This window comes from Actinokineospora guangxiensis (genome assembly GCF_042657845.1).
Classification (GTDB): domain Bacteria; phylum Actinomycetota; class Actinomycetes; order Mycobacteriales; family Pseudonocardiaceae; genus Actinokineospora; species Actinokineospora guangxiensis.
The window spans coordinates 1-56684 of record NZ_JBHSKF010000003.1 but is presented as its reverse complement, the minus strand read 5'-3'; the positions used below and the strand labels follow the sequence as shown (position 1 = coordinate 56684).

Annotated in this window: 52 protein-coding genes and 1 tRNA gene (1 of these 53 running past the window's edge); 10 read left to right on the top strand and 43 right to left on the bottom strand. The window is 73.2% G+C overall.

Annotated features, from left to right (window positions below):
* A protein-coding gene (locus tag ACFPM7_RS07110; RefSeq protein ID WP_378245153.1) for a (2Fe-2S)-binding protein crosses the window boundary here: on the top strand, nt 1-514 show its 3' portion. Its footprint begins 302 nt before the window's first position; the window shows 514 of its 816 coding nt (coding positions 303-816); its start codon lies off the left edge, out of view; its stop codon occupies nt 512-514.
* Between the two features lie 59 nt (nt 515-573).
* On the opposite strand, the gene ACFPM7_RS07105 is transcribed toward ACFPM7_RS07110, so the two are convergent.
* The 3 genes from ACFPM7_RS07105 to lysS all read right to left on the bottom strand — a co-directional run bounded on the left by ACFPM7_RS07105 (nt 574) and on the right by lysS (nt 3038).
* A complete protein-coding gene (locus ACFPM7_RS07105; protein WP_378245151.1) occupies nt 574-1002 on the bottom strand; it encodes a hypothetical protein in 429 nt (142 codons plus the stop codon).
* A 122-nt stretch (nt 1003-1124) separates the two neighbouring features.
* Nucleotides 1125-1472, bottom strand: coding sequence for a histone-like nucleoid-structuring protein Lsr2 (locus tag ACFPM7_RS07100; protein WP_378245149.1), 348 nt, complete (start codon nt 1470-1472; stop codon nt 1125-1127).
* 111 nt (nt 1473-1583) lie between these two features.
* The gene (lysS, locus tag ACFPM7_RS07095) at nt 1584-3038 is read right to left on the bottom strand and encodes a lysine--tRNA ligase (protein WP_378246299.1); all 1455 of its coding nucleotides are present in this window, start codon (nt 3036-3038) and stop codon (nt 1584-1586) included.
* Between the two features lie 106 nt (nt 3039-3144).
* On the opposite strand from lysS, the gene ACFPM7_RS07090 reads away from it, so the two are divergent.
* Nucleotides 3145-3885, top strand: coding sequence for a class I SAM-dependent methyltransferase (locus ACFPM7_RS07090; RefSeq protein WP_378245147.1), 741 nt, complete (start codon nt 3145-3147; stop codon nt 3883-3885).
* Here ACFPM7_RS07090 and ACFPM7_RS07085 read toward each other — a convergent pair.
* From ACFPM7_RS07085 to dacB, 20 genes are all read right to left on the bottom strand, one after another.
* Nucleotides 3882-4658: a type III pantothenate kinase gene (locus tag ACFPM7_RS07085; protein WP_378245145.1), complete on the bottom strand. Its 777-nt coding sequence runs from the start codon at nt 4656-4658 to the stop codon at nt 3882-3884. The two genes, ACFPM7_RS07090 and ACFPM7_RS07085, sit on opposite strands and share 4 nt — an antisense overlap.
* Nucleotides 4659-5171, bottom strand: a complete 513-nt coding sequence (gene panD, locus ACFPM7_RS07080) for an aspartate 1-decarboxylase (protein ID WP_378245143.1) — start codon at nt 5169-5171, stop codon at nt 4659-4661.
* A gap of 10 nt (nt 5172-5181) precedes the next feature.
* Nucleotides 5182-6051: a pantoate--beta-alanine ligase gene (gene panC / locus ACFPM7_RS07075; RefSeq protein WP_378245141.1), complete on the bottom strand. Its 870-nt coding sequence runs from the start codon at nt 6049-6051 to the stop codon at nt 5182-5184.
* On the bottom strand, nt 6048-6950 hold the full coding sequence (locus ACFPM7_RS07070) for a Rossmann-like and DUF2520 domain-containing protein (protein ID WP_378245139.1): 903 nt from the start codon (nt 6948-6950) through the stop codon (nt 6048-6050). The genes panC and ACFPM7_RS07070 overlap by 4 nt, the downstream gene beginning before the upstream one ends.
* Nucleotides 6951-7070: 120 nt before the next feature.
* Complete coding sequence (locus ACFPM7_RS07065; RefSeq protein ID WP_378246297.1) at nt 7071-8123, bottom strand: PrsW family intramembrane metalloprotease; 1053 nt, start codon at nt 8121-8123, stop codon at nt 7071-7073.
* A gap of 112 nt (nt 8124-8235) precedes the next feature.
* Complete coding sequence (locus ACFPM7_RS07060; RefSeq protein ID WP_378245137.1) at nt 8236-10386, bottom strand: DUF6779 domain-containing protein; 2151 nt, start codon at nt 10384-10386, stop codon at nt 8236-8238.
* A gap of 46 nt (nt 10387-10432) precedes the next feature.
* Complete coding sequence (locus tag ACFPM7_RS07055; RefSeq protein WP_378245134.1) at nt 10433-10921, bottom strand: DUF3180 domain-containing protein; 489 nt, start codon at nt 10919-10921, stop codon at nt 10433-10435.
* Nucleotides 10918-11409, bottom strand: coding sequence for a 2-amino-4-hydroxy-6-hydroxymethyldihydropteridine diphosphokinase (gene folK, locus ACFPM7_RS07050; protein ID WP_378245132.1), 492 nt, complete (start codon nt 11407-11409; stop codon nt 10918-10920). Before folK ends, ACFPM7_RS07055 begins: the two co-directional genes overlap by 4 nt.
* Nucleotides 11406-11777, bottom strand: a complete 372-nt coding sequence (gene folB / locus ACFPM7_RS07045) for a dihydroneopterin aldolase (RefSeq protein WP_378245130.1) — start codon at nt 11775-11777, stop codon at nt 11406-11408. Before folB ends, folK begins: the two co-directional genes overlap by 4 nt.
* Nucleotides 11756-12571 (bottom strand): dihydropteroate synthase, encoded by an 816-nt coding sequence (gene folP / locus ACFPM7_RS07040; protein WP_378246295.1) that lies wholly within the window; start codon nt 12569-12571, stop codon nt 11756-11758. Before folP ends, folB begins: the two co-directional genes overlap by 22 nt.
* Before the next feature lie 29 nt (nt 12572-12600).
* The gene (gene folE, locus ACFPM7_RS07035) at nt 12601-13221 is read right to left on the bottom strand and encodes a GTP cyclohydrolase I FolE (protein WP_378245128.1); all 621 of its coding nucleotides are present in this window, start codon (nt 13219-13221) and stop codon (nt 12601-12603) included.
* 63 nt (nt 13222-13284) lie between these two features.
* Complete coding sequence (ftsH, locus tag ACFPM7_RS07030; protein ID WP_378245126.1) at nt 13285-15591, bottom strand: ATP-dependent zinc metalloprotease FtsH; 2307 nt, start codon at nt 15589-15591, stop codon at nt 13285-13287.
* A gap of 181 nt (nt 15592-15772) precedes the next feature.
* Nucleotides 15773-16519 (bottom strand): ESX secretion-associated protein EspG, encoded by a 747-nt coding sequence (locus ACFPM7_RS07025; protein WP_378245124.1) that lies wholly within the window; start codon nt 16517-16519, stop codon nt 15773-15775.
* A 4-nt stretch (nt 16520-16523) separates the two neighbouring features.
* Nucleotides 16524-17912: a hypothetical protein gene (locus tag ACFPM7_RS07020; RefSeq protein ID WP_378245122.1), complete on the bottom strand. Its 1389-nt coding sequence runs from the start codon at nt 17910-17912 to the stop codon at nt 16524-16526.
* Between the two features lie 9 nt (nt 17913-17921).
* Nucleotides 17922-18494, bottom strand: coding sequence for a DUF3558 family protein (locus tag ACFPM7_RS07015; protein WP_378245120.1), 573 nt, complete (start codon nt 18492-18494; stop codon nt 17922-17924).
* 5 nt (nt 18495-18499) lie between these two features.
* Complete coding sequence (locus ACFPM7_RS07010) at nt 18500-18868, bottom strand: PE domain-containing protein (RefSeq protein ID WP_378245118.1); 369 nt, start codon at nt 18866-18868, stop codon at nt 18500-18502.
* A 103-nt stretch (nt 18869-18971) separates the two neighbouring features.
* Nucleotides 18972-19520 carry a hypoxanthine phosphoribosyltransferase gene (gene hpt, locus ACFPM7_RS07005; protein WP_378245116.1) on the bottom strand — a complete coding sequence of 183 codons (549 nt, stop codon included), beginning with the start codon at nt 19518-19520 and terminating at the stop codon, nt 18972-18974.
* A gap of 28 nt (nt 19521-19548) precedes the next feature.
* On the bottom strand, nt 19549-20487 hold the full coding sequence (tilS, locus tag ACFPM7_RS07000) for a tRNA lysidine(34) synthetase TilS (protein WP_378245114.1): 939 nt from the start codon (nt 20485-20487) through the stop codon (nt 19549-19551).
* Nucleotides 20484-21536: a zinc-dependent metalloprotease gene (locus ACFPM7_RS06995; protein ID WP_378245112.1), complete on the bottom strand. Its 1053-nt coding sequence runs from the start codon at nt 21534-21536 to the stop codon at nt 20484-20486. The genes tilS and ACFPM7_RS06995 overlap by 4 nt, the downstream gene beginning before the upstream one ends.
* Before the next feature lie 18 nt (nt 21537-21554).
* The gene (gene dacB, locus ACFPM7_RS06990) at nt 21555-24356 is read right to left on the bottom strand and encodes a D-alanyl-D-alanine carboxypeptidase/D-alanyl-D-alanine endopeptidase (RefSeq protein WP_378245110.1); all 2802 of its coding nucleotides are present in this window, start codon (nt 24354-24356) and stop codon (nt 21555-21557) included.
* A 115-nt stretch (nt 24357-24471) separates the two neighbouring features.
* On the opposite strand from dacB, the gene ACFPM7_RS06985 reads away from it, so the two are divergent.
* Nucleotides 24472-24969, top strand: a complete 498-nt coding sequence (locus ACFPM7_RS06985; protein ID WP_378245108.1) for an inorganic diphosphatase — start codon at nt 24472-24474, stop codon at nt 24967-24969.
* Nucleotides 24970-25039: 70 nt separating this feature from the next.
* On the opposite strand, the gene ACFPM7_RS06980 is transcribed toward ACFPM7_RS06985, so the two are convergent.
* The 3 genes from ACFPM7_RS06980 to ACFPM7_RS06970 form a co-directional block, all read right to left on the bottom strand.
* Nucleotides 25040-25747: an SMI1/KNR4 family protein gene (locus ACFPM7_RS06980; RefSeq protein WP_378245106.1), complete on the bottom strand. Its 708-nt coding sequence runs from the start codon at nt 25745-25747 to the stop codon at nt 25040-25042.
* 134 nt (nt 25748-25881) lie between these two features.
* Nucleotides 25882-27504 (bottom strand): MDR family MFS transporter, encoded by a 1623-nt coding sequence (locus ACFPM7_RS06975; RefSeq protein ID WP_378245104.1) that lies wholly within the window; start codon nt 27502-27504, stop codon nt 25882-25884.
* Nucleotides 27501-28004 (bottom strand): MarR family winged helix-turn-helix transcriptional regulator, encoded by a 504-nt coding sequence (locus tag ACFPM7_RS06970; RefSeq protein ID WP_378245102.1) that lies wholly within the window; start codon nt 28002-28004, stop codon nt 27501-27503. Before ACFPM7_RS06970 ends, ACFPM7_RS06975 begins: the two co-directional genes overlap by 4 nt.
* A gap of 131 nt (nt 28005-28135) precedes the next feature.
* Between ACFPM7_RS06970 and ACFPM7_RS06965 the strand changes: the two genes are divergently transcribed.
* The gene (locus ACFPM7_RS06965; protein ID WP_378245100.1) at nt 28136-28591 is read left to right on the top strand and encodes a DUF4442 domain-containing protein; all 456 of its coding nucleotides are present in this window, start codon (nt 28136-28138) and stop codon (nt 28589-28591) included.
* Here the strand turns inward: ACFPM7_RS06965 and ACFPM7_RS06960 are convergent, their stop codons facing one another.
* Nucleotides 28592-29593, bottom strand: a complete 1002-nt coding sequence (locus tag ACFPM7_RS06960) for a LysR family transcriptional regulator (protein ID WP_378245098.1) — start codon at nt 29591-29593, stop codon at nt 28592-28594.
* 63 nt (nt 29594-29656) lie between these two features.
* Nucleotides 29657-30172, bottom strand: a complete 516-nt coding sequence (locus tag ACFPM7_RS06955; protein ID WP_378245096.1) for a gamma carbonic anhydrase family protein — start codon at nt 30170-30172, stop codon at nt 29657-29659.
* Between the two features lie 33 nt (nt 30173-30205).
* On the opposite strand from ACFPM7_RS06955, the gene ACFPM7_RS06950 reads away from it, so the two are divergent.
* The gene (locus ACFPM7_RS06950; protein ID WP_378245094.1) at nt 30206-31222 is read left to right on the top strand and encodes a TIGR03617 family F420-dependent LLM class oxidoreductase; all 1017 of its coding nucleotides are present in this window, start codon (nt 30206-30208) and stop codon (nt 31220-31222) included.
* Here ACFPM7_RS06950 and ACFPM7_RS06945 read toward each other — a convergent pair.
* Nucleotides 31219-32112 carry a hypothetical protein gene (locus ACFPM7_RS06945; RefSeq protein ID WP_378245092.1) on the bottom strand — a complete coding sequence of 298 codons (894 nt, stop codon included), beginning with the start codon at nt 32110-32112 and terminating at the stop codon, nt 31219-31221. The genes ACFPM7_RS06950 and ACFPM7_RS06945 overlap by 4 nt on opposite strands.
* Before the next feature lie 116 nt (nt 32113-32228).
* On the opposite strand from ACFPM7_RS06945, the gene ACFPM7_RS06940 reads away from it, so the two are divergent.
* The 3 genes from ACFPM7_RS06940 (at nt 32229) to ACFPM7_RS06930 (ending at nt 35585) form a co-directional block, all read left to right on the top strand.
* A complete protein-coding gene (locus ACFPM7_RS06940; RefSeq protein WP_378245090.1) occupies nt 32229-33023 on the top strand; it encodes a hypothetical protein in 795 nt (264 codons plus the stop codon).
* Nucleotides 33020-34672 (top strand): serine/threonine-protein kinase, encoded by a 1653-nt coding sequence (locus ACFPM7_RS06935; RefSeq protein ID WP_378245088.1) that lies wholly within the window; start codon nt 33020-33022, stop codon nt 34670-34672. The genes ACFPM7_RS06940 and ACFPM7_RS06935 overlap by 4 nt, the downstream gene beginning before the upstream one ends.
* Nucleotides 34673-35003: 331 nt before the next feature.
* A complete protein-coding gene (locus ACFPM7_RS06930; protein WP_378245086.1) occupies nt 35004-35585 on the top strand; it encodes an excalibur calcium-binding domain-containing protein in 582 nt (193 codons plus the stop codon).
* A 71-nt stretch (nt 35586-35656) separates the two neighbouring features.
* Here the strand turns inward: ACFPM7_RS06930 and ACFPM7_RS06925 are convergent.
* Nucleotides 35657-35730, bottom strand: a tRNA-Thr gene (locus ACFPM7_RS06925).
* Nucleotides 35731-35868: 138 nt separating this feature from the next.
* On the opposite strand from ACFPM7_RS06925, the gene ACFPM7_RS06920 reads away from it, so the two are divergent.
* Nucleotides 35869-37518 carry a hypothetical protein gene (locus tag ACFPM7_RS06920; protein ID WP_378245084.1) on the top strand — a complete coding sequence of 550 codons (1650 nt, stop codon included), beginning with the start codon at nt 35869-35871 and terminating at the stop codon, nt 37516-37518.
* Nucleotides 37519-37577: 59 nt separating this feature from the next.
* Here ACFPM7_RS06920 and ACFPM7_RS06915 read toward each other — a convergent pair whose 3' ends face one another.
* The 6 genes from ACFPM7_RS06915 to ACFPM7_RS06890 all read right to left on the bottom strand — a co-directional run bounded on the left by ACFPM7_RS06915 (nt 37578) and on the right by ACFPM7_RS06890 (nt 47637).
* Nucleotides 37578-38765: a DNA polymerase III subunit delta' gene (locus tag ACFPM7_RS06915; protein WP_378245082.1), complete on the bottom strand. Its 1188-nt coding sequence runs from the start codon at nt 38763-38765 to the stop codon at nt 37578-37580.
* Nucleotides 38765-40846 (bottom strand): bifunctional MFS transporter/dTMP kinase, encoded by a 2082-nt coding sequence (locus ACFPM7_RS06910; protein ID WP_378245080.1) that lies wholly within the window; start codon nt 40844-40846, stop codon nt 38765-38767. Before ACFPM7_RS06910 ends, ACFPM7_RS06915 begins: the two co-directional genes overlap by 1 nt.
* A 221-nt stretch (nt 40847-41067) precedes the next feature.
* Complete coding sequence (topA, locus tag ACFPM7_RS06905) at nt 41068-43854, bottom strand: type I DNA topoisomerase (RefSeq protein ID WP_378245078.1); 2787 nt, start codon at nt 43852-43854, stop codon at nt 41068-41070.
* Nucleotides 43855-43923: 69 nt separating this feature from the next.
* A complete protein-coding gene (locus ACFPM7_RS06900; RefSeq protein WP_378245076.1) occupies nt 43924-44598 on the bottom strand; it encodes a hypothetical protein in 675 nt (224 codons plus the stop codon).
* A 6-nt stretch (nt 44599-44604) separates the two neighbouring features.
* A complete protein-coding gene (locus ACFPM7_RS06895) occupies nt 44605-45225 on the bottom strand; it encodes a hypothetical protein (protein ID WP_378245074.1) in 621 nt (206 codons plus the stop codon).
* A 129-nt stretch (nt 45226-45354) separates the two neighbouring features.
* Entirely contained in the window at nt 45355-47637 is a 2283-nt protein-coding gene (locus ACFPM7_RS06890; RefSeq protein WP_378245072.1) for a sodium-translocating pyrophosphatase, read from the bottom strand.
* 232 nt (nt 47638-47869) lie between these two features.
* Here ACFPM7_RS06890 and ACFPM7_RS06885 point away from each other — a divergent pair, with 232 nt between their 5' ends.
* Complete coding sequence (locus ACFPM7_RS06885; RefSeq protein WP_378245070.1) at nt 47870-50167, top strand: DEAD/DEAH box helicase; 2298 nt, start codon at nt 47870-47872, stop codon at nt 50165-50167.
* 656 nt (nt 50168-50823) lie between these two features.
* Here the strand turns inward: ACFPM7_RS06885 and ACFPM7_RS06880 are convergent.
* The 7 genes from ACFPM7_RS06880 to ACFPM7_RS06850 form a co-directional block, all read right to left on the bottom strand.
* A complete protein-coding gene (locus tag ACFPM7_RS06880; protein ID WP_378245068.1) occupies nt 50824-51459 on the bottom strand; it encodes a bifunctional DNA primase/polymerase in 636 nt (211 codons plus the stop codon).
* A 517-nt stretch (nt 51460-51976) separates the two neighbouring features.
* On the bottom strand, nt 51977-52342 hold the full coding sequence (locus tag ACFPM7_RS06875) for an Rv3654c family TadE-like protein (RefSeq protein WP_378245066.1): 366 nt from the start codon (nt 52340-52342) through the stop codon (nt 51977-51979).
* Nucleotides 52326-52703 carry a TadE family type IV pilus minor pilin gene (locus tag ACFPM7_RS06870; protein ID WP_378245064.1) on the bottom strand — a complete coding sequence of 126 codons (378 nt, stop codon included), beginning with the start codon at nt 52701-52703 and terminating at the stop codon, nt 52326-52328. Before ACFPM7_RS06870 ends, ACFPM7_RS06875 begins: the two co-directional genes overlap by 17 nt.
* Nucleotides 52700-52879, bottom strand: a complete 180-nt coding sequence (locus ACFPM7_RS06865) for a DUF4244 domain-containing protein (RefSeq protein WP_378245062.1) — start codon at nt 52877-52879, stop codon at nt 52700-52702. The genes ACFPM7_RS06870 and ACFPM7_RS06865 overlap by 4 nt, the downstream gene beginning before the upstream one ends.
* Nucleotides 52880-52897: 18 nt before the next feature.
* On the bottom strand, nt 52898-53512 hold the full coding sequence (locus ACFPM7_RS06860) for a type II secretion system F family protein (RefSeq protein WP_378245060.1): 615 nt from the start codon (nt 53510-53512) through the stop codon (nt 52898-52900).
* Nucleotides 53513-53811: 299 nt separating this feature from the next.
* Entirely contained in the window at nt 53812-54591 is a 780-nt protein-coding gene (locus ACFPM7_RS06855; protein WP_378245058.1) for a type II secretion system F family protein, read from the bottom strand.
* The gene (locus tag ACFPM7_RS06850; RefSeq protein ID WP_378245056.1) at nt 54576-55796 is read right to left on the bottom strand and encodes a TadA family conjugal transfer-associated ATPase; all 1221 of its coding nucleotides are present in this window, start codon (nt 55794-55796) and stop codon (nt 54576-54578) included. The genes ACFPM7_RS06855 and ACFPM7_RS06850 overlap by 16 nt, the downstream gene beginning before the upstream one ends.
* Nucleotides 55797-56684: the final 888 nt, after the last annotated feature.

The following is a 56684-nucleotide window of genomic DNA, read 5'->3' as shown; positions in this document are numbered from 1 at the left end:
CCACGAGCGCAGGGTGCCGTCGCTGCGCCCGGCCGACCTCGCCTTCCGCACCGCCTACCCGCGCCCGCACCCCGGCAGCATCGCCGTGCTCTCCCCCGGCTTCGCCTGCCTGCCGGACGACCCGGCGGCGGGCACCCCCGACGCGCTGGTCGTGCCGGACGAGACCGCGCTGGCCGGCCTGCTGCGCGGGCGCTACATCGAGCACGCCCGGCGCTTCGTGGACGTCTACGGACCCCAGGTCCGCTTCGGCAGGCACACCCTCTTCGCCGCGGCGACCGACGCGCTGGACAGCTCCCTGTGGCAGGCGGGCCGCTACGCGGGCGACGAGGGCGCGGGCGTGCTCGACGCCGCGCTCGTGCTCGGGGCGCGGGAGAAGCCGCTGACCTCGGGCTCCACCCTGCGCCCCGGGGCGGACGGGTGGACGCGGCGGCGGGAGAGCTGCTGCTTCCACTACCTGATGGAGCGCGGACAGGGCGAGTGCGGCACCTGCCCGCGCGTCTGCCCGAAGAGCTGATCCGTCCCCGGGAGCCGAACGGGCCCGAGACCGGCCGGACCGAGGATCCGGGCGAGTCCCTAGGCCGGGCCGTAGGGCTGGCCGGGCGGGATCGGCGGCTGCTGCCCGGTGGGCGGGCCTTGCTGCGGGAACGGGCCGCCGGGCTGGTGCTGCGGGAGCGGCGGGCCGTAGCCGTGCGGCGCCGCGCCGGGCCGCGGGGCGGCGGCGCGGGCGGGGGCCATCCGGCCGACGGCGACGGCGCCGACCATCGCGCCGATCCCGGCGAGCGCGATCGCCACCGCCGAGACCGCCTCCGCCTGGTAGACGCCCACCGTCGCGCAGCCCGCGCTGGGCACCTTCTCCAGGGAACTGGGGTCGGGGGACTCCCGCATGTAGCAGACACCGCCCACCCGGTCGCCCGCCATCCCGCCGACGGTGACGGCGGCTATGCCCGCGGCGAGACCGGCCAGCAGGAGCAGGGCTTGCAGAACGCGGACGACGATTGTCATGGGCGCGAAGCTATCGGACCATTCCCGCCCGCGTCCGGCGAACCGGGCAGGAACGCCAACCGATCAGGTGAAAGCCGAGAAGGGCCGCCGCAGGAGTGCGGCGGCCCTTCTCAGTACAAGGCTCAGGCCCGGTCGTTGTAGGCGTCCAAGACCTCCGAGGGGATTCGGCCCCGGTCGGAGACCTTCATGCCCTGCTTGCGGGCCCACTCGCGAATTGCCTGGTTCTGCTCGCGGTCGGCCGATGCGGTGCGGGGAGCGCGACCGGCGGTCGCCTTCCCGGCGGGGCGCTTGCGGCCGCCGGAACGGCGGGCGTGGTCGACGAAGTCGGCCAGCGCCGAACGCAGGCGGTCGGCATTCTTGCTGGACAGGTCAATCTGGTAGGTCGCCCCGTCGATGGCGAACTCGACGGACTCCTCGGCCTCGGAACCGTCGATGTCATCGACGAGCGAAACCGTGACCTTCTGCGCCATGGCGCCTCCCTCTGGCTGGAATGTGCCGGCTCAGCGAGCGTCTCGGCCACCAGTAGAAATACTCCCTGGGGGCAGGCTAGCGCAAATCAGGTTGAATGTGTGAGACGGGGTTCATTCCGGGCGAACGAGGGGGAACAGGATGGTCTCCCTGATGCCCAGACCGGTCAGGGCCATGAGGAGCCGGTCAATGCCCATTCCGACACCGCCGCTCGGTGGCATTCCGTACTCCAGCGCGCGCAGAAAGTCCTCATCCAGGCGCATCGCCTCGTCGTCACCGGAAGCGGCCTGCTTGCCCTGCTCGGTGAGCCTGCGCCGTTCCTCGACCGGGTCGACCAGTTCGGAGTAGCCGGTGGCCAACTCGAAACCGCGGACGTAGAGGTCCCACTTTTCGGCGATACCCGGCTGAGTGCGGTGTTCACGCGTCAGCGGTGAGGTCTCAAGGGGGAAATCCCGAACAAAAGTCGGCGTGTGGAGGTGATCGCCGACGAGGTGCTCCCACAGCTCCTCGACCAGCTTGCCGTGCCCGAGCTTCGGGTCGGGCTCCAGGCCCGCCGCGGCGGCGTGCTTGCGCAGCTCCTCGACGCCGGTCTCCGGCGTGACCTCGGTCTCCAGGGCTTGGGAGAGCGACCCGTACATGGTCAGCGTGGTCCACTCGCCCGACAGGTCGTACTCGCTGCCGTCGTCCAGGGTGACGACCTCGGCGCCGAACACCGAGCGCGCCGCCTCCTGCACCAGCTCGCGCACCATGACCGCGTTGGTGTCGTAGGTGGCGTACGCCTCATAGAACTCCAGCATCGCGAACTCGGGCGAATGCGAGGAATCGGAGCCCTCGTTGCGGAAGTTGCGGTTGATCTCGTAGACCTTCTCGATCCCGCCCACCACGCAGCGCTTGAGAAACAGCTCGGGCGCGATCCGCAGGTACAGATCCATGCTCATCGCGTTGGAGTGCGTGGCGAACGGGCGGGCGGACGCGCCACCGTGCAGCGTCTGCAGCATCGGGGTCTCCACCTCCAGGAAACCCCGGCTGTGGAAAGACTCCCTGAGCGAGCGCACAACGGCCGATCGGGTCCTTACCGTGTCGCGCGCCGCGGGTCGCACGATGAGATCGACATACCGCTGGCGAATACGCGTTTCCTCGCCGAGCGGCTTGTGCGCGACCGGGAGCGGGCGCAGCGACTTGGCCGCCATTCCCCACTCGTCGGCGAGCACCGAGAGCTCTCCGCGCCGGGACGTGATCACCTCGCCGGTGACGAATACGTGGTCGCCAAGATCGACATCCGCCTTCCACCGGGAAAGCGACTCCTCGCCGACGTTGTTCAGGCTCAGCATCGCCTGGAGTTCGGTTCCGTCGCCTTCGCGCAAGGTGGCGAAGCAGAGCTTTCCGGTGTTGCGCAGGAACATGACCCGGCCCGCGACGCACACCTTCTCCCCGGTCGCCGTGTCGACGGGCAGATCCGAATGCGCGGCGCGCACTTCGGCCAGGGAGTGGGTGCGCGGGACTTCCACCGGGTAGGGCGCGACCCCGGCGGCCAGCATTCGCTCGCGCTTCTCCCGCCGGACCCGCATCTGCTCGGGCAGGTCGTCGACGTCGGGCGCGGTCTCCTCGTTCACGGCGCAAGGGTACGAGGGCACAGGTCGCAGGCCACAACCGGTATTGCCCTACGGTGTTGCGGTGGACGATCCGCAGTTGCGCGAGACCAGAGCGGGATCATTCGGCGCGAATGCCGCCCTCTACGCAGAACACCGGCCGGGATACCCCGTCGATGCCGTCGAATGGGCCATCGGCGACCGGGTCAGGGTGCTCGACCTCGGCGCGGGCACGGGCAAGCTGACCGAGGCCCTGCTGGAGCTGGGCGTCGACGTGACCGCCGTCGAGCCCGACCCGCTGATGCGCGCCGAGCTGGCCAGGCGGCTGCCGGACGTGCCGACGGTCGACGGCCGCGCCGAGGCCATCCCGCTCGGCGACGCCTCGGTCGACGCCGTGCTCGCGGGCCAGGCCTTCCACTGGTTCGACAACGCCGAGGCGCTCGCCGAGATCACCCGCGTGCTGCGCCCCGGCGGGGTGTTCGGCGCGCTCTGGAACGCCTACGACGACAGCGTGCCGTGGGTGAAGACGCTGGTCTCGCTGACCGCGACCAGCGTGTCCAACCCCAGCGCGCCCGCGCCGCGCCACGTCCCCCGCCACGAGCTGCTCGGCGAGGTCGAGGAGAACACCTTCAAGCACCAGGTGCTGCGCACGGTCGACTCGATGGTCGGCTCGCTGCGCACGTTCTCCCACATCGCGGTCGCCCCCGACGACGAGCGCGAGGCCGTGCTGGCCAAGGCCCAGGAGTACCTCTCCGGCCTGCCCGACTCGCGCGGCACCTTCTACCAGCCGCTGCTCTGCGAGGTCGTGCGCGCGGTCCGCCGCTAGCGGCGGTTGCGCTCGTAGACCAGGCGCAGGCCCAGGAGCGTGAGGTCGGGGCGGTGGTGGTCGATGCCCACCGCCTCGTCCACCACCAGCGGAGCCAGGCCCCCGGTGGCGACGACGGTGACCGGGCCGCCATGCCCGGTGCGGGCCAGCTCGGCCCTGATCCTGGCGACCAGGCCGTCGACCTGCCCGGCGAAGCCGTACATGATCCCCGACTGCAGGCACTCGACGGTGTTCTTGCCGATCACCGAGCGCGGCCGGACCACGTCGACCTTGCGCAGCGCGGCGGCATGTGTGGCCAGGGCGTCCATCGAGATCTCGATGCCGGGCACGAACACCCCGCCGAGGAACTCTCCCTTGGCCGAGATGACGTCGATGTTGGTCGAGGTGCCGAAGTCGACCACCGCGCACGCCGTGCCGTACAGGTGGTGGGCGGCGAGGGTGTTGACGACCCGGTCGGCGCCGACCTCCTTGGGGTTGTCGACCAGCAGCGGCACCCCGGTCCGCACACCGGGCTCGACCAGCACCCTCGGCACGCCGCCGTAGTACTTGGCGAGCATGGCGCGCAGCTCGCGCAGCACGTCGGGCACGGTGGACAGCGCGGCGATGGCGGTCACCGCGCCCGCGTGCCCGCCGAGCAGGCCGCGCATGGTGAGGTCCAGCTCGTCGGCGGTGCCGCGCGAGTCGGTGCGGGTGCGCCAGTCGCGCACCAGGTCGGTCCCGTCGAAGAGGCCGAAGGCGGTGTTGGTGTTGCCGACGTCGATCGCCAGGAGCACTTAGACCTCGGCGGCCAGGAGCGCGTCGAGCTTGGCGGCGTCGGCGGTCTCGGCGGTGGCGGTCTCCGCAGCGGCCTTCTCGGGCGCCTTCCCCGCGGCGCTCACGGTGACGTTCCCGCTGCGCAGGCCGTGGCCGTCGGGCACGTGGGCGGCGTCGGCGCCGAGGTCGACGACGCGGTTGTCGGCGTCGACGAACACCACGCGCGGCTGGTGGGCGGCGGCCTCGGCGGAGTCCATGAGGCCGTAGGCGATGAGGATGACGATGTCGCCGGGGTGCACCAGGTGCGCGGCCGCGCCGTTGATGCCGATGACGCCGCTGCCGCGCTCGCCCTCGATGACGTAGGTCTCCAGGCGGGCGCCGTTGGTCACGTCCACGATGGCGACCTGCTCGCCGGGCAGCAGGTCGGCGGCCTCCAGCAGGACCGGGTCGACGGTCACCGAGCCGACGTAGTGCAGGTCGGCCTGGGTGACGGTGGCGCGGTGGATCTTGGACTTGAGCATGGTGCGGAACATGGGGTGCTCCCTACAGCTCCGGTCCGAGCAGGACCGGGACGTTGTCGATGAGGCGGGTGCGGCCGAGGCGGGCGGCCACCAGCAGGCGGGCGTCGCCCTCGGCGGGCGCGGGACCGAGGTCCAGCGAGCGCAGTGCGAGGTAGTCCAGCTCCAGCGCGGGGCTCTCGCGCAGGACGGCCTCGGCGGCGGCCAGCACGGCGGCGCCGCCCTGGGCGCTGACGTGCGCGCCCGCGGCCAGCGCGGCGGAGAGGGAGACGGCGGCGGCGCGCTGCTCGTCGTCCAGGTAGGCGTTGCGGGAGGAGAGCGCCAGGCCGTCGCGCTCGCGGACGGTGGGGACGCCCACGACGGTGGTCTCCATGTCAAGGTCGCGCACCATGCGCTTGATCAGGACCAGCTGCTGGTAGTCCTTCTCGCCGAACATCGCGTAGTCGGGGCGCACGATGTTGAGCAGCTTGTTGACCACCGTGAGCACACCCGCGAAGTGGCCGGGGCGGACCGCGCCCTCCAGCTCGTCGCCGAGGGGTCCGGGGTGGATGGTGGTGGTCGCGCCCTCCGGGTACATGTCCTCGCGGGACGGGGTGAAGACCAGCTCGACGCGCTCGGCCTCGCACACCGCCAGGTCCGTCTCCAGTGGACGCGGGTAGCGCTCGAAGTCCTCGCCTTCGCCGAACTGCAGGGGGTTCACGAAGATGGAGGCGACGAGGACGGTGTTGGGGATGCGGCGGGCACGCGACATCAGCTCGCGGTGCCCGTCGTGCAGCGCGCCCATCGTCGGGACGAAGACGAGCCTGCGCCCGGTCGCCCGCAGCGCCCTGGTGACCCGAGCCAGCTCCTGAGGTCCACTATGGACATGAAGCTTGCCGGGAGTGAACGCCGTCATTGCTGGCCCTCTTCGGTGTCGGAGCGGATGGCCGCGGCGATGTCCGCGGTCAGGTCGGGGCGCAGCAGGCCGGAGGCGGTGGCGCGCTGGGCGGTGCGCTCGGCCAGGGCGCGGTAGGCGGGCAGCATCTGCGGGGCGTGCTCGCCGAGGACGCGCACGTGCTTGCGGACGGTGCCCGCGTCGCCGCGGGCGACGGGGCCGGTGAGGGCACGGTCGCCGTGGCGCAGGGCGTTGTCCAGGGCGGCCGACAGCAGCGGACCGAGCAGGCGCTCCGGGGTGCCGACCCCGGTGCCGCGCAGCAGGTCCGCGGCCTCGGAGACCAGCGTGACCAGGTGGTTCGCGCCGTGGGCCAGCGCCGTGTGGTAGAGCGGGCGGGCGGCTTCCGGCACCCGGACTGGCTCGCCGCCCATCTCCACCACCAGCGCCTCGGCGACGTTCCAGGCGGCCTCGTCGCCGTCGGCGGCGGTCACCCCGAAGCAGCAGGCGGCGATGCGCTCCAGGTCCTCGGCGCGGCCGGTGAACGTCATCGCCGGGTGCAGCGCCAGGCCCAGCGCTCCCGGGCCGGTGGCGGGGCCGAGCACATCGACGCCGTAGGCGCCGGAGGTGTGGGCGACGATCTGGCCCGCCCGCAGCGCGCCCGCGGCGGCCAGGCCGCGGACCATGCCGGGCAGGGCGTCGTCGGGCAGGGCCAGCAGGACCAGGTCCGCGGCGCCCGCGACCTCGTCGGGGGGCAGGACCGGCACGTCGGGCAGGAGGGCCTCGGCCCGCGCGAGCGAGGCGCGCGACACACCGCAGACGCCGGAGACGGTATGCCCGGCACGGGCCAGCGCGGCGCCCAGCACGGCGCCCACCCGGCCCGCTGACACGACTCCGACCGCCAGCCTGGCGGGCCGGGTCACAGCACGACCCGTTTCATGACAGCAGTCCCTTCGTTCCAGTCCCGCGCCTCTGCGGGTACCAGACGACGATCGCGAGGGTAATGGGGTGCGGACGGGCGGGGCGCGGCCGGGTGACCAGGTTCACCGGGCCGAGGCGCGCACCGCGGCGTGCCGGGTGGCGCGCACCACGGCGACGAGGTGGGCCTCGTCGGTGAGGTCGTGCTTGCCGGTCATGCCCTCGGCGGCGGCGTGGCGCAGGAACGCCAGTTCGCTGACCGCGGCGTGGTACTCGGCCATGAGCGCCGCCGCGTCGCGCCCGGTGCGCACCCGCACGCGTTTGCGCCACTTGCGGCGCGCCTCCAGGCTGGCGAGCGCCTCGACCTCGTTGTCCAGGATCAGGTTGTCGGCGACCATGCCCGGCAGCGCGGCGGCGATGATGCGCTGCTCGCGCCTGCGGTGCCAGGTGATGAACCAGACCGCCCCGGCGAACAGCGGCACCATCACCAGGAAGTAGACGGTCAGGAACCCCGTCCCGCCGCCGAGCGTGGCCGCGCCGTTCCACGCCGCGTGCAGGCCCACCGCCGCGACGAACCCGAGCGCGGGCGCCAGCACCCGGTGCTTGTGCGAGCGCGCGGCGATGCCGATCCCGACGCCGATGCACGCGGTGAACAGCGGGTGGGTGAACGGCGAGAGGACACCGCGCAGGATGAACGCGGTGATCACCCCGGGCGTGGTGCCGTCGCCGATGCCGTACTCGGCGAAGGCGCGGCCGAAGTAGTAGATGTTCTCGGTGAAGGCGAACCCCGCGGCGACGAACCCGGCGTAGACGATCCCGTCGATCACGCCGTCGAACTCGTGGCGCAGGAACAGGAAGATGCCGTAGACGAAGACGCCCTTCATGAACTCCTCGACCAGCGGCGCGGACACCAGCGCGCTGACCGTGTCCCCGCTGCCCTTGCCCAGCAGCAGGTCGCCGACCGCCTCGGCGGTGTTGTTGATCAGCAGCGCGGTGATCGCGGCGACGCACGCGCCCCAGCCGAAGGCCAGCCACAGCAGCCGCGCGGGCTCGGGCTCCCACCGGTCGATCCACAGGAACGCCGCCACCACCGGCCCGACCGGCACCAGCGCGGCGGCGATGCCGACCAGCTCGGCCTCCACCCCCACCCTGGCCGTGCTCAGGCCCAGCAGCGCCATCCCGCAGGCCGCGAGCGCGAGCAGGCCGACGACGGGCAGCAGGACCGTCTTGCGGCGCGGCGGGTGGCGCTGCAGCTGATCATCGGACACGGGAGCTGATAGTAGGGCTGGCTCAGTCCTCGTCCCGCCTGCGCCTGCGGCGCGGCGCGGTGCCGCCGTGCGCGGCGAGCAGGTCGGCGACGGAGGTGCCCGAGGCGTGCCCGCCCTGCTCGGCCTCGGGCCTGCGCCTGCGGCCCGCGGGCTCCTCGACCGGCGGGAAGGTGCCGGACTCCGCGGCCCGCCTGCCCGCGCTGGCCGCCGCGGCTGCGGAGCCGGGACGCGCGGGCGGGTACGTCCCGGTCTCGGCGGCGCGCTTGCCCCGGACGGGCTGTGCGGGCGGGAACGTGCCCGTCTCCGCCGCGCGCTTGCCGCGCGCCGGCTGTGCGGGCGGGAACGTGCCGGTCTCCGCGGCGCGCTTGCCCCGGACGGGCTGGGCGGGCGGGAACGTGCCGGTCTCGGCGGCGCGCTTGCCCTTGGCGGGCGGTGCGGGCTCGGCGGCGCGCTGGCCCTGCTCCGGGCGGGCAGGCGGGTGGGTCCCGGTCTCGGTCGCGCGCTGCCCGCGCGCGGGCGCGAACGTGCCGGTCTCGGCGGCCCGGCCGCCGCGGGCGGCGTCGCCGGGGTCGGCGGCCGGGAGCCGGGCGGGCGGAGGGGAGTCGGCGCGGGCGGCGGGCGGGTAGGTGCCCGTGTCGGTGGGCCTGCCCGCGCGCACGGGGGCGAAGGTCCCCGAATCCGCGGCGGCGGGACGCGCGGCGGCCGCAGGCCCGGGGGCGCCGGAGGCCTGGGGCGGCGAGGCGGAGCGGCCGCCGGCGGCGGGCGCGCGGCCCTCGCGCGGGCGGGCCACCTCGGCGGGGGCGAAGACGCCGGAGTCGGTCGCGGCGGGGGACGCCGAGGAGTCCACCGCCTGGCGGCTCCGCGCGGCCTCGGCCGCCGACGGCGGCGCGGGCTCCGGGGTGCGCCGGGAGATGACCCGCGGCGGCGCTCCCCGGTCCAGCGGGCGCCCGCCGTGCTGGGTGTGGGGCTCCACCGGGCGCACGCCCGACCTGGTCGCCTCGGGGTCGGCGGGGCGCAGGCGCGCGGCGGTCGCCTCGCCGGGGGCCGCGCCCTCGCGCGCCTCCGGCCGGGTGCGGGCCGCCTCGCCCGCGCGCGCCTCGGGGCGGGGCCGGGCGGGCTGGCGGGGCGGGGCATCGGGCTCGCGGCGGGCGGGGTCGGCCTCGGTCCTCGACCGGGCGACGCGCTGCTCGCCGTAGGCCTCGCCAGCGGGTCCCGCCGGGTGCGCGGCCTCCGGGCGGCGCGGGCGGGACTCCTGGGGCACGTCCAGGCGGGCGGACACCCCGGCGTCCTGCTCGCGGCGCGGCGACGGCGTCTCGGCCGAGCCGGTCGGGCGGGCGGCCCCCGGGCGGGCGTCGGCGGGGCGGGCCGGGCGGACATCGGCAGGGCGGGCGTTGGCGGGACGGCCGTTGGCGGGGTGCTCCTCGGCGGGCCGGGCCGGGCGGGCGTCCCCGGGACGGGCTTCGGCGCGGGCCGGGCGGGCGGCGGGCCTGCCCGCCTTGACCGCCTGCTCGCCCTGGCGGGCGGGCCTGCGCAGGTCGCCGGACTCCCAGGCGCCGGACTCCCAGGACGGGGTCCACGTGGGATCGATCGGCCTGCTGCCCGGGGTGTCCTCCAGCCACGGCCCGCGGACGCGCTCGATGAGGTCGGTCGTCGGCTCGCCGATGCGGCGGATCGGCTCGACCGGGGACTCCAGGGCCTCCGGGCGCGAGCGCATCCTGGTCGCCTCGGCGTGCAGGGCGATCCGCTCGACCAGGACCTCGCCGCCGAGCAGGACCTCCAGGTGCTCGCGCATGGCCTTCAGCTCGGCGCGCAGCTCGGCGATGTCGTCGCGGGAGCCGCCCTCGGCGGCGGCCTTGACCGCGGTGGCCGTGGCGGCCTCGGCGGACAGCTCGAACTCGCGGCGGGCGGCGACCTCGCGCTCCAGCTCCAGCTCGTAGATCTTCTGCGCCTGGGCGGCGTCCTCGGCGCGGTCGGCCGAGAGCCTGCGGTAGCGCACCGCGAGGAACGCCCCGGCGAGCGCGGCCCACAGCGCGGCGACGACGCCGATGCGCATCCAGCGCAGCGAGTCGCTGAGCACCAGGACTGCGGTCGCTCCCAGTGCCAGCAGCAGGGCGGCCAGGAAGAGCAGCCGCGGCCCGGTCGCGCGCGGGATGTGGTCGTTCCGGCCGGTCATGGGGAACACCGTACCGGTCCGTTACCACTACGAGACCAAACGGATGTCACGCCGTCGGTCGGGCGCCCTGGTCGCGCTGGTCATCCGGGCTGTCGGGGGTCCGGCAGCAGGACTCCAGCCACAGGGCCGCCCCGATGAGGACCGCCGCGCTGAGCGCGCCGATCACCGCGCTCGGGATGTCCGAGCGGGCCGCGTCGACGCGCGCGCTCTCGGGCACCACGTAGGCCAGCACGGCCAGCCACGCGCCCAGCATGATCGCGCCGAGCAGGGATGACGCCTTGGCCAGCGCCAGCGCCCGCGCCGCGGTGATCGGCTGCAGCGGCCTGCCCGTCGGCCTCGTCCCCCCGCTGCCCCGGATGCGCCCGCGCAGCACGTGCCCGAAGACCGCCTCCACGACGGCCAGCACGAGCAGCGTCACCCCGGCGAAGGTCGGCAGCGGCGGCAGCTCGCCGTAGAGCAGCCGCATGAACAGGTACAGCGCGACGGCGGTGACCAGGCCCGCGGGGACGAGGTCCGACGCCTTGGTGAACCTCACAGGGCCCCCGTCAGATCGATGTCGGTGCGCCGCACCCCGGCGGTGTCCACTCCGGCCAGCAGGTCCCGCGCCGCACCCCGGCCGGGGACGACCGCGTCCGGCTCGACGTCCAGCCACGGGATCAGCACCGTCGCCCGCTCCGCCGTGCCCGGGTGCGGCAGCAGCAGGTCGGGGTGGTCGCTGCGCACACCGTCCACTGTGACGACGTCCACGTCGAGCGTCCGCGGACCCCAGCGCGCCTCGCGGACACGCCCGGAGGCCGCCTCCAGCGCCTGGCCGCGGCGCAGCCACGCCCACTCGTCGGCCGACGGGTCGGCCACGAGCAGCACGGCGTTGAGGAAGTCCGGCTGGTCGGTCACGCCCCAGGCGGCCGTCTCGTACACCGGGGAGACCGCGACGAGCACGTCGGCGAAGCCCGCGACCGCGGCGCGCAGGTGGGCCTCCCGGTCGCCGAGGTTGGAGCCCAGCGACAGCACCGCGCGGCTCACGGGCGCGTCTTCCGCGAGCGGCGCACCGTCACCGCGACGTCGGCGAAGCTCAGCGGGATCGGCGCGCTCGGCTTGTGCACGGTCACCTCGACGGCGAGCACCCGGTCGTCGGCCATCTCGGCCTCGGCGATCTCGGCGGCCACCGTCTCGATCAGGTCCCTCGGCTCCCCGGCGACGACGGCGGCGGCGCGCTCGGCCAGCTCCCCGTAGTGCACGGTGTGGGTGAGGTCGTCGGTCGCGGCGGCCTGGCGCAGGTCCAGCCACAGCGTGATGTCGACGACGAAGTCCTGCCCGTCGCGGCGCTCGTGCTCGAAGACGCCGTGGCGCCCGCGCACCCGCAGCCCGGTCAGCGTGATCCGGTCGGCCACCTCGGTACCCCTCCCATCGCCGCGGCCACCGCGGCCGCGTCCAGCGAACGGCCGACGTCGTGCACCCGCACGCCCCACGCCCCGGCCATCGCCACCAGCGCCGTGACGGCGGCGGTGGCGTCCTCGCGGCCGTCGGAGCGCCTCGGCGCGCCCGCATCGGCCAGCAGCGTCCCCAGGAACCGCTTGCGCGAGGCGCCCACGAGCACCGGGAACCCCAGGTCCACGAGCACGTCCAGCGAGCGCAGCAGCGCCCAGTTGTGGCCGCTGTCCTTGGCGAAGCCCAGGCCGGGGTCCAGCGCGATCGCCGACTCGGCGACCCCGGCGCCGAGCGCGGCGTCCACCCGGGCGCTGAGCTCGTCGCGCACCTCGGCGACGACGTCGTCGTAGGTCGCCAGCGCCTGCATGTCGCGGCTGTGCCCGCGCCAGTGCATGAGCACGAACGGCACGCCCGCCGCGGCGACGACCTTGGCCATGTCCGGGTCGGCCAGGCCGCCGGAGACGTCGTTGACGATCGCCGCGCCCGCGGCCAGCGCCGCCTCGGCCACCCGCGCCCTGGTGGTGTCCACGCTGATCAGCACGCCCGCCTCGGCCAGCCCCGCGACCACCGGCGTGATCCGCGCGCTCTCGGTGGCCGCGTCGACCCGCTCGGCCCCCGGTCGGGTCGACTCCCCGCCGACGTCGATGACGTCCGCGCCGCGCTCCCACAGCGCCACCCCGTGCGCCACCGCGTCGTCGACGCCCAGGTAGCGGCCGCCGTCGGAGAACGAGTCCGGGGTGACGTTGAGAACGCCCATGACCGCGCAGCGGCCCGGCGCGGGCAGCGTCACCGGGTGCGCCCGTTGATCAGCTCGATGGCCTCCGCACGCGAGGACGGCGCGGTCTTGAGCAGCCCGCGCAGCGCCGAGGTCGTCGTGCGGGCGCCGGGCTTGCGGATGCCGCGCATCGCCATGCACAGGTGCTCGGCCTCGATGACCACGATGGCCCCGCGCGGGGTCAGCTTGCGCATGAGGGCGTCGGCGACCTGCGAGGTCAGCCGCTCCTGCACCTGCGGGCGGCGCGCGTAGAGGTCGACCAGCCTGGCCAGCTTGGACAGGCCGGTGACCTGGCCGCGCTCGTTGGGGATGTAGCCGACGTGCGCCACCCCGTGGAACGGCACCAGGTGGTGCTCGCAGGTGGAGTACATGGGGATGTCGGTGACCAGGACGAGTTCGTCGTGGCTCTCGTCAAAGGTCTTGTCGAGGACCCGCTCGGGGTCGGTGTAGAGCCCGGCGAACAGCTCCGCGTAGGCCCTGGCCACCCGCGCGGGCGTCTCCCGCAGACCGTCGCGGTCGGGGTCCTCGCCGCAGGCGAGCAGCAGTTCGCGCACCGCCTGCTCGGCCCTGGCTGCGTCGAAGACGGCGGACGGCGCGCCGTGCGCACCGCCCGCCGTCGGGGTCTCACTCATCGCTGGTCTCCGGGATCGTCGCGGCCGGGCCGCAACCACCTGCGGCCGTCGGCCGCAACCCTCTCACTCGGACCCGCGGCCGCGCCCGTCTGAGTTGTCCTGGTCACGGGGTTCCTGCGGCCTGCCCCACTCCGGCTGTGGCTGCGGCGGCTGCTGGGGCTGCCACGGCTGACCGCCGGGGGTGGTGGCGGGGGTCCAGCCGGGCGGGGCGCCGTAGTGCGGCGGGCCCGAGCCGTGGCCGCCGCCGTAGGGCTGCGGGTACTGCGGCGGGTACGGCTGCCCGTACTGCGGGGAGCCGTTGCCGTTGCCGTGCGGGAGCTCCGGGGTGGACCGCGGCGGCCCGCCGGGCAGCTCGCCCGCGCCGGGCACCGAGGCGACCGGGGTCTTCTCCCGCTCGGCCCGCTCCCGCTCGGCCTGCTCCAGCTGGTCGGGCCACGGCTCGCCGCGCTCGTGCGCCAGCTCGCGCGGGGTCTTGATCGGCGGCTTGTCGGACGGGACGCGGTCGCCGAAGTCGTTGAACGCGGTGATCCTCGGCCGCTTCTCGACGTTGGAGAAGATGCGCTCCAGGTCCTTGCGGGTCAGCGTCTCCTTGTCCAGCAGCTCGACCACCAGGTCGTCCAGGACGTCGCGGTAGGTGTTGAGCACGTCCCACGCCTCGGTGTGCGCGGCCTCGATGAGGTTGCGCACCTCCTCGTCGATCTCGTGCGCCACCTCCAGCGAGTAATCGGGCGCGTGGCCCATCGAGCGGCCGAGGAACGGGTCGCCCTGCTCCTGGCCGTAGCGGACCGCGCCGAGCCGGGCGCTCATGCCGTACTCGGTCACCATCGCCTTGGCGATCTTGGTGGCCTGGTCGATGTCGCTGGAGGCGCCGGTGGTCGGCTCGTGGAACACCAGCTCCTCGGCCGCGCGCCCGCCGAGGGCGAACACCAGCCGGGCGATCATCTCCGAGCGGGTCATGAGCTGCTTGTCGTCCTCGGGGACGACGAGCGCGTGCCCGCCGGTGCGCCCGCGGGGCAGGATCGTCAGCTTGTACACCGGCTCCAGGTCCGGCATCGCCCACGCGGCGAGGGCGTGGCCGCCCTCGTGGTAGGCGGTGATCTTCTTCTCCTTCTCGGAGATGATGCGGCTCTTGCGGGCCGGGCCGCCGATCACCCGGTCGACCGACTCCTCCAGCGCGGCGCCGTTGATGGCGGTGCCGTTCTGGCGGGCGGTGAGCAGGGCGGCCTCGTTGATCACGTTGGCCAGGTCGGCGCCGGACATGCCGACGGTGCGCTTGGCCAGGCCGTCGAGGTCGACGTCCTCGGCGAAGGGCTTGCCCTTGGAGTGCACCTTCAAGATCATCTTGCGGCCGGAGAGGTCCGGCGCGGACACCGGGATCTGCCGGTCGAAGCGGCCCGGGCGCAGCAGCGCCGGGTCCAGGATGTCCGGGCGGTTGGTGGCGGCGATGAGGATGATGCCGCCGCGGGCGTCGAAGCCGTCCATCTCGACCAGCAGCTGGTTGAGGGTCTGCTCGCGCTCGTCGTGCCCGCCGCCGAGGCCGGCGCCGCGCTGGCGGCCGACCGCGTCGATCTCGTCGACGAAGATGATGCACGGCGCGTTCTGCTTGGCCTGCTCGAACAGGTCGCGGACGCGGGAGGCGCCGACGCCGACGAACATCTCCACGAAGTCCGAGCCGGAGATCGAGTAGAACGGCACGCCCGCCTCACCGGCGACCGCGCGGGCCAGCAGCGTCTTGCCCGTGCCGGGCGGGCCGTAGAGCAGCACGCCCTTCGGGATCTTCGCGCCGAGGGCCTGGTAGCGGCCGGGGTTCTGCAGGAAGTCCTTGATCTCGTACAGCTCTTCGACCGCCTCGTCGGCCCCCGCCACGTCGGCGAAGGTCGTCTTGGGCATGTCCTTGGAGAGCTGCTTGGCCTTCGACTTGCCGAAGTTGAGAACCCGGTTCCCGCCGCCCTGGACGTTGTTCATCATCCACATGAGCAGCAGCAACAGCAGCGCGAACGGGATGAGGAAGATCAGGATCTGGGTGAGGAAGGAATCCTGGGTGACCGTCGTGCGGAACTCGATGCCCGGTTTGTCGATGAGCGTGGTGTAGAGCTGCGAGGTCGCCCCGGCCGGGTACTGCGCCAGGATCTGGGTGACCTGCTGGCCCTCGTGCTCGATCGGGCTGTTCAAGGTCAGCTTGAGCTGCTGCTCCTTGTCCCCCAGCTCGACGGCCTTGACGTTGTTGGCCTCGATCTGCGCGACGGCTTTCGACGTGGGCACGGCTGTGTACCCACGGGTGTCGTCGAACAGCATGCTGAAGGCGAAATAGATCAGCAACACCGCGAGGATCCAGAGCAGCGGGTTGCGCAGCAGTCGCTTTCGGTCCATTACTTGCGGCCGTGGCGCGGCCTCGACCCTCCCTGGACATGCACGTGAGGCAATGACGACCATTACCCGACCGGTCGGTGGCCCCGGTCGCACCAGAGTACCGCCCGCTTCGGCACCCCCACCGATCGACGAGGGTTGCCGCTAGCTCAACGGCCGAGGGGCGCGCTGGGTTCCCGGCCGGTCAGCGGGTGACCTCGGCCACCAGCTGGCCGAGCCGGTGCCGCAGCGTCTGGGCGTCGGCGGGGGCCACGGTCACCCAGTCGCGGCCGTCGCGGCCCCGGCTGGACGAGGCCAGGTAGCGGCCGTTGGGCTTGTCGAACCACGACAGCACCGGCGCCCGCCTGCGCCCGCCCGCGTCCCGCGCGGTCACGCCGAACTGGCCGCCACGCAGGTTGGGCAGCCCGACCAGCCGCGCCGCCGCGGCCCGCGGATCGCCGTCGGCGGCCCCGCGCACCGAGCGCGGGGTGATCGCGGCGAACTCGTCGGCGGGCAGCGAGATCGACGCCTCCGCCCCGCGCGGGGCAGGCGGCATGAGCGCGACGACCTCGCTGACCAGCGCGTCGCCCCGGACCCGGCGCAGGTGCAGGTCGTCACCGGACTGCGTGGCGACCACGCCCGCGGCGCCCGACGCGGCGGCGAACACCGCGACCGCCCTGCCGGGCAACTCGGGCATGAACAGCGCGTCGATCGCCAGGTCCGGCCGGGCGAGCACGCCCAGCCAGTCCTCCACGTGCGCCTCGACCCTGCCGTAGCGGTCGATCAGCCCGCGCGCGGCGAGCTCGGCGTGCATCCGGGCGCGCAGCGAGGCCCGCTCGTCGACGGTCTCGCCGTGCGAGCGCACCTGCAGCGGGTAGGGCAGCTCCCCGGCGCCCAGCGCCTCCCACAGGAAGTCGAGGGCGAGCTGGTCGAGCGTCTCGGCGGAGGGCATCGCCTCACTCCCCGATGACGGGGGGCGCGGTGACCTGGTCGGTGCCGAAGGTGGCCTCGGCGTCCGGCTCCACCAGGTACGACGGCCGCTGGTGCTCGCCGTCCTCCTCGCCGTTCGCCCCGCGTCCGCCCGCGCCGCCCATCGCACCGCCGCGCCCACCGGCACCCGCGGCGGCTGCACCGCGCCCGCCGGTCGCACCCGCGCCCGGACCGCCTGGACGCCCGGCCACACCGGGACCGCCCGTACCAGGACGCGCCGCGCCGGGGTTGCCGGTGCCCGCGCCACCCGGGGTGGCGGGCTTGGGCGCGTAGCCCGACATCGGGGCCCGGCCCGCGCCGGGACCGCCTGCACCGCGACCGCCGAACTGGCCGACCGGCGCGGGAGCACCGCCGGGCCCGGAGCCGGTCGGGGTCAGCGCGGGGCCGGCGCCGGGGTTGATCCCGGGCTGGTTGGGGGTCGGCGTGCCCGGGTTGTAGCCGGACAGGTCGGTGCCCTCGAAGCCGTTCTCCCCCGGCAGCGGCACGAAGATCCCCGGTGCGTTGGCCCCGCCCCGCCCCGGCGCGAACCCGCTCGCGCGGTCGCCGCCGGTGGAACCGCCGGGCCCGTTGCCGCCTCCGGTGAACGTCTCGTCGTAGCCGACCCCGCGCCCGCCGCGGAAGCCCCCGCCGCCACCGTCGTCGATGCCGCGCTCGGGCGGCGGCACGAAGGTGGGGGTGCGGGCGTCGATCTCGGCCATCGTGGTCGTGTACTCGGTCATGTAGCGGACCTGCTCGGCCTTGACCTTCTGAGCGGCCTGCTCCTTGGCCTGCATGTCGGCCATCCCGGCGGTGGGATTGGGATTGGCCAGCGCCTCGGTCATGGCGGCGTCGCGGTCGAACTCGGCGGGCTCGGGCATGTTGCGCACCTTGGCCGCCGCAAGCGCCTGATCCGACATCGCCGTCCCCATGAACTGCGCCGAGATCCCAGCAGCGCCGGTCCGCTTGGCCAGGGGGGTGAGCGCGTTGCGCGCGGCCTCGGCGGCGTCGCCCTTCCAGGCGTGGTCCAGGGCGGTCACGGCGTCGAGCAGCCGGTTGGCCGCCTCGGCGAGCCGGTTGCCCCCCTCGGTGAATCCGCGTCCGAGGTCGTCAGCAGACGTGGGGACGTTCTTGTCCGTCGCACCCAGGTAGAGCTGCGTGCTGGTCCGGCTCTCCCAGTTCTGCGGCACGACCACCCGGTCGTTGCCCATCTCCACGTCCGGGGCGAGCTGCTCGCGCTGCGACTGCGTGATGCTCTGCTGGATCTCGGCGTTGGTCGAGCGGTCTTCGTCCGGCATGCGCCGCATGGCGATCGAGACGTCGTCCGCCCGGTCGCCCGCGTAATCGTGGGTGTCGTAGCGCTGGTCGCCGTTCGGCATGTCTGCCCCCTAGCCCTTCACCTTCGGTATGACGATCTCGGCGAGCTGCTTCGCCACGTCGCAGGGCTCGTACTTGCCCTCGCCCCTGGACAGCACGCCCGCGCCGACCGCCAGGCCGGATTTGCCGCCGTTGACCGCGAACGCCACCTGGCAGAACACGGTCTTGTCTGTGATGCGCTGCAACAGCGCGTCGGTTCCCGCGATCGTGATGTCGGTCGTCTCGACGTTGGGCCCGGACACCCCGATGCCCCCCGACGCGTCGGCGCCGTAGTCCATGACGATCGATGTCTCGCCCATCCACCCGCACTGCGGGTTCCCGGTCTGGAAGCTGTTGGTCGGGCGCGGGTTCTCCGCGCCGAACTTCGCCGCCTCGGCCGGGGTCAGCAGCTCACACAGCGCCTCGCGGTCGAAGGAGACCTGCTTGGGCGTGGTCGTGGTGGTAGTCGGCTCGGTGGTGGACGGGGCCGTGGTCGTCGGCTGGGTGGCCGTGCCCGGGGTGGCCACGCCTCCGGATTCGCTGGAGCACCCGGTCACCGCGATCACCGCGGTGACCGCGAGGAGACCGAGGATGGTGGACCGCACCGGCGTTATCCCCGCACCTTCGCGGCGTTGCCGTAGTCGGTCTCCTTGTAGTTGGCGATCGCCTGGTTGAGCGCGCGCTCCGCCCGCTCGGTCTGATCGAAAAGCTGACGGATGAGGTGGGTGAACGAGTCTCCGGAACCGCTCATGCGGTTCTCCGACTTCTTCGCCATCGCCACGCCGACCGGGTTGGCCCCGATCTGGACGCTGGAGGCACCTCCCGCGCTGGCCGAGTGCAGGAGGGCCGAAAGCTCATCGCGGACCGCGCCGATTTCCTTGATGGCGGCTTGGGCGGCGTCCGGGTCCACCGAGACCATGCCGCTCGCCGCGGCGCCCGCGAAGGCGCCGACGGCTCCGCCGATGCCGGTTGCGTCCAACACGTCAGTTCTCCCCTGGTCACGCGCGCTGCTCCACCCGCAGCAGTCGCGTTGAGGCTAACGCACCCGGATGGCCCAGGTCAGGGAATCACGACATTTGGCTTTACGAGGTGTACACGCGCGGATCGAGGGTTCCGATGTAGGGCAGGTCGCGGTAGCGCTCGGCGAAGTCGAGGCCGTAGCCGACGACGAACTCGTTGGGGATGTCGAAGCCGACGTACTTCACCGGGACGTCGACCTTCACCGCGTCGGGCTTGCGCAGCAGGGAGCAGACCTCCATGGAGCGCGGGTTGCGGGAGGCGAGGTTCTTCAGCAGCCAGGACAGGGTCAGGCCGGAGTCGATGATGTCCTCGACGATCAGCACGTCGCGGCCCGCGATGTCGCGGTCGAGGTCCTTGAGGATGCGGACCACGCCGGAGGAGGAGGTCGCCGAGCCGTAGGAGCTGACGGCCATGAACTCCAGCTGCACGGGGACCGGCAGGGCGCGGGCGAGATCGGTCATGAACATGACCGCGCCCTTGAGGACACCGACGAGCACCAGGTCGGACGCGGTGTCGGCGTAGTCGTCGGCGACCTGCTTGGCCAGCTCGGTGACCTTCTCGTCGATCTGTTCCTGACTGATCAGCACAGAGGCGATGTCACCGTCGTACACAGCGTTCCCTTCGCAACGGCCAGAAAGCTCAAGGTCGTACGCAGCTCAGCCTGCCATGCGCACGGCGAGCCACAAAGCCGCCTGGCAGGGCCACGCCGCCTTGGCCGCGCCACGCGCCGACGAGGTCGTCGCAGGAGCGCAGGTGGGCGTCGGTCAGCTCGGGGACCCCTGCCTGCAGCAGCCAGGCGCGCAGGGCCCGGCGGCGCAGGGCGGGCGGGGCGGGCGTGAGATGCGCCACGCCCAGCTCGCCCTCCTCCCCCGCGCGGGCGAGGAGGTCGGCGGCGAGGGTGTCGAGGGCGTGCAGGTCGTCGCGGAGTTGGGTGGCGGTGCGGGCCAGGGCGGCGGCGACCCCGCCCTGGAGGACGTCTTCGAGCAGCGGCAGGACCTCGGCGCGGAGGCGGACCCTGGTGAAGCGGGAGTCGCTGTTGTGCGGGTCCTGCCAGGGGGTGAGGCCGAGGGCGGCGCAGGCGGCGGCGGTGGTGGTGCGCGGCAGGTCGAGCAGGGGTCTGCCCCAGGGCGGGTCGAGGGGGCGCATGCCCGCGATGGAGCGCGGGCCGGAGCCGCGGCCGAGGCCGAGCAGCACCGTCTCGGCCTGGTCGTCGCGGGTGTGGCCGAGCAGGACGATGGCCTCGCCCGCCGCGGCGCGCAGGGCGGCGTAGCGGGCGCGGCGGGCCGCGGCCTCGGTGCCGCCGGGACCCTCGACGGTCACCGTCAGGACCTTCGCCTGGACGCCGAGCGCGCCGACCTGCTCGGCGACGGCGGCCGCGACCTTGTCGGAGCCCTCTTGGAGCCGGTGGTCGACGATCAGCGCCTCGACCCCGGGACGCACGTGCGCCGCGGCGGCGACGAGGGCGAGGGAGTCCGCGCCGCCGGAGACGGCGACCGCGACGCGCTCGGGCGCGGCGGCCGACAGCAGGACGCGCACGGCCCTGCGGACGTCGGCGACCGCGGGGTCCGGCCCGCTCACGCGACCCGGCGCAGCCAGGCGTCGGGGTCGGACAGCTCCGCGCGCAGCGGCAGCGCGTCGGCGGAGTCCCAGACGCGGTTGAACCGCTCCATGCCGACCGCGTCGACGCAGTGCGCGGTGAACTTCGCGCCGACGGCGTACTGCTTCATCTTCGCGTCCACGCCCAGCAGGGAGCGCAGGACGCGGTCGAGCAGGCCGCCGCCGCGGCGGCGGGCCGTGAAGCGCTGGCGGATGGTGGCGACGCTGGGCACCACCCTCGGCCCGACGGCGTCCATGACGTGGTCGGCGTGGCCTTCCAGCAGCGTCGACAGCGCGATGAGCCGGTCGAACGCGGCGCGCTGGGCGGGCGACTGGAGCAGCTCCACGATCGCCAGCGGCCCGGTGGACGCGGTCGGGTCCGGGCGGGAGCGGGCGGCCTTGAGGACCTCGGGCAGGCGCTGGAGGACGCCGTCGGCGTCGTCCTCCAGGCCCGCGATGAACCCGGAGACCTGGCCGCGGAAGTACTCGGCGAGCCAGGGCACGGCGGTAAACTGGAGCCGGTGGGTGCTCTCGTGCAGGGCGACCCACATGTGGAAGTCGGCGGCGGGCACGTCGAGCGCCTGCTGCGCGGCGACGATGTTCGGGGCGACCATCATCAGCCTGCCGCCGTCGCCGCCGCCGAAGGGGTCGTACTGGCCGAGGACGCGGCTGCCCAGGTAGGCGAGGGCGACCCCGGCCTGCACGCCCGCGCTGCCCGCCAGCACGCCGCCGACCTTGCCCGCGCGCTGCGGCAGCGCGCCGTCGGTGAGCGCGGCGATGCCCTCGGCCGCGGCGTCGATCCAGCCGTCGCGGTCGACCACGTCGCCCTCGGTGACCGGCAGCCCCGCGCCGAGGCCGGTCAGGCCGCGCACGTGCTCCTCGGCGACCGCGGTGACCGCGCGCAGCTCGGCCACCGTCCGCGCGGCCTCGTCGGGCGAGACGATCGGGCCGGGCCGGACGAACCGTTTGGCGGTCGCCCGCGCCAGATCCCAGTCGACGGCGGCGGAACCGGTGCGGGTGGCGGCGTTCACACCCGAAACGCTACCCGCTCACCTGCACCCGCACCCGTGCAAAGCGGCCGCGACGTCGTCCAGGTCGGCGCGCGCCTGGAGGGTGTCGGGGCCATCGGCCATGAGGGCGAAGACGAGCAGCCTGCCGTCGGTGTCCAGCACGATCCCGGCCAGCGAGTTGGCCCGCACGGACGGCAGCGTGCCGGTCTTGGCGCGGACCCAGCCGCGGCCCTCTGCGGCCGGTCCTTCCTGGTAGCGGCCCGCGAGGGTGCCGCTGCCGCCCGCGACCGGCAGACCGGCCAGCAGCGGGCGCAGCTTGGCCGTCCTCGGGTCGGTGCCGTCGGGCGCGGCGGCGACCTGGAGCACCTCGGCGAGCAGGGTGGCGGTGGCGCGGTTCTGCGTGGAGAGGCCGCTGCCGTCGCGGAGCTGGAGGGCGTCGACGGTGAAGCCGTTCTCCTTCAGCACCGCGGCGACGGCCTCGGTGGCGCCGGTGAAGGACGGCTCCTTGCCGGTGGCGACGGCCAACTCGCGGATCAGCGTCTCGGCCAGCACGTTGTCCGAGCGCTGCAGGACGGTGTCGACCAGCTCGGCCACCGGCGCGGACTTGACCTCGCCGAGCACCTCGGCGTCGGGCTTGGCCGTCGTCGTCGCCTCGGCGGGCACAGTGGCGCCGATGCGGTCGGCGAAGGCCTGGGCGATGGTGCGGGCCGGGTTGGCCGAGCGGGCGGTGGTGGCCTTCGTCGGATCGCCGCGGCCGCCGTCGAGCATGGCGGGCACGATCGGCGTGATGTGGCCCGCGGCGATGTCGACCCGCTCCCAGCCCGCGGCGAAGTCCGCCCCGGTGTAGCGCCCGGTGTCGACCAGCACGGTGTCGACCGGCCCGGTCGCCTTGACCTGCTCGACCAGGTCGTCCAGGTGCGGGGCCCCGGGATAGACGGACTCCTTGCCCGCGGCCAGCGCCGAGAGGGTCGGGTCGCCGCCGCCGACGATGACCACGGTGCCGGGCTTGTCGCCGCGCACGACCTTGGTGCTCAGCTGGTCGGTGTGCGGCATCGCCAGCAGGACGGCGGCGGTGGAGAGGACCTTGGTGGTCGAGGCGGGCACGCGGGCGGTGTCACCGCCCTTGGCGTAGAGCACCTGGCCGTTCGCGGGGTCGATGACGACACCGGTGAGCGCGCCGAGCCCGCCCGCGGCGGCGGGACCGGCCAGCGCGGCGGCGACCCCGTCGGGGGTGGGAGCCGGGGCGGAGTCGCCGGGGGCGGCGAGGGCGGGCCGGAACTCGACGGCGGCGGGCGGGGGCGCGATGGCGACCGGTTCCTCGCCTGCGAGCCCCAGCTTCTCGGCGACACCCGGAACCCAGAGCACGACACCGGCGGCGAGCGCGAGGACGGCGACGACGGCCACGACGACGATCAGCGCGGTCTTGCGCTTGCGGCTCTCGGCTTCGTTGGCGCTCTTGGCTTCGGGACCGCTGTCGCTGTCCGGAGCCGCGAGCGCGGCGACCACGGTGGTCCGCTCGGCGGGTTCCTCCGGCGGGGCCTGCCTGGCCGGGGCGCGGCGCACGACCATGGTCCGCTCGGCGGGCGGCTCGGGGGCCACCGGGCGGACGAACGCGGTCGGTTCGGCGGGCGGCTCGGGGCGGACGGAACGGACGGGGCGGACGACCACCGTGCGCTCGGCGGGGCGCTCGGGCGGGGCGGAACGGGGCGGGTGGCCGGTCGGCGGGGGAACGGGGGGCGGACCGTAGGGGCGCGGTGGGACGGGACCGCGGCGGGGCAGGTCCGGTCGGGAGGGGCGCTGGGGTGGCCGGGCGGTGGGTCGGGTGGTCGCCGAGTCCGGGGAGAACCCCGCAGAGGTGTCGTCCGATCCGGGACGAGCACCTGCCTCATCCCGCTCAACAACGGACAAGCCCGAAGGCCTGTCATCCAGACCAGATCGAGCGTCTGCCTTGTCCCGCTCGTCCGCGAAGGAGTTCGGCGGGGATTCGGCAGGGCCGGACTCGTCCCGCTCGGCCGGGGCCTCCGCTGGGGAGCCGTCGGCGGGCGACTGGCCGTCAGCCTCGTCCCCGCCGGCAGCGGGGAAGCCCGGAGAAGGGTCTTCCGACGCCGTCGGAAGCGTCGCTTGATCCCGGCCCGCGGCGGAGAGGCCCGCAGAGGTGCCGTCCGGGTCCGGTTCGGAACCGTCCTGGTCGTGCTCGTCAGCGGGAGAATCGGGGCTGGGGGCAGGGGCCGGTTGGTCGCGCGCGTCCGCGGAGGAGTCCGCGGGGGGAGGCAGCGGGTCCGGCCCGTTCCGCTTGGCCGCGGGTTCGGCTTCCGGCTCGGCCGCGGGGAGGTCGGGCGCGGTGTGGTCGTCAGGGGGTTCCGGGTGGGCAGGCGCGGCGGGGCGGGGGACCTCCGCGGTGTCCGCCGAGGACAGGTCGTCGGGGGTGGGCGGAGCGTCCGCGGTGGAGTGGGTGGCCGGGCCCGCCGGGGCGGGTGTGACGTCGCCGGGGGGTGGGGAGTCGGTGTCGGCGGTCGGGAAGGCGTGGGTGGGTGTCTCGTGGGGGGTGGGCGCGGCGTCGGACGTGGAGGGGGTGGGCAGGGCGGAGACGGGGAGTTCGGTGGTCGGGCCGGGGTCGTCGGCGGGCCAGTCGGGTTCACCCGGTGGTGTGACGCTCGGCTCGTGCGGGCCGACGTGGGTCTCGTCACGTAACGGGGCCGCGTCGGTGTCGTCGGTGTCGTCGTCCGGCCAGGGCCCGGCATCGGCGGCTGGCCAGGCAGGCGCGACCGGGAGCACGGGTTTGCCCTGGTCAGGCTTGCCTTCGCTGGCTCTGCCGCCCTCCGGTGGCTGCGCGTCCGACACCTGGTTACCTCCCCGATCCCCCGGCTGTCGGCCGGTCACCGCAGGTGCGGGCGACCGGCATACCGTGGTCCACACTAGGGCCTCACCGAGGACAGCCGAGACGAGCGAGGACGGCGTGGAGTTCGACGTCACGATCGAGATCCCCAAGGGGAGCCGCAACAAGTACGAAGTGGACCACGTGTCGGGGCGGCTTCGGCTCGACCGCACGCTGTTCACCGCCACCCAGTACCCCGCCGACTACGGATTCGTGGAGAACACCCTCGGCGAGGACGGCGACCCGCTGGACGCGCTCGTGCTGGTCCAGGAGCCCACCTTCCCTGGCTGCCTGATCACGGCGCGGGCGATCGGCATGTTCCGCATGACCGATGAGAAGGGCGGCGACGACAAGGTCCTCTGCGTGCCCGCGCACGACCCGCGCACCGAGCACCTGCGCGACATCCACCACCTGGCCGAGTTCCACCGCCTGGAGATCCAGCACTTCTTCGAGGTCTACAAGGACCTGGAGCCCGGCAAGAGCGTCGAGGGCGCGAGCTGGGTCGGCCGCACCGAGGCCGAGGCCGAGATCGTGCGCTCGTACGCCCGGCTCAAGGACGCGCCGCCGCAGCTGCACTAGGCCGTGTTTCCGATGTGGGCTGCGGGTGAACTGATCACGGCTCTCGCGTGCCCCACATCGGAAGCACGGGCTAGCGCAGGCGCCAGCCCAGGACGCCGTCCGCGCCGATCGACGGGAAGTAGCGGTCGGTGCGGCGGCCTTCGAGCATGTCGGCGGTGCGGTCGAGCAGGTCGGCCAGCGAGCCCGCCGCGGCGTCGCCCGGTCCGCCGGGGGCGTGTTCGCCGACGGCGCCGGAGCTGTCGAGGTAGAGGTACCAGCCGCCGCTGTCGCGGGCGAAGGGGATGTGGCTGCCGTCCCAGCCCGCGGTCGCGGCGCAGAGCTTGCCCGCGTCCGCGCCGATCTCCCCGGTGGACATCGGCGCGTAGAACGGCGGGAACGTGAACCCTGCCGCCCTGACCCCGTCGTGCCTGCGCAGGCTGGCGACCAGGTCGGGCGGGAAGGCCGCCCCCGCGGCGCGCTGCGCGCGGGAGATGGCGGCGTCGGCGGCGGGCGGGTTCCACACGACCTCGGTGGTCAGGCTCTCGGCCAGCCAGCCCTCGATGCGCGACCACGCCGCGTCGACGCGGGCCCGCACACCGGGCGGCACCGGCGCGATCTCGGTGGGCCCGGACCCCGGCGAGCACACCGGTTGCGGGGCGGGGCGCGACGAGGGCTGGGCGCTGGGTCCGAGCGCCGACATGGCCGCCGACGGGGCCTGCGGAGCGGGCACGCTTCCGGCGAGGAACGCCACAGCGATCACCAGCCCGCCGATCAGGAAGATGGCGACCACGACGCGCACGGCACCCCCAAACGTCGGTGCCCACTATCCCAGATGGCGGCAGCGCCAGTGCACATCTGTTGCCCAGACGAGACGAAAACGCGGCCTCCCGGACAAGCCGGGAGGCCGCGTTAGATCGGCGGTCACTACGCGGATCAGTGCATGGCGGCGAACCTGGCGTCCTCGTCGGCGGCGCGGTCGATGCCGGACTTCTCGGCCAGCGGCACCTCCTTGAGGAACCACACCGCGGCGAAGGCCACGACCATCACGAGGCCGCCGACCAGGAACACGGTGCTCAGCGCGTCGGCGAAGCCGACCAGGACCGGCCGGGCCAGCGCCGGGTCCAGGCCGTTGAGGAACGCGGTGTTGTTCAGGTCGATGGCGCCGGGGGTGAACCCGGGGTCGCGGGCCAGGGCGGCCAGGAACGCCTGGTCGGTGGCCGCGGCCGACATGGCCGCCTCGATGCGCCCGCCGACCACGCCGAACAGGATCGACAGGAAGGCCGCGGTGCCGACGGTGCCGCCGATCGAGCGGAAGAACGTGCCCGCCGAGGTGGCCACGCCCATGTCGCGCACCGGGACGTCGTTCTGGATGGCCAGGATGAGCGTCTGCATGCACAGGCCGAGCCCGAGGCCGATGGCCACCATGATCGCCATCGTGACCCACAGCGGCGTGTCGACGCCGATGAAGGAGAACGCGATCAGCGAGGCCGCGGTCAGGCCGAGGCCGATGATCGGGTACTTGCGGTAGCGCCCGGTCTTGGCGATCGCGCGGCCGCTGCCCATCGCCGAGACGATGATGCCCGCGGTGAGCGGCAGCGTCATCAGGCCGGACTGCGTCGGCGTCGCGCCCTTGACGATCTGCAGGTACAGCGGCAGCGACATCATCGCGCCGAACATGCCCATGCCCATGATGAAGTTGACGAGATTGGCCACGCTGAACACCGGCCGCCGGAACAGCCGCAGCGGCAGCAGCGCCGCGTCGCCCATGCGCCGCTCGATCAGCACGAACGCGACGAGGCCGAGGACGCCGAGTGCGTAGGAGGCCAGCGCGGCGGGCGAGGCCCAGCCCCACTCGCGGCCCTGCTCGGCGACGATCAGCAGCGGCACGAGGCCGACGGTCAGGGCGATCGCGCCGAAGTAGTCGACCCGCTGCGGGACGCGCTTGTGCGGCACGTTCAGGTTGCGCGCCACCACGAACAGCGCGATGAGGGCGATCGGCACGTTGATCAGGAAGACCCAGCGCCAGCCGTCGAAGCCCGCGAAGGAGTCGATGCCGGCGAAGAACCCGCCGACCACCGGACCGGCCACACTGGACAGACCCCAGACGGCCATGAAGTAGCCCTGGTAGCGGCTGCGCTCCCGCGGCGAGGTGATGTCGGCGATGATCGCCAGCGCCAGCGACATCAGGCCGCCCGCGCCGAGGCCCTGCACCGCGCGGTAGGCGGCGAGCTCGTACATCGAGCCCGCGATGCCGCTGAGCACCGAGCCGAGCAGGAAGATCGCGATGGCGGTCAGGTACATCGGCTTGCGGCCGAGGATGTCGGAGAGCTTGCCGTAGAGCGGCGTGGAGATCGTCGCGGTGATCAGGTAGGCGGTGGTGGCCCACGCCTGGATGGTCTGGCCGTGCAGCTGGTCGGCGATGGTCTTCATCGCCGAGGACATGATGGTCTGGTCGAGGGCGGCCAGGAACATGCCGAGCATGAGCCCGGAGAGGATGACCAGGATCTGCCGGTGGCTCAGGGTGTTCTGCTGTGGTTCGTCGACGGTGGCGGTCAAGGCTTTCCCCCGCATTCAGCGATCAAGGTAGGCATGTGGTTCTGGTGGTCGGCGTTGAACCGCTCGAACAGCTCGATGAAGGTGTCGAGGTCGGCGGCGTCCCAGTGCCGGACCATCTGGGCGAGCGAGACGGCGAAGCGGGCGCGCTGGCGCTCCAGGACGGCGAGGCCGTCGTCGGTGGGGGCGAGCAGGCTCGCGCGGCCGTCGCCGGGGTCGGCGTGGCGGGCGACGAGGCCCTCCTTGACCAGCGCGGCGATCTGCCGGGAGACCGTCGACGGGTCGGAGTACACCGCTTCGGCGAGCGTGCCGAGGCGGACCGGGCCGAGCGCCACGAGGTTCTTCAACAGCACGATCGCCGAGCGGTCGACGCCTGCCTTGCTGAGCCGGGCGGCCACGGCCGTCTGCTGTTTGCCGAAGGCGAAGAGCACCGAGGCCAGTCGCCTGCCGCTTTCCAGCTGGTCGTCGGTGAGATCCGCCGCGGCGTCCACGGTCAGCTCCACGGTCTCCACCTCATTGCTTGCAACACCCAAGTAGTTGGTCCATGCAAGTTTGCCCACCGAGAAAGATCGAACACAACTCAGTTTCGTGTGAGGTGCGGCGCAACGAAGTTACCCATGGGTAATATGCGGCCATGAGCACCGATTACGCCTGGGTCGCCCAGACGATCACCAGCACCGTCCCCTGGGTCGCCACCGCGGGCGTGGAGTTCGACGCGGTGACCCCGACCCGGGTGACCTGCTCCCTGCCCGACCGCCCCGAGCAGCGCAACCACGCGGGCGGCCCGCACGCGGCGGTGATGTTCGGCCTGGCCGAGACCGCGTCGGGGGCCATCGCGCTGGCCGCCTTCGCCGAGCACATGGCCGCGGCCACGCCGCTGGTGCTGCGCTCGGAGATCCGCTACCGCAAGCTCGCCACCGGCGTGCTCACCGCCGAGGCCGAGCTGACCCGCCCGGTCGCCGACGTCATCGCCGAGCTGGAGGCGGGCGAGCGGCCCGAGCTGCCGGTGGAGTGCGTCATCCGCAACGCCGAGGGCGTCACCACAGCGGAGATGACCGTCGTCTGGACGCTCAAGCGGATCAAGAAGTAGTCACTTCGGCCTGCTCGGCCGGGGCAGGGCGAGCGCGGTGTCGAGGTCGGCGTGCGCCTCGGGGTGCTCGACCCACCACTTCGCGTAGGTCGGATTGCGGTCCACGATGGACCGGTAGGCGTGCGCGACACAGGCGAACACCTCGTGCCTGCGCCCGGCCAGCAGCCCGTCGGAGCGGGTCACCAGCACCACCGGCAGCCGCAGCGGCCCGTCCTTCAGCGGCCGGATGACGAACCCCGGCCCGCTCAGCGACGCCGGCTGCGCCAGGCACACCGCGCCCGCCGCCACCAGCGCCATCGCGGTGCGCGCCTCGGTCACGTGGTGGGTGATCCTCGGGGTGAAGCCCACCGACTCGCACACCTCGCGGAAGCGCAGCCGCATCGCGTCCTGGTCGGGCGGGGGCACGACCCAGTCCATGTCGGCCAGCTCGACCAGGTCGATCTCGGCGGCCGCGGCCAGCGGGTGGTCCTCCCCCAGCGCGACGAACTGCGGCTCCTCGACGATCGTGCGGATCTCCACCTCGGCCAGTGAGCGCTGCTCCAGGCCCTCGAACCGCTCGAAGATCGCCAGGTCGGCCTGCTTGGCCACGACCAGGTCCAGCAGCGCCGGCCCGGAGGAGTCGATCTCGGTGCGCAGCTCCGAGCTGCGGAACCAGGCCCGCAGCTCGGCGATCAGCGCGCTGGTGAACAGCATCGGGCTCGACGCCAGCACCAGCGGCGACTCCCCCGGCACCGGCGCGTCGGTGCGCGCGGAGGCCATCAGCGCGGCCATGTCCTGCAGCACGACCTTGGCCGAGCGGACCACGCTGCGCCCCAGCTCGGTGGGCTCGCTGCCGTTGGGCGAGCGGCGGAACAGCTCCCCGCCCAGGATGCGCTCGATGGAGCGCAGCTGGGCGGTCAGCGCGGGCTGGGTCACCCCCAGCCTGCTGGCCGCCTTGGACACGCTGCCCTCCTCGGCGATGGCGCAGATCGCCCGGAGGTGGCGCAGCTCAAGCTCTGCCATAAGGGACATTGATACCCCGCCGCGATGGCAGCGGGGTAATGCCAACCGGCCATAGTGCGCGTGTCACACCTCGGCTATGCCGTTGGCGTGCCGCTTGGCCAGTTCCTGGTAGACGGCGGCGTTGTGGTCGACCCAGAACTTCGGTGCGCCTTCCAGCGGCACCTGGCGCTTGGCCGGGACGCCCATGGCGACCACCTCAGGGGGCACCACCGCCCCCGGGGCCACCATCGCCCCGGCGGCGATCAGCGCGCGCTCGCCGATCACCGCTCCGTCCTGGACCGTGGCCCCGTTGCCGACCAGCGCGCCCGCGCCGATCGTGCAGTCGTGGATGACGCACAGGTGCCCGACGGTCGCGCCGACGCCGATCTCGACGCCCTGCTGCACGTGGACGACGGTGTTGTCCTGCACGTTCGCCCGCTCGCGGATCACCACCGGCCCGAAGTCGGCGCGGATGACGACGCCGTACCAGATGGAGGCGCCCGCCTCGACGGTCACGTCGCCGATGAGGGTCGCGGTCGGGGCGATCCAGGCGGTGGGGTCGATGACCGGCGTCTTGCCTTCAAAGGAGTAGATCGGCATGCGACACGGTACCCATCAGTAGTGTTGCCCGGCATGAAGCTCGACTCCGGCGGCTACGCCGACACCGTGTCCGAGGCCGCCGACGCCGTGGCCGCCGCCGAGTCGGCGGGCTACGACGGCGCGTGGGTGGCCGAGACCAAGCTGGACCCGTTCCTGGCGCTGGCCGTCGCCGCCGAGCGGACCAGCCGGATCGACCTGGTGACCGGCATCGCCGTCGCCTTCGCGCGCAACCCGATGACCGTCGCGGTGGCCGCCAACGACCTGCAGCTGCTCTCCGGCGGGCGCTTCGTGCTCGGGCTCGGATCGCAGGTCAAGCCGCACATCGCCAAGCGGTTCGGCATGCCGTGGTCCAAGCCTGCCGCGCGGATGCGCGAGTTCGTGCTGGCGGTGCGCGCGATCTGGGCGGCGTTCGAGTCCGGCGACAAGCCCGCCTTCGCGGGCGAGTTCTACACCCACACCCTGATGACGCCGTTCTTCAACCCCGGCCCGAACCCGCACGGCAACCCCCGGATCTGGCTGGCCGCGGTGGGTCCGCTGATGGCCGAGGTGGCGGGCGAGGTCGCCGACGGGCTGCTGTGCCACAGCTTCAGCACCGAGCGCTACCTGCGCGAGGTCACCGTCCCGGCCATCGAGCGCGGCCGGGCCAAGACGGGCAAGGGCTTGGCGGGCTTCGAGATCAGCGGTCCATCCTTTGTGGCCAGTGGATCGACCGACGAGGAGATCGAGGCGGCGATCGCCGAGACCAGAAGCCAGATCGCGTTCTACGGCTCAACCCCGTCCTACCGCCCGGTGCTGGAGCTGCACGGCTGGGGCGACCTGCAGGACGAGCTGAACGCGCTGGCCAAGCGCGGCCGCTGGACCGAGATGCCCGCGCTCGTCACCGACGAGGTCCTGCACGCCTTCGCCGTCGTCGGCGACCCCGCGAGCGCCGCGGCCGAGATCGGCCGCCGCTACGGCGACATCGCCCAGCGCATGACCCTGACGACCTCCGGCCCGCCCGACCCCGCCCGCTGGGCGCCGGTCTTCGCCGCCCTGCGCCAAGGCGCCTAGGCGAAGCGGATCAGCGCGACCCCGGCGAGCACGAAGAAGACGAGCACGACGAGGGCGGTGGAGCTGCCACCGAGGGAGCTGGTGACGAGCTGGTCGACCTGGCCGGTGAGCACGATGCCGCACTCGGCGGTGATCAGGTGCCTGCCGGGCTCGACCTTGGTGAAGGTGATGTCGGCGGTGAAGGCGCCCCGGTCGTCGGCGACGGTCGAGCCGACGATGCCCTCGCCGGAGGTCAGCACCACCCCGGCGCCGGGGACGCACCCGGTGCCGGTGGCCTGCAGGTCCTCGCCGGGCTGGATGGCGTCGCGGTCGAGGGCGAGGTCGCCGTCGTCCGGGACCGCCGTGGTGGTCGGGGGCGTGCTGGTCGGGGTGCTCGGCGTGGTGCTGGTCGTCGTGGTGGTGGTCGTGGCTGTCGTGGTCGTCGTGGTCGTCGTGGTGGGGTTGGGGGTGATGACCGGCGGGCGGCGGGTGGTCGTGGTGACCGGGGGCCGGGTAGTGGTGGTGACCGGCGGGCGCGTGGTGGTCGTGGTCGGGCGCGTGGTGACCGGCGGCGGGGTCCGCACGGTGACGTCGACGGTCGCGGTGTAGTCGACCCGCCCGCCGAGGCAGGTGGCCGTGATCCGGTACCTGGTCGGCTTGGCATCGCGTGGAACGGCGACGACGATCGAGCCGGAGCTGGGCTCGCCGGGGTACACCGAGCCGATCGGGGCCGGGCCGCCGGAGAACGTGACCGCCTTGCAGACCACATAGGTCCGCCAGGTCAGGGTGAAGGAGCTGCCCGCCTGCACGGTGCTCGGCGTCGCGGAGAGCTGGATCGGCGTCTGCGCGGAGGCGGGCGTCACACCGCCGATCGCGAGCATCACGACCACGATCGCAACCGCGATGCTCACGATGCGTCCTAAAGCGCGCACAGCCCACATCCCTAAGTCCGAAGGAACGCTCCGGCAGGCCCCGAGCCGCTGTAGCATTCCCGCTCGTTCGGGCCCGCACCAACCGGGGGTCACCCATGGGACGTCTCATCGTCGTCGCGGTTGCGCTACTGGGGACCTCCCTGGTGGGAGCGTCGTCGGCAGCCGCGCAAAGCACTCCGCGGGAGGGCCTGGAGGTGACGGTGACCCTGGATGGTCGCAACGTCGCCGACCGCACCGTCACCCTCGACCCCGGCGCGCCCGCCGAGCTGTCGGTGACCGCGGTCAACCCTGGCTCGCAGGCCAAGCAGGTGCGGCTCGTGCGGGTCTCCGGCGTCGCGCTCGCACTGACGTTCTTCGCCTACGACACCACGATTCCGTTCGAGGTCCCGGCGGGCGGGGAGGCCACCAGGACCTTCCCGCTCGACGTGCGCGACCTCGACGGCCAGGCCATCGGGCTGCTGCCGACCTCGATCGAGCTGCTCGACGACGACCGCGAACTCCTCGGCGGCGTGGACACCGTCGCCGACGTGCGCGGGTCGCTGTGGTCGGTCTACGGCGTCTTCGGCATCGCCATGGCGCTGCTGACGGCGCTCACCTGGGCAGGCGCGCTGCTCGCCCTCGCCCGGCACCGCCTGTCGGGCAACCGGTTCCGCCGCGCGCTGCGGTTCCTGCCCGCGGGCGTGGGCACCGGTCTCGTGGCGGTGGTGACGCTCTCGGTGCTGCGACTGGTGCCGCCGGAGCCCGCCGTGGAGATCCCGATCGTGCTGGGCGCGTCGCTGATCGCGATGGTGCTCGGGTTCCTCACCCCGCATCCGGTGCCGCCGGAGCCCGCCCAGCGGTACCCGGTCGACGGGCCGACCGTCGGCATGACCACCAGGCCGTTCGCGTGACCGCCGACGTCGGGGCCGCGCTGCCGCAGTACGCCGTCGGGGCCAAGATCGGCTCCGGCGGGATGGGCGTCGTCTTCGAGGGCGTGCACCGCTCGCTCGGGCGGGCGGTCGCCATCAAGCAGCTGGTGCCGGGCGACCCCGACGTCAACACCCGCTTCGACCGCGAGGCCAGGGTGCTGGCCAGTCTCGACCACCCGCACATCGTGCCGGTCTACGACTACGTGCAGACCGGGCGCGACAACCTGCTGGTGATGGAGAAGCTCGACGGCGGCACCGTCTACAGCCGCTTCCACGGCGCGGGCCTGACCGGTGAGCAGTCGTGCGCGATCGCGCTGGCGATGCTGGCCGGTCTGCACGCCGCGCACCAGGCGGGCGTGCTGCACCTGGACGTCAAGCCGAAGAACCTGCTGTTCACCTCGGCCGGGGTGATGAAGGTGGCCGACTTCGGCATCGCGCAGGTCGTCAGCGAGGGCGCGACGCTGATGACCCACGGCGGCGAGGTGCTCGGCACCCCCGCCTACATCGCCCCCGAACAGGCCATGGGCAACGCGCTGACGCCCGCCGCCGACCTCTACGCCGCCGGGACGGTGCTCTACGAGCTGCTGTGCGGCGATCTGCCCTACGACCGCACGCGCGGCGCGGTGAGCATGATGCGCCAGCGCATCTTCGCCGACCCGCGTCCGCTGCCCGCCGTGCCCGCGCCGCTGTCCACCGTGGTCATGCGCGCACTGGCCCGCGAGCCGATGGACCGCTACCGCGACGCCGAGGCCTTCGCGGTGGACATCGCGGGCGCGGCGACGGCGGTGTTCGGCCCCGGCTGGCTGGACCGCGCGGGCGTGCCGGTGCACTTGGCGCCCAGGGTGATGGCGGCGATCACCCAGCAGGGCAGGCCCGACATGCCGACGGTGGCGACGCCGCCGGTGCGCGGCGTCGGCCACGAGCAGACCCGCACCTTCGACCCCGACCTGCTGCGCCGCGACGGGCTGCGGCCCGCCAGCGAGCTGATCAAGAGAGCGCCGTCGCCGCTGTGGCCGGGGCTGCTGGCCGCGCTCGCCGCGGTGCTGATGGTGGTGCTGCCGTTCCTGGCGCCCGCGAACGCGGCGCACCCGTCGGTCGTGGACGGTCTGACCGTGGCGGGCCAGCCGGTCTCGGAACCGGTCACGGTGGACTTCAGCGAGCCGGTGGCGCTGGGCGGGGAGCCGGAGTCGTTCACCGTCAACGCCGCGGGTATCCCGCTCGGCTCGGTCACGGCGGAAACCGGCGAGCCGAATCCGCTGCTGCGCTGGCTGGTGGGCGGCGCGGCGACCGGCGAGCTGACCAAGGACGGCAAGACTCAGGCGTTCACCGTCAGGACCGGCAACCACCCGCTGGCCAGTGTGATGGGGGCGGGCAGTGTCCTGTTGGGCCTGTTCGCGGTGGCGTACATCGAGTCCCTGTCGCGCGCGCTGCGGCGCGGCCACCGGCGGCCCGCGGCTCCGGTTTCGGCACTGCCGCTCGGGGCGCTGCTGGGGGCGGCGGTGTGGCTGCTGGTGTCGGCGGTGACCTCGACGGAGCCCGACCTGGCCTACGGCGTCGCGGTGGTGGCGGCGGGCGCGGTCGCCGCGGCCGCGCTGGTCCTCGCGACGGCGTGGTCAGCCCGGCGCCGCTGAACTACTCTCGGGACGTCGCGGCGGAGCCACTGCTCCGTTAGAGTGATAATTGACGCTTCAAGTAACGGTGGGTCGTCGCCCGGTCGACCTCCCCCACAAGTGCACCCGTGCGCGAGGGGACCACATGACGAACGCGCGCCCGACCCGCTCGCGGTTGACCGCCGCAACGGCCGTCATCGGCGCATGCGCCGTCGTGTGGCTGGTCAGCGACTTGACCGGTCCCGTCGAGGAGACCCCCGCCGCACAGTTGCCCACCGTGAGGCCGACCACCACGACCGCAGCTCCGACCACCACCGCACCGACCGCGCCGGCGAAAGCCACGGTGTCCACGGTGGTCGACGCCCGAACCGTCCTGACCTCGGCGGGCGAGCGCGTCGTGGTGGCCGGCCTCGCTCCCCCCGGACCCTGCTGGGCCGACGCCGCCCGCGGGTACACCGCCGAAACCCTGCTCGGCGCCGAAGTGGACCTCATCGACCCCACCCCGATCCTGGCCGCCGCCGTGTCCCCGGCCACCCCCACCGCCAACCAGACCCGCGCCGTCACCGCCGCCATCCGCCTGCCCGACGGCACCGACTTCGCCGCGGGCGCCCTGCACCGCGGCCACGCCAAGCCCACCCGCGACGCCGCCGGAACCCACCACGCCGCCGCCACCGCCTCCGGCGCCGCCTTCCTCGGCCTCTGGGGCCAGCCCTGCCTCGGCGAAGACGTCCTCCCCGTCCGCGTCCCGCCCCCCAGCCCCGACCCCACCCCCACCCGCTCCCCGGAAACGACCAACCGCCACCCGAAACCCCACGACTACTTCCGCAACTGCCGCGCCGCCCGCGAAGCGGGCCACGCCCCCCTCCGCCGCGGCACCCCCGGCTACCGCCCCGTCCTGGACCGCGACCGCAACGGCATCGCCTGCGAGCGCTGAGGACCCCACGAGCGGAAACCCAGGACGCGAACAAGCCCGCCCCACGATCGGGACGGGCTTGTTGACCTGCGAGCCGCCTAAGGGAATCGAACCCTTGACCTGCTCATTACGAGTGAGCCGCTCTGGCCGACTGAGCTAAGGCGGCAGGTGGGACCTAGTGTAGCGGGCCAAGCGGGTCACCCGTCCGAGCGGGGGTGGGGGTGGGGCGTCACCCCGCGGTGGAAGCGTCGTTTACTTCATACGCGCGTGTGGATGGAGCGCGCGGTTAAGGAGGGCTCCAACGATGGATCGTCGGCTCCTGGCGTTGCCAGCGTCGGTGGCGTTCTTGGCGTTGAGCGCGGGGCCTGCGGTGGCGCAGGTGCCGACGACGCCGGTGCCGCCGCCCGCGAACCCGAGCGCGCCGCCGCCGAGCGCGCCCATCGGGCCGCAGCCGCTGGGCAAGGCGGTGGGGGACGCGGGGACCGGGCTCGCGGTGATCCGGATCGCGCCGAACTCGACGCCGACCGGGTCGATCATCCCGGGGGCCGAGGACAAGCTGCCCAAGCAGGCGGCCGTCGAGCTGGGGTTCGGGCTGGCCAGCGCGCAGGCCAACAGCGAGGCCTACCTCGCCTACGAGAAGGCCGTCGCGCAGTCGGCGCCCGGGGGGCTGGCGGTGCAGGGCAACAGCCCGCAGGCGCCCGGCTCGCTGGCGCAGACCGCCCCGCCGAACAACACCCAGCCGCGCAGCGGTGGGGTCAACCCGCCCGCGACGCCGCTGGACGCGCTGCTGAAGGTCGGGCTCATCAACGGCCGGGTGCACGCGCAGTGGAGCGACACGCTCGGGCCGTGCGTCGGCACCATCTCCGACGCCTCCACCGAGCTGGCGAGCCTGTCGGCGCTCAACGCCATCCCGACGCTGCCGAGCGTCACCGACCTGTCCGGTGTCTTCAAGGCGCCCAACCTGACCGAGGCGCAGAACAACCAGCTGATCGCTGGCTTGAAGGAGCTGGGCGGCCCCCTGAGCACGCTCGGGGGCGTGCTCGGCGGGTCCGGCACCACCGGCAAGGGGTCGCTGCTGAGCCTGCCGAACACCCTGTCGGCGCGGTCGGTCGTGCAGCTGGTCGACATCCCGGGCTCCAAGAACAAGGCCGTGCGCTCGACCTCGACCATGCAGGTCGCGGCGATCAAGATCCTGGCGGGCACGCCGTTCGAGATCATCGTGAAGGTGGTCAGCCAGCCGACGTTGCAGGTCACCTCCACCGGCGACAAGGCCACCTCGCGGGTCGCCTACACCGCGCCGGTGTTCGAGGTGCTCCAGGGCGGCAAGAGCCTGGGCAAGCTCGACGCGGCCAACCCCAAGCTCGACATCCCGGTCGGCATCCCGCTGCCCGGCGTCGACGCGCTGCCCGGCCTGAAGGACCTGCCGATCATCGGCGGCCTGCTCGGCGACGGCAGCCCGCTGACCGACGCGCTCGACGACGGCCTCAAGAAGCTCGATCTCGGTGTGCTGCGCCTGTCGGTGGCCGGGCTGACGCAGAAGGGCGAGGAGGCCAAGACCCCGTTCACCGGCTACCAGCTCGGCGCCTCGGCCCGCATGCTCGACCTGCAGGTCCTGCCGACCGACGCGCTCGGCCTGCCGAACCTGCCCAGCGCGCTGGCCCAGATCTCCCTCGGCGAGCAGGTCGCCCGTGCCTACGCCCCCGAGGGCGGCGTGGTGTGCGGGACGGCGACGCAGAACCCGCAGAGCCCGCCGCCGCCCGCCCCGCAGGGCAAGCCGAAGCCGCCGCTGGCCTACACCAACGCGGCCTACCACGCGGTGCCGATCTTCTGGACCGGCACGGCGATGCTGCTGCTCGGCGTGGTCATCGTCGCGGCTTTGCCGCGCAGGAACGCTGCGGCTTTGCCGCGCAGGAACGCTGCGGCTCTGCCGCGCAGGAACTCGCGGGCCGACTAGGCCCGTGGGGTGCCGAGACCCCCTGCCCAACTCCATCCTGGGCGGGGGGTCTTGGCGTCCTATCCGCGGTAGAGGGCCGAGACCATCGCCTCGACGGCGATGCGCGGCTTCACGTTCTGCTCCAGCGCGTCGCGGCAGGCCAGCACGGCCTCCAGGCGGCGCAGGATCGACTCCGGCGGCCAGGAGTTCGCCGCCCGGGTCGCCGCGTCGGTGTGGTCGGGGTGGTTGAGCACCGCTTCCGAGCCCGACCCGATGACGAGCGCGTCGCGGTAGAACCCGGCCAGGTCGACCAGGGCCAGGTCGAGCGAGTCGCGCTGGGTGCGGGTGGCGCGGGACTTCTGCCGCCGTTCCAGCTCCTTCAGCGCGCCCGCGCTGCCCCGGGTCGCCGACGCGGTGCCCTTGCCGGTGCCGCCGTGGCCCATCGCGGTGCGCAGGGCGTCGCGCTCGACGTCGTCGCGGGTGGCCGAGACCTCGGCCGCGTCGGCTTCGGCGGCCTTCACCAGCTCGTCGGCGGAGTCGAAGACGTGGGAGAGGGTGGCCAGGTTCATCGGGATGCGCAGCACCTTGGCGCGGCGCTCGCGGGCGGCGTCGTCGGTGGCGAGCCTGCGGGCGCGGCCGACGTGCCCGCCGCACACCGAGGCCGCCCAGCGCGCGGTCTCCAGGTCTACGCGGTCGTGGAAGTGCAGCACGTCGGCGATCGCCCCGGCGTCGGGCGTGCGCAGCGGCACCGCCCGGCAGCGGGAGCGGATGGTCACCGAGACGTCGTCGGGGTGGTCGGAGGGGGCGCAGAGCAGGAAGACCGTGCGGGGCGGGGGCTCCTCGACGGCCTTGAGCAGCGCGTTGGCCGCGCCTTCGGTGAGCCGGTCGGCGTCGGCGATGATGACGACCTGCCAGCGCCCGCCGGTCGGCCTGCGGGCCGCGGTCTGCACCAGGGCGCGCATCTCCAGCACCGAGATGGACAGCCCCTCGGGCTCCACCACGCGCACGTCGGCGTGGGTGCCCGCCATGCTGGTGCGGCAGCCGGGGCACTCCCCGCAGCCGGCGGTGCCGGTGGTGCACTGCAGGGCGGCGGCGAAGGCGCGCGCGGCGACCGAGCGGCCCGAGCCGGGCGGTCCGGTGAACAGCCAGGCGTGGGTCATGCCGGTGGCCGGGCCGGTGCCGTCCACGAGGGCGGTGGCGGCCTTGGCGGCGGTGCTGAGCGTGGCCACGGCGGCGGGCTGGCCGACCAGCTGCGCCCAGACGGCCATCAGCCCGCCTCGACCGGGTCCGGCACGGGCACCAGCTCGCCCAGCTTGCGGTCGGTGAGCACGGCGCGCACGGCCGTGCACACCCGCTCGGCGACCTCGTCGGCCGGGCCGTCGCCGTCGACCACGATGTAGTGGTCGGGGTCGGCCGCGGCCATGTCGGTGAGCAGCTTCTGCACGTGCCAATGATGCTCGGTGGCCGGGGAGCGCGGCGGCAGGGTGCCCGGCTCGCGGTCGAGCAGCACGGTCACGTCCGGGCGCAGCCGCGAGGTGGCCCAGTCGGCCAGGCCCTCCAGCTCGGCGGCGTCCAGGCCTGCCCGGGTGGACAGGTAGGCCAGCGGGCTGTCGACGAAGCGCTCCATGACCACCAGCGCGCCGCGTTCCAGGGCCGGCCGGATCTCGCGTTCGACCAGGTCGGCGCGCACGGCGGCGGCGACGAGGGCGTGCGCGCGGTCGCTGGAGAGCTGCGCGCCCGCCAGCACGGCGCGGAGCCTGCCGTCGTCCAGGGCCGGGTCCTCGGCCAGCTGGACCTCGCGGCGACCGGAGCGGCCGAGCCAGTCGGCGAGCAGCCTGGCCTGCGTGCTGGTGTCCAGCCCGGCCACGCCCTCGACGGCGATCAGCAGGCCCGTCGAGCGCCGGGGCGAGCGGCGCAGGGTGGCCATCACGTCGGTGAGGATCTTCTCCTGGCGGCGGTCGTCCATCTGCCGGTAGGCGATGACGCCCACCAGCGCGGCGATCAGGCCGGCGCCGAGCAGCACCGGGCGCGTGCCGTCGATGATCATGGGCTTGCCGAACAGGGTCACCGTGCTCGGGCTGACCAGGCCGACCAGCACCGGCGTGGCGGCCATCGCGCCCGCCAGGATGATCTTCATCAGGGATTGGTAGACGGCGTTGATGCGGCCGCGGATGGCGTCCTCGACCTGCGTGCCGATGATCGTCACGCCGGTCAGGAAGGCCGCGCCCGCCCCCGCGCCGAGCACCGACACCGCGATCAGCGACACCGCCAGGTGCGGCGAGAGCGCGATGACCGTGAGCACCAGCCCGGCCACGACGATCGCCACGCCGAAGAGGCGGTTGTGCGGCAGCGTGCGGGCCAGCTTGGGCGAGCCGCCCATGCCGGTGGCCAGGCCGAGGAACATCGCGACGAACAGCCAGCCGAAGGCCGACTCGCCGCCGCCCAGGCTGTTGGCGTACAGCTGCGCCGAGCCGACCAGCGCGCCCGCCGCGGCGAAGGCGCCGATCATGCCGATGAGCAGGCCGCGCACCAGTGGTGTCGTCCGCACGAAATGCGCCGCGTCCTTGATCATCCCGAGGAAGCCGGACTTCTCGGCCGGGGCCTGCCGCGGCGCGGCGCCCTCCGAGGGGCCGGGCGGGGGCTTCGGCTCGGCGCGCTTGGACAGCTCGGGGATGCGGGTGGCGATGATGATCGCGCTGGAGAGGTACAGCGCGCCGTTGAGCAGCAGGATCACGTTGGCGATGCCGAAGCCGCCGGGGTTGAATCCGAACGCCTCGCTGACGCCGGTGATCAGCGCGTACAGGCCGGCGCCGCTGATGACGGCGATGCCGTAGGTCATCACCATGCCCAGCTGGTTGGCCGTCTCCACCTGGTCGGGGCGGCGCAGCAGGTTGGGCACCGCGGCGTCCTTGGACGGAATCCACAGCAGCGCGCAGCAGCCGATCAGGAAGTTGCCGATGAACAGCCACAGCGGCGAGCCGACGACCGCGATCGAGATGAACAGCCCGCAGCGGGCGACGTCGGCCAGCGCCATGACCTTGCGCCGGTCGAAGCGGTCGGCGAAGAGGCCGCCGATCGGGGCGAACAGCAGGCCGGGCAGCAGCTGCGTGAGCACGACGCCCGCGAAGGCGAAGCTCTGCGCCTTGTAGTCGTCGAGGAAGGTGGTGACCAGGCCGGTCAGCGCGAGCAGGGAGAGCCAGTCACCCGTGCTGCACAGGTAGGTGACGCCCCACAGCCTGCGGAAGGGGCGGATGGACAGGACGCTGCGCGCGCGGTGGGCCATCGAGCCGCCGTCGGCTCGGCCCGCTGCCTGCCCGTTCGAGCCGGTGCTGATCGCCCTCCACCCCATTCCACACCCGAGAAGCACCCCAGCGTAACCACGCTCATCCGCCGATCAGGTGACGGATGCCCGGTCGCCCCAGGTTAGCCACCCCCGCATGCGCTGAGGGTGACTTTCGGGTGAACCCGTTGTCTCCGGGGCCACTCCCAGCGATTGTGCTGCAAGTCGGACCGGCGCACCCGGCGAACCCCGACCGAGACGGGACAGCGGTCTCGACCGGGGCGCGCGGATCAGGCCTTGGACTTCGCCGCGGGCTTCTTCGCCGGGGCCTTCTTGGTGGTCTTCGCCGCCGTCTTCGCCGGAGCCCTGCGGGTCGTGGTCCGCTTCGGGGCCGGTCCCTTGGCCCGCTTCTCGGCCAGCAGCTCCGAGGCGCGGTCGACCGAGATGGTCTCGACGTTGTCGGACTTGCGCAGCGAGGCGTTGTGCTCGCCGTCGGTGACGTACGGGCCGAAGCGGCCGTCCTTGATCACCATCGGCTTGCCCGACACCGGGTCCGGGCCCATCTCGCGCAGCGGCGGCGCCGCGGCCGCGGTGCGGCGGCCGCGCTGCTTGGGCTCGGCGTAGATCTTCAGCGCCTCGTCCAGGGTGATCGCGAAGATCTGCTCCTCGCTGGAGATGGAGCGCGAGTCCGTGCCCTTCTTCAGGTACGGCCCGTAGCGCCCGTTCTGCGCGGTGATCTCCTCGCCGGAGGCCGGGTCGGTGCCCACGACGCGCGGCAGCGACATCAGCTTGAGCGCGTCCTCCAGGGTCACCGTGTCCAGCGACATCGACGCGAACAGCGACCCCGAGCGCGGCTTGGCCTTCGCCTTGGCCTTCTTCTTGCCCGGCTCCGGCTCCTCCTCGGGCAGCACCTCGGTCACGTACGGCCCGAAGCGGCCGTCCTTGGCCACGATCTCGTGTCCGGTGACCGGGTCGGTGCCCAGCGAGCGGCCCTCCATCGGCACCGAGAACAGCTGCTCGGCGATGTCGATGGTCAGCTCGTCCGGCGGCAGGTCCTCGGGCAGGTTGGCGCGCTGCGCCTCGCCGTCGACCTCGCGCTCCAGGTACGGCCCGTAGCGGCCGACGCGGACCACCACCGGGCGCTTCTCGGCGTCGTCGAAGACCCGGATGGAGTTGACCTCCTTCGGGTCGATCTCCTCCACGCCCGAGCCGACCAGCTTCTTGAGCCCGCCGGAGCGCCCGACCGAGCCCTCCGGGCCGACCTCGCCGCCGAAGTAGAACCCCGACAGCCAGGTGGTGCGCTCCTGGTCGCCGACGGCGATGCGGTCCAGCTCGTCTTCCATCGCGGCGGTGAAGTCGTAGTCGACCAGCCGCTCGAAGTGGTGCTCCAGCAGCCCGATCACCGAGAACGCGATCCAGGACGGGACCAGGGCCGAGCCCTTCTTCCACACGTACCCGCGGTCCTGGATCGTCTTGATGATCGAGGTGTAGGTCGACGGGCGGCCGATGCCGAGGTCTTCCAGCTGCTTGATCAGGCTGGGCTCGGAGTAGCGCGGCGGCGGGCTGGTGGCGTGCCCGTCGGCGGTCAGCTCGGCGGCGGTGACCGCGTGGCCCTTGGCGAGCCTGGGCAGGCGGCGCTCGGCGTCGTCGGCCTCGCCGCCGGTCTCGGTGTCGACGGCCTCGACGTAGGCGCGCAGGAAGCCCGCGAAGGTGATCGTGCGGCCGCTGGAGGAGAACACGCACTCCTCGCCGGAGGCGGCGTTGCCGGTGATCCGCACGGTCATCGTGGTGCCGCGCACGTCGGCCATCTGCGAGGCGATGGTGCGCTGCCAGATCAGCTCGTAGATGCGGAACTCGTCGGCCTCCAGCTCGCTGCCGACCTCGCCGGGGGTGCGGAAGACCTCGCCCGCCGGGCGGATGGCCTCGTGCGCCTCCTGGGCGTTCTTCACCTTGCGGGTGTACTGGCGCGGCTGCGGCGAGACGAACTCGCCGCCGTAGAGCTGGGCGGCCTGTGTGCGCGCGGCCTGGATCGCCGTCTCCGACAGGGTCGTGGAGTCGGTTCGCATGTAGGTGATGTAGCCGTTCTCGTACAGCCGCTGCGCCGCGCGCATCGTGCGGTCGGACGAGAAGCGCAGCTTGCGGCCCGCCTCCTGCTGCAGCGTGGAGGTCATGAACGGCGCGTACGGCTTCCGCGTGTACGGCTTCTCCTCGACGCTGGTGACCGTCAGGGCGGCGCCGCTGAGGCCGTCGGCGAGGCGGCGGGCCTCGGCCTCCTCCAGCAGCAGCACCTCGGAGGTGCCCTTGAGCCTGCCGTCCGGGCCGAAGTCGCGGCCGGTGGCCAGGCGGGCGCCGTCGACGGAGAGCAGCCGGGAGCCGAACGTGGGCGGCTCGGCGTCGGCGCCCGCGTCGAGCGTGGCGGAGATGTCCCAGTAGGAGGCGGAGACGAACGCCATGCGCTCGCGCTCGCGCTGCACGACGATGCGGGTCGCCACCGACTGCACGCGGCCCGCCGACAGCCGCGGCATGACCTTCTTCCACAGCACGGGGCTGACCTCGTAGCCATAGAGGCGGTCGAGGATGCGCCGGGTCTCCTGGGCGTCGACCAGGTCGCGGTCCAGCTCGCGGGTGCTCTCGGCGGCGGCCCGGATCGCCGACTCGGTGATCTCGTGGAAGACCATCCGCCGGACCGGCACCTTGGGCTTGAGCGCCTCCAGCAGGTGCCAGGCGATGGCCTCGCCCTCGCGGTCGCCGTCTGTCGCGAGGTAGAGCTCGTCAACGTCCTTGAGCAGGCCCTTGAGCTCGGTGACCGTGGACTTCTTGTCCGGCGTGACGATGTAGATGGGCTCGAAGCCGTTGTCGACGTTGACCCCGAGGTTCGACCACGTCTGGCCCTTGAACTTGTCCGGCACCTCCGCGGCCTTGCGCGGCAGATCGCGGATGTGACCGCGAGAGGACTCGACCACGAAGTTGCGCCCGAGGTAGGACGCGATCTTCTTGGCCTTGGCCGGGGACTCGACGATCACGAGCCTGCGCGGCTGCGCACCCCCGGCGCTTCTGCTGGACTTCGTTCCGGCCACGGATACCGTTCTCTCTATCCCCGCTTCGACGGCTCAGCTCTCACCCTGCCATCGGCCACCATTACACCTTCATGACACCACACGCATCTCCGTGACCGTCGGCCACTGTGCGTCACCCCCCGCGTCGGCCCCGTCGCCACCGCTCAGCACGGGCGGGCGACCGACGAGTTCGGCGAGCCGCGCGAGCCTACGCCGTCCACGCACGCGCAGCCCTCCGGCGTACGCCGTGGCGGGCAGCCCGCACCTGGCCAGGGCCCCGATGAGGGCGTCCCCGGTGTGCGGCGCGGCGCGGTCGAGCGCGAGGCCGTACCCCCCTTCCACCCACCGGCCCGCGGCCAGCGCCCACAAGCGCAGCGTGCTGCCGTCCGGGGTGAATCCGGCCGGGACCTGTTTGCGCTGCCCCCAGGCGAGGGCGAGTGGGAGCAGATCTTTGCGGAACGCGGTGCGCAATTCAAGGTCACCGGTGTACTCGCACACCGAGCGGCCGACCGTGACCCCTCGGATGCCGAACGCCGTGACCAGCGCGTTCGCCCGCCAGTGCTCGCGCACGGGCACCGTGATCCTGGCCGAAGTCCCGGCGAAGACCCGCACCCGGCCCGGCCCGCAGAGCAGCCCCGCCAGGTCGGCGACCCGGGGGCTCGACGCCTCGGCGGAGTAGAAGGACAGCTGCTCCACGGCGGCCAGGTTAGAACAGAAGTTCGAGCGGCGGAAGCGGGCGAGCACGGACCGCGCCCGCCCGGTCACCGCCTTCTACGAGGTCGGCGTGACCGTGCCCGTCGAGCCGGTGCCCGCCAGCTTCTTGCAGGACTCGGCCTGCTGGAAGGCGTCGTTGAGCTCCTTGTTGCCGCGCAGGCCCGCCATCGGGTTGTCCAGGTCGGAGAGCTTCTGCAGGTCCTCGCCGACCTTGGTGAACGCGGCCTGGAAGGCGGCCGGGTCGTTCACGTCGGCCTTCTCCAGCTCGGCCTTGGCGGACTCCACCGAGCCCTTGGCCTCCTCCAGCGTGCCGGTGGCGCGGTCGACGGCGACCTGGCCGTCGGGCACCGGCGGGGCGCCGGCGTCCTCCATGCCGTCGATCATCCGGTCGAGCGAGTCGACCATGTCGCCGAGGTAGGTCACGAGGCCGTCCTTGGCCGCCTGCGGGTTGCTCGGGTCGATGTTCGGACCGGCCCCCAGCTTCTCCACCTCCGGCGCCACGGCCGCGCACACCTGCTCGGCCCAGGCGACGGCGCCGGAGGCCTCCCCGGTCTCCGCGGGCGCGCCCGCTGTGGTGGTGGGCGGCACCATCTCGCCGGGTTCCTGCCCGTCGCCCGAGCAGCCCGCGAGGGCGAGGACGACTGCGGCGGAAACGGCGAAGGCGGATCGGCGGACCATGGTGCTGGGCTCCCTCGGGCTAGCTCGGTCGGCGTGGCCCCGATGGTCCCACGGGCCAGGTGGGCCCGCCGACCAAGAAAGGCCCGCCCCGCGTGGGCGGGACGGGCCTTTCCGGGTGGTGCGAGTCGATCAGCCCGCGACCGTCGCGGCCGGGGTGTCGGCGATCGAGGTCGAGCGCCGCTTGGAGATGACGACCGCGGCGACGATCAGCGCCGCCGCGACCAGCGCGATGGCGATGCGCACGCCCGGGGAGGCGTCCACGCCGACGGACATGGTGACGATGGCGGGCGCGATCAGCACCGAGACCAGGTTCATCACCTTGATCAGCGGGTTGATGGCCGGGCCCGCGGTGTCCTTGAACGGGTCGCCGACGGTGTCACCGATGATGGTGGCCTCGTGCGCCGAGGAACCCTTGCCGCCGTGGTGGCCGTCCTCGACCAGCTTCTTCGCGTTGTCCCACGCGCCGCCGGAGTTCGCCAGGAACACCGCCATCAGCGTGCCCGCGGCGATCGCGCCGCCGAGGTAGCCCGCCAGCGGGCCGACGCCGAGGCCGAAGCCGACGGCGATCGGCGCGAGCACGGCGAGCAGGCCGGGGGTGGCCAGCTCGCGCAGCGAGTCGCGGGTGCAGATGTCGACGACCTTGCCGTACTCGGGCCGGGTCGTGCCCTCCATGATGCCGGGGATCTCGCGGAACTGGCGTCGGACCTCGAAGACGATGGCACCCGCCGCCCGGGTGACCGCGTTGACCGCCAGGCCGGAGAACATGAACACGACCGCGGCGCCGATCAGGATGCCGACGAGCACGTTCGGGCTGAAGACGATGAAGTCCGCGATGGTGATGTCCGCGCCCGCCTTGGCCAGCGCCTGCGTGATGGCGTCCTGGTAGGACCCGAACAGCGCTGTCGCCGCCAGGACCGCGGTGGCGATGGCGATGCCCTTCGTGATGGCCTTGGTGGTGTTGCCCACCGCGTCCAGCTCGGTCAGGATCGCCGCGCCCTCGCCGTGCACGTCGCCGGACATCTCGGCGATGCCCTGCGCGTTGTCCGAGACCGGGCCGAAGGTGTCCATCGCGACGATGACGCCGACGGTGGTCAGCAGGCCGCAGCCCGCCAGCGCGATCGCGAACAGCGACACGACCACCGAGCCGGAGAGCAGGAACGCGCCGTAGACCGCGCCGCCGATGACGAGCGCGGTGTAGACCGCGGACTCGAAACCGACCGAGATGCCGGACAGCACGACGGTCGCCGCACCGGTCAGCGAGGTCTCGCCGACGGTCTTGACCGGCTTGTACTCGGTGCCGGTGAAGTAGCCGGTGAGCCACAGGATGATGCCCGCCAGCACGATGCCGATGATCACCGCGACGGCCGCGACCAGCGCCGGGCTGCCCTCGACGCTCGGGTCGGCCGCGGAGGTCAGCTCGGAGAACGAGGTCGGCAGGAAGATGAACGCCGCCGCCGTGCACAGCACCGCGGAGACGAGCGCGGAGATGTAGAACGAGCGGTTGATGGTCGTCAGACCGCTCTCCCCGGCCTTCGCCTTGGTGATGTAGACGCCCAGGATCGCGGTGATGACACCGAGTGCGGGGACGATCAGCGGGAACAGCAGGCCCTGCACGCCGAACGCCGTGCTGCCCAGGATCAGGGCGGCGACGAGCATGACGGCGTAGGACTCGAACAGGTCCGCGGCCATACCGGCGCAGTCACCCACGTTGTCGCCGACGTTGTCGGCGATCGTGGCGGCGTTGCGCGGGTCGTCCTCGGGGATGTTCTGCTCGACCTTGCCGACCAGGTCGGCGCCCACGTCGGCGGCCTTGGTGAAGATGCCGCCGCCGACGCGCATGAACATCGCGATCAGCGCGGCGCCGAAACCGAAGCCCTCCAGCACCTTCGGCGCCTGGCCCGTGTAGACGAGCACGACGACCGCGGCGCCGAACAGGCCGAGGCCGACGGTGGCCATGCCGACCACACCGCCGGTGCGGAACGCGATCCGCATGGCCTTCTCGCGGCCGCCGTCCTCCACCGACGCGGCGGCGACACGCAGGTTGGCCTGGGTCGAGAGCCACATGCCCAGATAGCCGATCGCGAACGAGAACGCCGCGCCGACCACGAAGAACAGCGAGCGGCCGATCCGCTCGGACGTGCTTTCCGCGGGGAGCGCGAAGAGCAGCAGGAAGACGATGCTTCCGAATACCAGCAGCGTATTGCGCTGCCGCTTGAGATACGCCGCCGCGCCCTCCTGGACCGCCTTGGCGATGTCCTGCATCTTGGCGGTTCCCTGACCGGCGGCCAGAACCTCCTTGAGCAGCACATACCCGACGGCAAGAGCGGCGAGGGCGATCACGGCGACCACGACGACAACACCGCGATCAGCGCCGGTGAGTGTCAGGTCCGCCGCGAGGGACTGCCCTTGCATCCGTCCTCCTGTTGATCTGCCTGTTCCGGGCGCCGACGTCTGCTGGACCGGCCCCGTTACCGACGTGTGCACCACCACAATCGGTGGGATGCGCGCGGAGTCTATTGGTAAAGCAATGGTCGTCCGCGAGCCGTCCCGGACGGTGCACTGTGCGTAGTGGGGAATCCAACGGATTGTGACCAAGGTCTCGCCCGGTTCTTCCACCGGCGACAGCCTGTGCGAAGCTGCCAGCATGGGTGCGCACCGCGGTGATCTGCTGCTCAAGCGCGTGATCGCCGGCCTGCTCCCCGGCGACGACCCGATCACCCACGTCGCGTCGCTGCCCGCCCGTGAGGCGGTCACCGCGCCGTGGCCGGCGTGGACCCCGCCCGAGCTGGTCGCGGCGCTGCGCGGCTGCGGCGTCGAGGCCCCGTGGGCGCACCAGGCGCGGGCCGCCGAGCTGGCGCACTCCGGGCGCGGCGTCGTGCTGGCGACGGGCACCGCGTCGGGCAAGTCGCTGGGCTACCAGCTGCCGGTGATCACCGCGCTGCTGTCGGACCCGAAGGCCACCGCGCTCTACCTCTCGCCCACCAAGGCGTTGGGCGCCGACCAGCTGCGCGCGGTGCGCGAGCTCGACCTGCCCGACCTGCGCGCCGCCTCCTACGACGGCGACACCCCGATGGCCGAGCGCGACTGGGTCCGCGCGCACGGGCGCTGGGTGTTCACCAACCCCGACATGCTGCACCGCGGTGTGCTGCCCGCGCACGGGCGCTGGGCGCAGTTCTTCAGGAACCTGCGGTACGTCGTGGTGGACGAATGCCACTCCTACAAGGGTTTGTTCGGCTCGCACGTGGCGCTGCTGCTGCGCAGGCTGCGCCGCGTCGCGGAGAAGTACCGCTCGTCGCCGGTGTTCGTCCTCGCCTCGGCGACGGTGTCGGACCCGGCCGCCTCCGCGTCTCGGCTGTCCGGTGTGGACTGTGTCGCCGTCGCCGACGACGCGTCCCCGCGCGGAGCGCGGACGGTCGCCCTGTGGGAACCCCCGCTGACCGAGCTGACCGGCGAGAACGGCGCCCCGATCCGCCGCTCGGCGGGCGCCGAGGCCGCCCGCGTCCTGGCTGACCTGGTCATCGAGGGCGCGGCGACCCTGGCCTTCGTCCGCTCCCGGCGCGGCGCCGAGCTGACCGCCCTCGGCGCCCGCCGCATCCTGTCCGAAGTGGACCCAGAGCTGGAATCGCGGGTCGCCGCGTACCGCTCGGGCTACCTGCCCGAGGAGCGCCGCGCCCTGGAGGCGGCGCTGACCTCGGGCGAGCTGCTGGGGGTGGCCTCGACCAGCGCGCTGGAACTGGGCGTGGACATCGCCGGTCTGGACGCCGTCGTCGTCGCGGGATATCCGGGCACGCTGGCGTCGTTCTGGCAGCAGGCCGGGCGCGCGGGCCGCAGCGGTGAGGGCTCCCTGGTGGTCTTCATCGCCCGCGACGACCCGCTGGACACCTACCTGGTGCACCACCCGTCGGCGATCCTGCGGCGACCGATCGAGGCGACGGTGACCGACCCGGGCAACCCCTATGTCCTGGCCCCCCAACTGGCCTGCGCCGCCGCCGAGATCCCGCTCACCCCGGACTGCCTGCCCGCCTTCGGCCCGACGGCGGCCGAAGTCCTCGACGGCCTCGTCGCCGACGGCGTCCTGCGCCGCCGCCCGTCCGGCTGGTACTGGACCGCCCGCGACCGCCCGCACGCCGATGTGGACATCCGCGGCTCCGGCGGCGAGCAGATCGCCCTGGTGGAAGCCGATTCCGGCCGCATGCTCGGCACGGTCGGCGGCGGCAGCGCCTGCGCGACCGTCCACCCCGGAGCGGTGTACCTGCACCAGGGCGCGTCCTACGTGGTCGACGAACTGGACCTGGACGCCTGCCTGGCGATGGTGCACGCCGAAAGCCCGGAGTGGTCGACCTCCCCGCGCGAGGACATCGACATCGCCGTCCACACCGTCCTCACCACCCGCACCCTCCCCTCCGGCGGCACGGTCTCCTTCGGCGACGTGGCGGTGACCTCCCAGGTCACCGGCTACTTGCGCCGCCTGCCCTCCGGCGAGGTGATCGACCAGATCCCCCTCGACCTGCCCGCCCACACCCTGCACACCCGCGCTGTCTGGTACACCCTCCCCGAAGCCGCCCTCACCAGGGCGAACATCCTCCCCGCCCTGGTCCCCGGCGCCCTGCACGCCGCCGAACACGCCGCGATCGGCCTGCTCCCCCTGTTCGCCACGTGCGACCGGTGGGATGTCGGCGGCGTCTCCACGGCCTGGCACCCGGACACCGGCCAGGCAACGGTTTTCGTCCACGACGGCGCCCCGGGCGGCGCGGGCTTCGCCGAACGCGGACACGAAGCACTGCGGGAGTGGCTGAGCGCGACCCTGGCGGCGATCTCGGCGTGCGAGTGCCCCGCGGGCTGCCCGTCCTGCGTGCAGTCCCCGAAGTGCGGAAACGGCAACGAACCGCTGGACAAGGCCGGCGCGATCACGGTTCTGCAGACCGTCCTGGCAGACCTCTGAGCATCACCCCGACCCCACGCCTCCCCACGACCGAACCGCGCCCCCGCCCGACAGTTGTCCACACCCCCCACCTACACCTGGCCGCTCTCAGCCACCCCTCGATAACCTGGCGGCGGGGGCCGGACATTCGGCCGGCGAATAGTCCACATGATCAACTAACGCTAGAAACCCCACCACGGCAGGGCAACCGCCCTCACCGTGTCCTGCTTCCCAGCCGTCCCAAGACATGGCAGCGCGCCGGGGCGCGTCGGGGTTCGGGTCCGACGCGCATCCCGGCGCGCTCCTGGTGCCGCCGAGCGCTGGTGGGCGCCTGCTACCGGAGGACGCTCGGCCATCGCGGATCGGTCGTCGGCGGGGTCCGCGCCGCGCGTGCGCCGGGGAGGCGTCGGGCTGCGGCGGGGCCCAGGGCGGGTGCCGACGGGCAGCGGCGGGCGGGTGCCGCTGGTCGTCCGGTGGCCGGAGCGGTCCTGGGAGGCTCGTTCCTCCACTCGGTGCTCGGCTGGCGGCCTGTCCGCGCGCTCCGCCTAGGGCGGGAGTGCGGCGGTAGCGCACGGGACAGGCTTGGTTCTGCGGTCGGGCGGGGGAGGTTACGGGAGGAGGCTCACCCCACCCGACCGCAGTGGTCCACTGTTGAGTTGTCGACTGGTCCGTCTCGCCTAGTCGGCGGCGACGAGAGTGCCGATCATGTGGTGCACGGGCGCGTCCAGTGCCTCCAGCAGCGCGTCCTGCACGATGCGGGAGTGCGGCAGGGCCCAGTTGCACACCTCGGGCTTGACCCGCCAGTGCACGACACCGTGCCGGACGGGGCTCGGCGGCAGCGCGATCCAGTCGCCCTCCGCGCGCAGGGTGACCGCGTGGTCGGGGTGCTCGACCAGGTCGCGGTGCAGCGTCGCGCCGGAGCGGGTGAGGAAAACCCAGCGGCTCTCCGGCGTCGCCGCGATGGGCACGGGGAAGCCGAAGGTGCGCAGCACCCGGGCGGCCCGCCTGCCGAGGTCGCCGTCGACCTCGATGGCGTCGACCCCGGCGCCGGTGGCCAGCAGCAGGCTGTACGGCTTGCCCGCCCACCAGGTGGCGACCTGGGCGGCGTCGGTGCCGACCCGCTGGCGCCAATCGGTGTGCACGGGCTGGGGACCGTCGGCTTCGATGCCGTCCCGGCCCGCCCACCCGGTCGCGGTGGGGTACGTGCCCGGCAGGACCGACCAGCCCTGGAACGCCAGGCCGATCGCCTCGGCTCGCAGTTCCGGCCGGAATGCCCGGCGCCAGCTCTCAGACCTCTCGCTGCTGTCCAACATCGTCGGTGGAGCCTTCCTCCTGTCACGGACTCCCGGTCGCGGCGTCCTGTGACCTACTCAACGGCATCACGGAACCCCGGGAAACTTGCAGTCGACAACTGGTCGTTATGACAAGGTGAAGTGACGACAACGTGCCGGGCAACCGAAGCCCCACAAACCGGTCACCGCTCGCCCCGCTCTCACACGTCCGGGTAGCCCCGCCGACCGGCCACTGTGGCCTCCGTCTCCTTTCTCGCCCATCATGACCAGCCGAAACTGCCCTCTACGGAGAGTGGCCAACGCCTCTGCCCTCGCCCTCCCGCCCACGTGCCCCCTGCCGCTCACCGTGCGTCAGCAACCGCTGATCCCGCCCGCCCCCTCGGTGACCGCCGTCGATCATGGCCGCTCGGCTCACCTCGGGTGCCCGACGAGCGGTCGACGCCGGAGCGGTGGCGTCATGCACACCACCGCTCCGGCGCTCCCGCTACCCGTTCGGCTCTGGAGTGGATCCGGCTCTGACCGCGCGGTCCGCCGCAGGTCAACCGCCCGCAGCCTCGGCGCCGGACCCAGCCGCCGGCCCGGCTCGGGCGGTGGCCTCCGCCCACCCGAAGGCGGCGAGCCGCCTGCCGACGCGAACGGTCACGACCAGGCCATCCAGCGTGCAGGACCGCAGCTCGGTGGACATCCGCGCGGTGATGTCCCGCGCCGCGGCACATGCGACGGACCCGCCCGACCACGCGCGACCGGCCCCCGCGAGCGCGGCGAGGTCGGCCGCGGCCGCGGCCCGGTGCCGCGCCGCCACCGCCGCGCCGACCCCGATCACCGCCACCGCGAGCGCCGCCACCGCGGCGACGACGATCGCCGCCCAGACCGTCGCCGCGCCGCGGTCACGGTGGCGCGCCACTGCCCCCGCCTTCTGCCGCGCCAGGTTCTCCTACGCCCGGTTCGAGCATGCTGTGCGCGTCGGCGGAAAGGCGCAGGCCGGGTAGTGGGCCGCCGGCGAGCACGTGCACTCGGACGGTGTCGTCGGCGTAGGTGATGGAGACGGTGGCGCCTGCGGGGGCGAGTTCGGCGGCGGCGCGGTGCGCGCGGTCGGGGTCACCTCGGGCCGCGAGGCGGGCAGCCTCACGAGCGGCGTCGACGCACCGGATGTGGTCGATCGCCGCCGCCGCGCCTGCCAGGACGAGCCCGAGCGCGACCACCATGGCGACGACGGCGATGGCCGCCTCGACGGTCACCGCGCCCCGGTCGTCCGTGCGGATCACGGCTCCTCCAGGGAGTCCGAGATCAGGGCGGTGACCTTCTCGACGATGTCGCTTCCGGTGACGATCGTGTAGAGGATGACGGCGAACGCGGCGGCGGCGACGGTGCACAGGGCGTACTCCGTGGTGCCCATGCCGGAGTCGCGGCGAAAGAGGCGGCTGAGGATGAAGAAGTACACGGGTGTCCTTTCGTGGGGTTAGAAGAGCCTTTGCGCCATACCGACCACCACCGGGACGATGCCCAGGCAGAGGAAGGCGGGCAGGAAGCACAGGGCCAGCGGCGCGGCGATCATGACCGCGGCCCGCTGCGCCCGCGCGTCCCCGGCGTCAGCGGCCTGCTCACGGGTGCGCTCGGCGAGCCCACGCGCGACGTCGGCCAACGCCGTCCCCGCCCGCGCGCTCCGCCGCGCACTGCGCGCGAAGCGGGCCGTGTCGGGGTGCTCCGCGGCGCGCGCCCAGGCTTCGGGTGGGGCCGCGCCGAGGGCCAGGAGGTCGGCGGTTTCCCTGAGGATGGCGCCGGTGTGGGGTGGGAAGTGGTCAGCCGTCGCGCGGATGGCGGTGGGAATCGGCATCCCGGCGGTGAGGCAGGCGGCCAGGAGGTCGTAGGCGGCTGCCCCTGAGTGCGTGGTCGGGGCCCGGGGGCGGACGGACTCGGCGAGGGCGGCGAACTTGGCGCGGACGGTGGTGAACGGGCTCGGCTTGGGCGGGGTGTCGGCGAAGGCGGCGGCGAGCCGACGAAGGCGGGCGGCGGCTGGGCGGTGCGGGGACCAGAGGAGAACGGCTGCGGCGATGGCGAGGAGAGGCGCGGTCATGGGTTCCTGCTCGGTGTGGAGTTGGGCGGGCGAGGGCGGTCGGAGATGAGCGGGACGAGCCGGGAGGTGTGGAGGTCAGGGGGCTTGGGTGGTCACAGGCTTGGGCAGTCATGGGCTTGGGCAGTCATGGGCTAGGGGCAGTCATGGGCGTCGGGCAGTCGCGGGCTGGGGCAGTCGCGGGCTCCTGTTTGGTGTTGAGCCGGCGCGGGTCCTGCTCGGATCAGGTGGGCGACGGCGGACTGGGAGACCGACAGCGCACGGGCGCGGTACGCGAGGGCGGGTGTGGGAGGGCGGATTGGTCATGGGTGGGCTGTTCTGGTGATGTGGTCGGACCAGCGGAGGCCTAGGGCGGCCAGGCAGGTTCCGGTTAGGAGGAGGAGTTGGCCGAGGGGGGTGTCGGCTAGGACGGACAAGGGGTCCGCGCCGGTGGTGTGGCCCAGGAGAAGGGCTATGGCGGGGAGGGAAGCCAGGACTGTGGCGCTGGCTCGTGGGCCCGCCATTCGGGCGTCGGCTTGGCGGGCGGCGCGGGTGCGGTGTTCCAAGTCGTGACGGGTGGAGTTGAGGATGTCGGCCAAGGGGAGGCCGTGGTGGGTGGCTAGGTGCCAGGCGTGGACGATCTGGGCGCCTGCGGCGTCGGGTGGGACGGTGGGGGTGCCGCCCATGCGGGTGGTGCTCGCCGCGGAGCGGAGTAGGGCGGCTACGGCGGCTGGGGCCTCCTCTGCCGCGGACTCCGCGGCGGTTACCGGGTTTGCGCCTGTGCGGAGTTCGGCTACCAGGGAGCGGAGGGATTCGGTCAAGGCGTCTTGGGAGGTGAGGTGGGCGCGGGTGGCTCGGCGGCGGCGGATGGTGGAGCGGATCACGGCGGTGAGCAGTGCGGCTGACAGTGCGCCGGCTGGGCCCAGGGGCGGCCAGGCGGCGATGGCGATGGCTGCTGGGATCAGGGCGGTGAGTGGTATCTGCGCCCTGCGCTTGGGCGTGGTGGTGGGCGGGGTCAGGGCGCGCAGCCTGCGGCGGGCGGGGTTGGCCGGCCAGGCGAGGAGTGCGGCGGCCAAGAGCAGCGGGGTCAGGGCTGGGGGCATGGCCGGGTGGTCCTTTGCGGAGGCTGTCCGGGAATGGGGTCAGGACGGGAGGGGAATGGCTGTTTGGGTCCTTTGAGGAGGTTGACGAGGAGCGGGTAGTCCTGGGTGGGTCGGTTGTCGCGCCAGGCGGGGGTGGCCTGGACGGTGGGGCCCGCGCGGTGGAGGACGGCGATCTCGGTGAGGGTGCGGTGGGGGCCGGATCTCGTCATGTGGATGACCAGGTGTACGGCGGCGGCCAGCTGGCTGTGAAGGGCTTGGGTGGGCGTGCCTGCCAGGGATGCCAGGGCTTCGAGGCGGGCGGGGACCTCGCCGGGGGTGTTGGCGTGGACGGTGCCCGCGCCGCCGTCGTGGCCGGTGTTGAGGGCTGTCAGGAGGTCGATCAGCTCAGCGCCGCGAACCTCGCCGACGACGATGCGGTCGGGGCGCATGCGCAGGCTCTGGCGGACGAGGTCGCGCTGGGTCACCTCGCCCGCGCCCTCGATGTTGGGTGGGCGGGAGAGCAGGCGGACGAACTGGGGGTGGTCGGGGTGGAGTTCACCCGCGTCCTCGATGCAGACGATGCGCTCGGTGGGCGGGACCGCCGAGAGGAGGGCGGAGAGGAGCGTGGTCTTGCCTGAGCCTGTGCAGCCGGAGACGAGGAAGGCCAGGCGGGACTTGACGATCGCGGTCAGGAGGTCGGCGGTTGGGGTGGTGAAGGTGCCGAGGCGGGTGAGGTGGTCGAGGGTGTGGGTTGCTGGGCGGAGGATGCGCAGGGACAGGCAGGTGGATGTCGCGATGGGTGGGAGAACGGCGTGCATCCGCACTTGGGTGTCGGTGACGGTTGACGGGAGCCAGGCGTCTACGAACGGTTGGGCGTCGTCCAGGCGGCGACCTGCGGCCAGGGCCAGGCGTTGGGCGAGTCTGCGGACGGCGGCGTCGTCGGGGAAGCGGACGGTGGTGCGGTGCAGGCCGGTGGGGGTGTCGGTCCAGACCTGGTCGGGGGCGGTGACGAGGATGTCGGTGGCGTTGGTGGCGATGAGGGGGTCCAAGGGGCCTGCGCCGGTGAACTCCTGGCGCAGCTGGGTGAGGGCGGTGAGCATGTCGTCGTGGCCCAGGACGCCGCCCGCGCATTCGCGGACGGCTTCGGCGACCATGGCGGGGGTCACGGAGGTCGTGTCGGATTGGGCCAGGCGGTGGCGGACTCGGTCGGCTAGGTCGGTGAGCATCGGGGTCCTCGGGCGGTTGCGGACTGGGCGGGTGGGCGAAGGCAGGGTGGGAATCGCTTTCGCTGTTGGGATTGGTGGGCGACGGTGGCAGGACTGCGGTGGCGGCGAGAGGAGCAGGCGGGAAGTTCGCGGTGGGGCGGCTGTGAGCGTGGGGTTCGCGGTGGAGGCAGAAGGCGGGTGTCGGTTGGGGTGGAGTGATGGCCACGGGAGCAGTAAGCGCGGCACAGGAAGGACAGGGCGCGGGTGTGGCGTGGCGTGGGGCGCTAGGCGGGGGTGTGGGTGGGCGGGGAGCGGGGGCGCTGGGCGGGGGCTAAGTGGGGGCGTGGCTGAGGACGGTGTGGGCGGCTTTCGTCAGGGAGGTTCGGGGGGTGAAGGTGCCTTTGTCCAAGGAAGGAGGGAGGGTGCGGTCGGCCTTGTAGTGGGCCAGGAGGGGGGTGTCGAGGGAACGGGCTATCTCGTGGGGGCTGAGGCCGGAGGGGGACGGGCCTCGGACTATCAGGTGCGGAGTGATGCCCCAGGTGCGGAGGTGGCCGGTAATGCGGTGGGCGGCGGCGCAGGAGCGGACGTCGGCGGGGACTACTACGACCGTCAGGGTTGCGGCGGTCAAGGCGGCGTGAGTGGTGGGGGTGAAGGTGCGGGGGAGGTCGCAGATGACTGTGTTGCCTGCTCGGCGCGCTGCGGAGATGACGGCGGTGGTGGCCTCCGGGGCAGGGGGGTGGTCAGGGGTGGCACCCGACAGGATCGTGAGGGAGGCGGGACGGCGCGGGCCAGCGGCGGCGTGCGGGCCAGTGGCGAGGTGGGGGCTGACGGGGTAGGGGCCGGCAGCGGAGTGGGAGCTGGAGTCGGGGTGGGGGCTGGAGTCGGGGTAGGGGCTGGAGTCGGGGTAGG

What these genes read in the sequence shown, in the direction of transcription:
- ACFPM7_RS07105 (WP_378245151.1), bottom strand. Translation starts at nt 1,002, where the DNA reads ATGACAATCGTCGTCCGCGTTCTGCAAGCCCTGCTCCTGCTGGCCGGT.
- ACFPM7_RS07100 (WP_378245149.1), bottom strand. Translation starts at nt 1,472, where the DNA reads ATGGCGCAGAAGGTCACGGTTTCGCTCGTCGATGACATCGACGGTTCC.
- lysS (WP_378246299.1), bottom strand. Translation starts at nt 3,038, where the DNA reads ATGCGGGTCCGGCGGGAGAAGCGCGAGCGAATGCTGGCCGCCGGGGTC.
- panD (WP_378245143.1), bottom strand. Translation starts at nt 5,171, where the DNA reads ATGTTCCGCACCATGCTCAAGTCCAAGATCCACCGCGCCACCGTCACC.
- panC (WP_378245141.1), bottom strand. Translation starts at nt 6,051, where the DNA reads ATGACGGCGTTCACTCCCGGCAAGCTTCATGTCCATAGTGGACCTCAG.
- ACFPM7_RS07065 (WP_378246297.1), bottom strand. Translation starts at nt 8,123, where the DNA reads ATGGCGCTGCTGGGCCTGAGCACGGCCAGGGTGGGGGTGGAGGCCGAG.
- ACFPM7_RS07060 (WP_378245137.1), bottom strand. Translation starts at nt 10,386, where the DNA reads ATGACCGGCCGGAACGACCACATCCCGCGCGCGACCGGGCCGCGGCTG.
- folP (WP_378246295.1), bottom strand. Translation starts at nt 12,571, where the DNA reads ATGGGCGTTCTCAACGTCACCCCGGACTCGTTCTCCGACGGCGGCCGC.
- folE (WP_378245128.1), bottom strand. Translation starts at nt 13,221, where the DNA reads ATGAGTGAGACCCCGACGGCGGGCGGTGCGCACGGCGCGCCGTCCGCC.
- ftsH (WP_378245126.1), bottom strand. Translation starts at nt 15,591, where the DNA reads ATGGACCGAAAGCGACTGCTGCGCAACCCGCTGCTCTGGATCCTCGCG.
- ACFPM7_RS07025 (WP_378245124.1), bottom strand. Translation starts at nt 16,519, where the DNA reads ATGCCCTCCGCCGAGACGCTCGACCAGCTCGCCCTCGACTTCCTGTGG.
- ACFPM7_RS07020 (WP_378245122.1), bottom strand. Translation starts at nt 17,912, where the DNA reads ATGCCGAACGGCGACCAGCGCTACGACACCCACGATTACGCGGGCGAC.
- ACFPM7_RS06965 (WP_378245100.1), top strand. Translation starts at nt 28,136, where the DNA reads ATGAGCACCGATTACGCCTGGGTCGCCCAGACGATCACCAGCACCGTC.
- ACFPM7_RS06960 (WP_378245098.1), bottom strand. Translation starts at nt 29,593, where the DNA reads ATGGCAGAGCTTGAGCTGCGCCACCTCCGGGCGATCTGCGCCATCGCC.
- ACFPM7_RS06955 (WP_378245096.1), bottom strand. Translation starts at nt 30,172, where the DNA reads ATGCCGATCTACTCCTTTGAAGGCAAGACGCCGGTCATCGACCCCACC.
- ACFPM7_RS06950 (WP_378245094.1), top strand. Translation starts at nt 30,206, where the DNA reads ATGAAGCTCGACTCCGGCGGCTACGCCGACACCGTGTCCGAGGCCGCC.
- ACFPM7_RS06940 (WP_378245090.1), top strand. Translation starts at nt 32,229, where the DNA reads ATGGGACGTCTCATCGTCGTCGCGGTTGCGCTACTGGGGACCTCCCTG.
- ACFPM7_RS06920 (WP_378245084.1), top strand. Translation starts at nt 35,869, where the DNA reads ATGGATCGTCGGCTCCTGGCGTTGCCAGCGTCGGTGGCGTTCTTGGCG.
- ACFPM7_RS06915 (WP_378245082.1), bottom strand. Translation starts at nt 38,765, where the DNA reads ATGGCCGTCTGGGCGCAGCTGGTCGGCCAGCCCGCCGCCGTGGCCACG.
- ACFPM7_RS06910 (WP_378245080.1), bottom strand. Translation starts at nt 40,846, where the DNA reads ATGGGGTGGAGGGCGATCAGCACCGGCTCGAACGGGCAGGCAGCGGGC.
- ACFPM7_RS06895 (WP_378245074.1), bottom strand. Translation starts at nt 45,225, where the DNA reads ATGGTCCGCCGATCCGCCTTCGCCGTTTCCGCCGCAGTCGTCCTCGCC.
- ACFPM7_RS06890 (WP_378245072.1), bottom strand. Translation starts at nt 47,637, where the DNA reads ATGCAAGGGCAGTCCCTCGCGGCGGACCTGACACTCACCGGCGCTGAT.
- ACFPM7_RS06885 (WP_378245070.1), top strand. Translation starts at nt 47,870, where the DNA reads ATGGGTGCGCACCGCGGTGATCTGCTGCTCAAGCGCGTGATCGCCGGC.
- ACFPM7_RS06880 (WP_378245068.1), bottom strand. Translation starts at nt 51,459, where the DNA reads ATGTTGGACAGCAGCGAGAGGTCTGAGAGCTGGCGCCGGGCATTCCGG.
- ACFPM7_RS06860 (WP_378245060.1), bottom strand. Translation starts at nt 53,512, where the DNA reads ATGACCGCGCCTCTCCTCGCCATCGCCGCAGCCGTTCTCCTCTGGTCC.
- ACFPM7_RS06855 (WP_378245058.1), bottom strand. Translation starts at nt 54,591, where the DNA reads ATGCCCCCAGCCCTGACCCCGCTGCTCTTGGCCGCCGCACTCCTCGCC.
- ACFPM7_RS06850 (WP_378245056.1), bottom strand. Translation starts at nt 55,796, where the DNA reads ATGCTCACCGACCTAGCCGACCGAGTCCGCCACCGCCTGGCCCAATCC.